This window comes from Heminiphilus faecis (genome assembly GCF_008728965.1).
Lineage (GTDB): Bacteria > Bacteroidota > Bacteroidia > Bacteroidales > Muribaculaceae > Muribaculum > Muribaculum faecis.
Window position 1 is genome coordinate 57,672 of record NZ_VSMC01000010.1, and the last position, 47,191, is coordinate 104,862.

The following is a 47,191-nucleotide window of genomic DNA, read 5'->3' on the forward strand; positions in this document are numbered from 1 at the left end:
CGAAGGGATAGGCTCCAATCTGCTTACCATAACCGGTGTGACATCGCTCCACGGGACCACCCATCGGCTCCTACCCGACATGATCGAGGTAGGTAGTTTTATAGGAATGGCAGCCATGACAGGAAGCGATATAACACTGAAAAATGTCAGCTACGGCGATTTGGGCATTATGCCCGACAGTTTCAAGCGACTCGGTATAGAACTTCAGCTATCGGGCGATGACATAATAATCCCGGCACGTGACTGTTATGAAATAGAGACATTCATGGACGGCTCCATAATGACATTTGCCGATGCTCCATGGCCGGGGCTGTCACCCGACCTGCTAAGCGTATTTCTCGTAGTTGCCACTCAAGCCCGCGGAAGCGTGCTTATACACCAGAAGATGTTTGAAAGCCGCCTGTTTTTTGTTGACAAACTTATTGACATGGGTGCCCAAATAATACTGTGCGACCCACACCGTGCCGCAGTGATTGGCTCGGGACGCCTGCATTCCCTACGTGCCACCAATATGGTGTCGCCCGACATACGCGCCGGTATAGCCATGCTCATAGCAGCCATGAGTGCCCGTGGCACAAGCAGCATCCACAACATCGACCAGATAGACCGCGGCTATGAAAATATAGACAAGCGCCTGAATGAAATCGGAGCCCATATAATGAGAGTGTCAAACTAAAAACCGGGACAGGAATGATACTGAAAGAGGAACTTACGGAAATAGGCCGTTTCGGAAAGCCGCATGGAATTCAAGGCGAAATAAATGCCACTGTCGATGATGATGTCGACGTAGATGCAATCAATAGGATAGTTGTAAATATTGACGGCATATATGTACCCTTCTTCATAAGATCTATACGCGTAAAACGTCTTGACTCTGTCATAATAGGTATCGATGACATAAACAACGAGGATCAGGCGGCACGCTTCACTAATCTTGACATATATGCGCTTATAAGCGACAATATCAGAGAAGTGCCTAACAATGACGATGACGGCTTCTATGCCGCTGACCTTATCGGCTACACAATTGTGCACGCTGACGGTCGTCCTGTAGGCAAAATAACAGATATAAACGACTCGACTGAAAACGCGCTCTTTATCATACAGTCGCCCGACGGCACTGACAAATACATACCTATAGCCGATGAACTTATCGATGAGATCAACCCCGAGAATCGGTACATAACAATGACCCTTCCCGAAGGTCTTCTCGACCTATAATTTAATTAACAACAGATGCTATAAAAGCGATTGATGATTGTCAATCCCAAAGCCGGTCGCGTATCGCAAAACGCGGACGGTGCTTTACTTCGTTGAATATCTTGCCGATATATTCGCCAACCACACCTATGCTCATGAGTATAAGACTGCCGAGAAACCACACCGAAAGCATGATGGAAGTCCATCCGTCTATAGTCGAATGGGCGAAATAGGACGAAAAGATATATATAGCCACAAGCACATCGATGAGCAGCAGCACGAGCCCCACTACAAATATGATGCGTATCGGTTTGGCCGAAAACGATGTTATGCCGTCAATAGAGAAACTGAGCATCTTGGCAAGCGGATATTTGGACTCTCCAGCCACTCGTTCATGACGCTCGTAAGTCACAACAGCCGTATCAAGACCGATCTGCGGCACTATACCGCGCAAAAACAGATTGCTCTCACCATACTCGCCCAGCAGTTCGAGTGCACGCCGACTCATCAGACGGTAGTCGGCATGGTCATAAACCGTATCAAGCCCCATGCGGTGTTGCAAAGAATAAAATGCATGAGCCGTAGTACGTTTAAACCACGTATCTGTAGCCCGACTCGACCTTACGCCGTAAACAATCTCCTTACCTTGGACAAACAGTTTTACCATTTCCACAATGGCTTCAGGATCGTCCTGAAGGTCGGCATCTATAGACACAGCCGCGTCACAAAGGTCCTTGACAGCCATAAGACCGGCAAGCAACGCATATTGGTGGCCCCGGTTATGGGCCAGCGATATGCCCTTAAGCCGCTTGTCGTCGGCATGAAGCCGCTCAATAACGCCCCATGTGCCATCACGGCTGCCGTCGTTGCTGCACAAAATGTAGCTGTCGGGCGACACAAGTCCGTCAGCCGACATACGGTCTAAAAGTCCGAGGAGCCGCGCTACCGAAATAGGCAGCGCGGCTTCCTCGTTGTAACATGGCACCACTATGGCGATTACGGGTAGCGACACGGCAATAAAGTATTAATAGTTACGTGCGAATATCACGCGACGAGCCGAGGGCTTGCCGGTGACCATACAGAATCCGGGAGTATCATCGCCGTCAAGAGGCACACATCGTATAGTGGCCTTGGTCTCGGCCTTGACCTTCTCCTCGGTCTCGGTAGTACCGTCCCAATGGGCGAGGATAAATCCACCCTTCTCAATCTCGACCTTGAACTCTTCATAGCTGTCCACGGTACGGGTCATCGACTCGCGGTGACGCAGAGCCTTCTGATAAATATTGTTCTGTATATCCTCAAGCAGGTTCTGCACGAATGCGGCTATGCCTTCAAGCGGCTCAATCTGCTTTTCGAGAGTATCGCGACGCATGACCTCGACTGTGCCGTTTTCAATGTCACGGGCGCCTATGGCAAGACGCACGGGCACACCTTTAAGTTCGTAGTCGGCAAACTTGAAGCCGGGACGACGGTTTTCTGCATCATCATACTTGACACTTATGCCGAGAGCCTTGAGCTGATTCACTATAGGCTCCACCACCTTGCTTATTTCGGCGAGCTGCTCGCTGTTCTTGTATATAGGCACAATCACCACCTGTATCGGAGCCAAGTGAGGAGGCAACACGAGTCCGTTGTCATCGGAGTGAGTCATGATAAGAGCACCCATAAGACGTGTCGATACACCCCAAGAGTTGGCCCACACATATTCGGGTTGATTATCCTTGTTGATGAATGTAACGTCAAACGCCTTGGCGAAGTTCTGCCCGAGATTGTGCGACGTACCTGACTGGAGTGCCTTTCCGTCCTGCATCATAGCCTCTATCGTGTAAGTGTTGAGTGCTCCGGCGAAACGTTCGTTGGCCGACTTGACACCCTTGATCACCGGCATGGCCATGTACTTTTCAGCAAAGTCGGCATACAGGTTTATCATCTGCACCGTGCGGGCTTCCGACTCCTCGGCAGTGGCATGGGCGCAGTGGCCTTCCTGCCACAGAAATTCGGCCGTACGCAGAAACATGCGTGTACGCATCTCCCAGCGCATCACGTTGGCCCACTGGTTGCACAACACGGGCAGATCGCGATAACTGTGTATCCAGTTCTTATATGTTCCCCATATGATGGTCTCCGATGTAGGACGCACTATAAGCTCCTCTTCGAGGCGTGCGTCGGGGTCAACGATAACGCCGTTGCCGTTGGGGTCGTTTTTCAGACGGTAGTGGGTAACTACGGCACACTCTTTGGCAAAGCCTTCGACATGCTCGGCCTCGCGGCATAAAAACGACTTCGGTATCAGAAGCGGGAAATAGGCGTTTTGCACTCCCGTCTCCTTAAACATACGGTCGAGTGTCTGCTGCATCTTCTCCCATATAGCATAGCCGTAGGGCTTGATCACCATACAGCCGCGCACCGCGCTCTGCTCAGCCAGATCAGCCTTTACCACCAGTTCGTTATACCACTTCGAATAGTCCTCACTGCGTTTGGTGAGGTCTTTTAGTTCTTTTGCCATAGCAAAATCCTGTATTTATGTTGTGTAATTTATTTTAACGGCACAAAATTAGATAAAAAACCTCATACCCACAACTTCTTATATCCTCTTTTTAGACTGTATATCGAGCCTGAGGCGAAGCCCAAAAGTACATAGCTCGACAATAGGCTGGCATAGGTGACGTACTGTCACCTATGCCAGCCTACACGATCTCCGTACATTGAGCTATCGGCCATGTTCAGGCGACAGTTCAAAGGCAGTGGCCGAGAGCCATGTGCCGTCCCACGTCTTTGACACCACGTCATTGGTCACACCGTAGGTAAGAACACTGTCGGCACCCACCTTTATGCCGTTGACAGCCACACGCGACCATCCGTAACCTTTGCTGCGATTCACCCTGACAAGCGCACTAAGGCGGTCGCGGTCAGGAAGCACGACCGAGTCGGGCACTTCAAGAGCTTTTTTAGCATCGGCCCATACAGAGCCTCCCTTGTTGCCACACACCGGCACATCGACAGCATAACGTTTATCCGCGCCATTCACGGCAAAGACCTCGCAACCGTTGCCGTCAGTACGTGCCACGGCCTGCAATGTATAAATTCCGGGCGCCACTTTCACTGTACGCACCACCTCATAGGTCATATCGCCCGATTTGTTGTAGGCATCAAGATAGAAGCGCTCTTTGTTGCCGGAATAGTGCTCGCCCGACATCATGTAATGAGCGTCAAGATTGCGGTTCTTGACCGCCCTCCACCCCTGCTCTTCAAGAAATTTAAGCTGTTCGCGATTGCGATTTTCATTAATCTGCTCACGACGCTTCTTTTGGTCCTCGGCAAGCTTTCTTTGTTTCTCTCTACGCTCTTCGCGCTGCTCTACACGCATCCTATCCAGTTCCAATCTATTTATACGCATTATATGCGCTATCTGGACCCATGAACCGATAGACAGCACCACCGCCACTACCCATGCTATGACACAACCCAAAATCACCGGTGTCGATATGGCTATAACCCGCTTCATAGACCGCATGAACACATAGACACCAAAACCTACCGTCAACGCAAGCGCCACAACCATCGATATACAGCACAACCATAGCAATGGCAACGGGCACACAGACATCATCTGCCCAAGTTCGGTATCTTTAATACCGACATTACCGATAGAAGAAAGCAGATACCAGCATATATACACAAGGAGTCCTATCAAAATCACGGCACTTATAAGCAGCACCACTGCTCCCGATACATAAAAAAACGACTTAAACAAAAAGCTCACCATACGGCCAAAACCATCGATAAACGTACGGCCTCCCGCATTATCACCGGTCGGTGTGTCATTCAGTATCTCATCACGCAGATTATCGATATTGACAGGTTCGCCGCGCATTTCAAGACGCTGTGCGGGGGTATCGGCCGCGGGTATGGCAGCCCAACATACTATATACAGCGTCATAATAAACAGAAACGGCGGCACAAAAACAGGTAGCGCAAGGATTCCGGTCAGAGTCATTAACGCCAAGATAATTACAAGCAGTCGAAGCCACTTGGGATTCACACCTATATAATATCCAAGTCCGGCAAGCACACCACCGAGTATTTTGTGCTCAACGTCGCGATACAATTTTTTAACTGCCCTGACAGGCACCTCAGGCATACCATACTCTTCACCTGCATCAGCCCCGGACGACGGCTCTGTACGGGCATCGTCATCATACACTCCACCAAGTTCCTCGGGACTGCCTATACGGTTTATTATATACTGCACGTCCTCGATAGTGACCGGCGTGTTGTTTCCGCCATGGAGCTCCCCCATCAGCTCGGCGGCCCTTGACTCTATATCATCGGCAATCTCTTTCCCTCCCTCTTGTCGCGAGAAATAAGCCCGCATATTGTCAAGATATCTCTTAAGCAATTCATAAGCATCTTCGTCTATAGGATATAATACACCCGATATGTTGACTGCTATATTCTTTTTCATAATTCTATATTGATTTAATGGTTATGACTTAATAAGATTTACTGTGGCTACAAGCGAGGCCCATGCACTGTCGAGTTGTTCGAGAAACGCCGCCCCGCTCTCGGTCAGCAGATAATATTTGCGTGGCGGCCCCTGCGTGGACTCCCGCCACTCGTAGCTTAACAGGCCGTCATTTTTCAACCGCGTAAGAAGCGGATAGAGCGTGCCCTCGACTACGATAAGTTCGGCGGCTTTCAGCCGGGCAATTATGTCAGAGGCGTAACACGACTCTTTACGCAGCAGAAGCATGACACAATACTCAAGCATACCCTTGCGCATCTGTGATTTTGCATTGTCGACATTCATTGTGATAATACTGTTTATTGGTTGACATCGCAAAGGTATGTATAATTATTGTACTATGCAATACATAGTACCTTATATTTTCCTGTATTTTTTATCTTTTCGACAAATCATTTGTTATATTTGCCTAACGTAACTATATTTGCATCCTATTGATGCTTAAAATACACCAAAATTCATCACACATAATATAATAATGTATAAACTACTCCTTGTCTGCCTGATTTTGTTTGGAATATCTTTAGCTGCATGCCACCGCCAATCGGCCGTGGCGTCCATGCTCTCGTCGGCCGACTCCCTTATGGACCGGCGACCCGACTCCTCACTGGCCGTACTTGAAAACATACCGCCCGTCTTATTGACCGAAAAGGACGAGCAGGCACATTATGCCCTGCTGCTCACTAAAGCCCGACATAAAAACTACATTGACGAGACCGATGACTCACTCATAAACATAGCACTCAAATACTACCGCCGACACAGCTCCGACAGCCTGCTTATGCAAAGTCTGTTTTACAAAGCAACTATACTATACAACTCTGCCAACTATTCACAGGCAATCATATCGGCCACAAAGGCCGAAGACATCGCACGCGAGCTAAACGACAACTACTGGATAGCCCGCACATGCGAACTAATATCTGATATATACACGATGACATACTATCGAGAAGAAGCAGTCAATTATACATTGGAAGCATCTAAATACTATCTGAAGTCGGGAAAGAAAACCAATTCCATGTACGCTTTGTTGGACCTCGCTTCCTGTTATGCCAATTTGGGCAATTACAATAGAAGCATACAACTTATTGACAGCATTAAAAATATAGCATACAAAGACCATCCCATAGATTCGACATTTATAGCATGCTGCATTAAATCATCTATAACACTATATTTATGGACTGGAGAGTATCATAAATCTAAATACGCTTTCGAAAACTTATCAAAATTTAAAACAAATATCAATCTAACTGCAACTGATTATGCCCGTATTACCGAGATTTATTTAAATCTGGGTGAAAAAGACAGCACTGAAAAATATTTAAATATCACATTAAATAAAGACCAACGTCTATTAGATAAAATATCTGTACAATCACTGCTCTTGAATTACCATAAAAAGACGCACAATTATAAAAAAGCACTACAATATTCAGACAGTATTTTTGCTCTTCAGGATTCAACAGTGCACCAAGCGCTAAAACAATCTGTGATTACCGCCCAACGTGATCTATTCAGAATACAGACAAATATAGACCGCAAAAAGGTAAAACGCTTTCGTGCATATATTTTTACAGGTATTTTGTTTGCAATAATTATATTTTCATTTGGTACAGCATACCACAAGTTACGCATAAGACTTAAAAACGTTGAAATAGACCGTAAAATGAATGAGGTGTTCATTCTATCTGAACAGAATAAATATCATAAAGATATAAACGACACATTAAAGAACAATCTTACTGTACAAAGCAAAAAGATATCGCAACTCACCGATGACCTAACCAGCCAGCAAGACAAAAGCAATCGGATGAAGTCTCTTGTAGAAATTTATTTCAGGATAAATGGCATACTATTAATGTACTATGCAATGAATTTTTTGAAAAAGGAACTTCTGATAAAACACGAGCATCAATAGTAAACGATGTGGAAAAAGAAATAACAAAAATATGTAATCCAAATAGTTTAAATCTTATTGAAAACGGAGTAAACGATTGCATGGATAATATAATTAAAAAGCTGCGCAATCAATGCCCCCGATTCAAACAAGACGACTACATATTTTTTATGCTCATATATGCCGGTTTCTCACCCCGAGCCGTATGCATATTTACAAACATAAAACTAAAAAACTATTACAATAAACGCGCGAGACTAATTGATCGAATCGAAAGAACAGACGCCCCCGACAAAGAATTGTTTATCGCCAAACTCAAGCAACGGTCTAAATATTAGGCAATTAAATACCCGCCCCTCCATTAAACCAATAATCAGCTGACTATCAACCACTTGCACTCCACATTATAAATGAGGAAAATATCACATTCTCATCAAATAATAACAAACTGGATACCAATTATTTACATCTCTCAATGAGGAATTTTAATTAAGCCATATTTTAGTTTAATACGGCTGTTTTGCTATAAATTTGCAGAAATTAATTTATCATACAAATATGACAAAACATCTTATTTTACTAACCGCAATCTTATTGATATCAATGATGTCTAATAACTTTAGCCTTTATGGTAAAGGCTATGGAAATAAAAGAGACATCGAGTTGCAGGAGCGACATAACAGACAACGTCCTCGATGCCCTTCACGCCAAAGAATTGAATGTTTTTACATCGATGGGAATATCTATATAGTTTTCGATGTTCCAGAAGGGAATGCCTCGTTATCAATTACCGATTTAATTGATAACAGCACATATAATTATAACTTTAGTACTACGTCCTCCAGTATAATATACGTTGGAGATATATCCCACACCTCTCAACTCAGAATTGAAACAGATTACGGAAACGTATATGAAGGTTATTTAACCGAATAAACATTATCTTTTTTATTAACCAATCATTTCATTAATTATGAGAAAATTTATTTACCCATTTGCATTTATGCTTATGGTAGCCGGACTATCGGCATGCAGTAACTCACAGGATGTAATTTCCCGGATTACAATAACAGACCGGTAGGGGCGCCAGTATTACGGCGCCCGCATATCCGGAAGGCCATATGTCAAGTGGATATATTGAGGACCATACAGGCACTCCAAAAGCAGTGCAGGCAAAACGGTTGCGGAAGACCATTCGGGTCGTAGCCGGGCGCCGTGGTACTGGCGCCCCTACTGACGTATGCGCAACTTAACAATCGGCTTCCCTTGTTAAACCTATAATTTCCAAATCATAGGTTTTAATTTGGAACGCCGACAAGAGATGCTAACTTCACTTTGACCAAACACTTATTTAATTTCACATTATTTTTTTTATGAGACCTAACTTTTCATTTATTTCAGTTTTGCTAATTGCAATGGTAACCAACATCAGCCTGTCGGCACAGAGTCTCCGTTGGGGAGCACAGGCAGGAGTCAACATCAACGCACCCGACAGCGAGAACACCCGCATAGGCTTCAATGTGGGCGGCAAGGCGGAGTATAATTTCCGTTCGCCGTCAAAAGGATGGCTCGTCGATGCCGAGGTAAATCTGTCGTATATACCCTACGGGCAAAAGGTTTCCTATGAACATGAAACCACTCCGGGCGGAACTTGGCAACCATCAAAAACAGCCGACTTCAACAACAATACCTACTTCCTGAACCTCCCCGTCACTGCCGGCTACAGAGTGGCAGTAAGCGACAATGTGAGCATCAATATCAACGCCGGTATGTTTTTTAATGTCGGACTCTGGGGCCGTGCCAAGCTGAAATATCCCGGATTCGACATGGACGAAAGCTCGTTCAAGAAAGGCAGCGAAGGCGGCGACATGAAGCGCTTCAATTACGGAGCCATAGTAAAAGCCGGCTTGCAGTTCAAAGAGCACTACCAGCTGTCGGTGTCATACAACAACGGCTTGTCGAAACCGGGCTACAACCACGCCATGACCAACCGTCAGCGCATGTTCAACATATCGCTCGGCTACATTTTCTGACACAACATATAAATTTGATTCATTAAAATAGGCCATGAAGTGTTGACATGGCCTATTTTATTTATTATCTTTGACCCTGACTTAACAACACCGTATATTCAATACCAACATCATGTTTTCAAAAGATACTTACATGCAGCGCCGGGCCGAGCTAAAAGCTAAAGTGGGCTCCGGTGTACTACTGTTTATAGGCAATGACGAACAGGGACTTAATTATGAAGACAATACGTTCCGTTACCGTCAGGACTCGACGTTTCTCTACTACTTCGGTCTGTCGTTTGCAGGCCTGTCGGCCATCATCGACATAGACGAGGACAAGACGATAATATTCGGCGACGAGCTTACTATCGACAGCATAGTATGGATGGGCACCCAGCCCACTCTCCACGAAAAAGCCGAGGCTGTGGGAGTAGCCGACACCCGTCCGTCGGCCGAAATAGCGTCCTATATAGCCAAGGTGGCCGAACAGGGGCGCACCTTACACTACCTGCCCCCATACCGAGCCGAGCACAAACTCAAACTGATGGACTGGACCGGCGTGCTGCCGGCCCGTCAGGAAGGGTCAGTACCCTTCATCAAAGCCGTGGTCTCGCAACGCAACATCAAAAGCCCCGAAGAAATAGCCGAAATAGAAAAAGCCTGCAATGTCACCGCCGACATGCACATCACCGCCATGAAAGTGCTGCGGCCGGGAATGTATGAATACGAAGTCGTAGCCGAAATGAACCGCGTGGCTGAAATGAACAACTGTGAGCTTTCATTTGCCACAATAGCCACAGTCAACGGCCAGACACTGCACAACCACTATCACGGCAACTTAGTAGGCCCCGAAGACCTGTTTCTCATCGATGCCGGCGCCGAGCTACCCTCGGGCTACTGCGGCGACATGTCATCGACCATACCGGCAGGCAAAAAGTTCACACCTCGCCAGCGCGAGATATACCTTATACAAAACGCCATGCACCTCGCTGCAGTCAAGGCACTGCAGCCCGGCATACCCTACATGGATGTCTACGATCTGTCGGCCCGCGTGATGGTCGACGGTCTCAAACAACTCGGACTTATGAAAGGCGACACCGAAGCAGCCGTGCGCGAAGGCGCCCACGCGCTCTTTTATCCCCACGGACTTGGACATCTTATGGGTCTTGACGTCCACGACATGGAAAACCTCGGTGAAGTGTGGGTCGGCTACGGAGGCAAGCCAAAAAGCACACAGTTTGGCCGCAAGAGCCAGCGCCTCGCCGTGCCGTTGCAGCCCGGCTTCACCCTCACAGTCGAGCCCGGCATATATTTCATTCCGGAACTGATTGATTTATGGCAGAGCCAAAACCGTTTCACCGACTTCATCAATTACGACAAAGTGCTTGAATACCGCGACTTCGGAGGCATCCGCAATGAGGAAAACTACCTCATTACCGACAATGGGGCGCGACGTCTCGGCAAAAAAATACCACTCACTCCCGAAGAGGTAGAGTCACTGCGGTAAACTCTGTTTTTTGTCAAAGCCAAATCAGGCCTGATGAAACGCCGCATGGCCTAACGTCCATATTGACCGAAAACCGACCTCTTTTCTTACATGGATACGATTTATTTCACTTCAACTATAAAAGTTTGTGAGATTATGAAATAAATAACTAAATTTGCAGTCGTTTTTGACATAAAGGGCATGTTATGTCCTTATGTTACGACCGAGAATTAACAGATACATAATGATAACAATTACATTTCCCGACAAAAGCACGAGGCAATACGAGGCCGGCACCACTCCGCTTCAGGTAGCCGAAAGCATAAGCCCCCGCTTGGCGCAGGACATACTCGCAGCCACGATCAACGGCGAAGATTGGGACATAAGCCGTCCTATTGACAAAGACGCCGAAATAAAACTCTTCAAGTGGGATGACCCCGAAGGCAAGCACGCTTTCTGGCACAGTTCGGCACACCTGCTTGCCGAAGCTCTTCAGGAGTTGTTTCCCGGTGTGAAGTTCGGTATAGGCCCGGCCATCGAAAACGGTTTTTACTATGACATCGACCCCAACGGGCATAATATCACAGCGGCCGACTTCCCCAAGATCGAGGCCAAGATGCTCGAACTCGCCCAGAAAAAGGAGCCGATTGTAAGAGCCGACATCTCCAAGGCCGATGCCATGAAGCTCTTCGGCGACCGCAATGAAGAGTATAAGTGCGAGCTGATAAGCGAACTTGAAGACGGCCATATAACCACCTATACGCAAGGTGCGTTTACCGATTTGTGCCGTGGTCCGCACATAGCCAACACAGCGCCCATCAAAGCAGTCAAAATAACATCGCTTGCCGGAGCATACTGGCGCGGCGACGAAAAACGCAACCAGCTCATACGCGTGTACGGCATCACTTTCCCCAAGAAAAAGATGCTCGACGAGTATCTTGTACTGCTTGAGGAAGCCAAGAAACGCGACCACCGCAAGCTCGGCAAAGAGATGGAGCTCTTCGCATTCTCGTCCAATGTCGGAGCAGGCCTCCCCCTGTGGCTTCCCAAAGGCGCGGCCCTGCGCGACCGTCTTGAGCAATTCCTGCGCAAAATACAGAAAAAATATGGTTACCTTCAGGTAATCACCCCCCATATAGGCAACAAGATGCTCTACGTGACATCAGGACACTATGCCAAATACGGCAAGGATTCGTTCCAGCCCATACACACGCCTGAAGAAGGTGAGGAGTACCTGCTCAAACCGATGAACTGTCCTCACCACTGCGAGATATTCAGAGCCTATCCCCGCTCCTACCGTGACCTGCCCATGCGACTGGCCGAATTCGGTACCGTATACCGCTACGAGCAGAGCGGAGAGCTTCACGGCCTTACCCGAGTACGCGGTTTCACTCAGGATGACGCCCACATATTCTGTGCCCCCGACCAGATCAAGGATGAGTTCCTAAAGGTGATGGACATCATATTCTACATCTTCAAGGCACTTAAGTTTGACAACTACGAAGCCCAGATATCGCTGCGCGATCCCGCACATAAGGAGAAATACATCGGCAGCGACGAGAACTGGCACCTTGCAGAACAGGCCATCATAGAAGCCTGTGCTGAAAAAGGCCTGAAAGCACGCACCGAACTCGGAGAAGCCGCTTTCTACGGCCCCAAACTCGACTTCATGGTCAAGGATGCCCTCGGACGCCGCTGGCAGCTCGGCACAATACAGGTCGACTACAATCTGCCTGAACGCTTCCAGCTCGAATACACCGGTGCTGATAACCAGAAGCATCGTCCGGTAATGATACACCGCGCACCCTTCGGCTCGCTCGAACGTTTCGTGGCAGTGCTTCTTGAACACACCGCAGGACGATTCCCGCTTTGGCTCGCTCCCGATCAGGCAGTCGTTCTGCCCATCAGCGAGAAATTCAACGACTACGCCTATGAGGTAGCCAAACAGCTCAACACTGCCGACATACGCGCTATCGTCGATGACCGAAACGAGAAAATCGGCAAGAAAATCCGCGACAATGAGCTCAAACGCATACCGTATCTGCTCATAGTTGGAGAAAAAGAAGCCGAAAATGGTGAAATTTCTGTAAGAAAACAAGGCGAAGGTGATAAAGGTACAATGAAAATTACTACCTTTGCAGAATATTTGACTCAGGAAGTCAACAACATGATAAATCAATAACCTACCGAATGGATAACAAACCCGGAAATCAGGGGCCGCAGCGCGGCTACCCGCAGCGTAGAGGACCTCAGCAGAAAGAGAAAGATCCTTACGTAATCAACGAACGCATTCGCGCCCGCGAGGTACGCCTTGTCGGCGATAATGTGGAGGCCGGCATCTATTCCATTCACGATGCGTTGAAAATGGCCGAGGAAAAAGGGCTTGATCTTATAGAGATCTCTCCCAACGCCGCACCCCCGGTATGCAAGATACTCGACTATCAGAAGTTTCTATACCAGCAGAAGAAGCGTCTGAAAGAGCAGAAAGCCAAATCCACAAAAGTAGTGGTCAAGGAGATACGGTTTGGACCGCAGACAGATGACCATGACTACAACTTCAAACTCAAGCACGCGCAGGGCTTCCTGAAGGAAGGCGCCAAGGTTAAAGCATATGTATTCTTCCGCGGACGCTCCATCCTGTTCAAGGAGCAGGGCGAAGTATTGTTGTTGCGCTTTGCCAACGACCTCGAAGAACTCGGCAAACTCGAACAGATGCCAGTGCTTGAAGGAAAACGAATGACAATAATGTTGTCGCCCAAGAAAAAGTAATTTTGTCGAGCAATCGACCGAATAATTATAACTCGAATTAATTAAATTTTTAAGAAATGCCTAAGGTAAAGACTAATTCCGGTGCCAAAAAGAGGTTCGCCCTTACCGGATCAGGAAAAATCAAAAGAAAACATGCCTTCAAAAGTCATATCCTGACCAAGAAGACCAAAAAGCAGAAGAGAAACCTTACTCACTCCGGACTCGTTGCCCGCGTAGATGTAAAGGAAGTAAGAGACCTTCTCGCCCTCTAATGAAGGCTGACGTTTTCAATGTCTTTAATTCGTGATTTTATAATCATTTTTCACTAACCGAATGCACAGCACTAAAGAGCAAAAAAAAGCCGCTGACATTCAAAAAACATTACAAAAATGCCAAGATCAGTAAATCATGTTGCTTCAAGAGCACGCAGAAAGAAAATCTTAAAACTCACCCGCGGTTACTACGGTGCACGTAAAAACGTATGGACCGTTGCCAAAAACACTTGGGAAAAGGGTCTTACCTACGCCTACCGCGACCGCAAAGACAAAAAGCGCACATTCCGCGCACTGTGGATACAGCGTATCAACGCCGCCGCCAGAGAAGAGAACCTCTCTTATTCCAAACTCATGGGCTTGATTCACAAAGCAGGCATCGAGATCAACCGCAAGGTGCTCGCCGACCTCGCTCTCAACAACCCCGCCGCTTTCAAGGCTGTTGTTGAAAAAGTAAAGAACGCATAACGACCTCTTTACATTTATAACGAGGTTGCAGATAACCGTCAGACGGTTATCTGACATATCCTTAAACAGGAGGTGGAAAATCGCAATGATTTTCCACCTCCTGCCTTTTTATCAGCATATCCCAATCAAGGCTCCATCAGTGCAATCCGATTGAAATGCTTACACTTCATGATATAGAACGGCGGCATAATCCACTCATTAACTTACAACATATTTTTTCATTGACTCGTTTTGCGGATAATAAAAAAGCGACACCGCAAGGCATCGCTTTGTAGATATTTATCTTATGGGAATGTTTTTACTATCGGACACCCCGTTCAACGATAGTCCTTCAGCGACTGCTGAAGACGCTGGCGGGCAAAGAATATACGGCTCTTGACAGTGCCGAGAGGAAGATTCATCTTTTCGGCAATCTCATTGTACTTGTAGCCGGCGACATGCATCGAGAACGGTATGCGGTAGTCATCACTGAAAGAGTTGATGGCGGCGGTTATCTCCTTGGCGGCAACCGAACCCTCCGGGGTCTCGAAACCGGAATCCTGAGGCAGATTAAGATGATACAGATCCTCTGTCTGGTCAATTATCGTAGCCGAACGCACAACTTTGCGGTAGTTGTTTATGAAGATATTGCGCATGATTGTGAAGACCCATCCCTTGAAGTTGACGTTGTCAACATATTTGTCCTCGTTGTCGAGCGCCTTTAGCGTCGTATCCTGAAGCAGGTCGTATGCGTCATCGCGGTTGGACGTCAGGATGTAAGCGAAGTTAAGAAGATTGCTTTGCAAGCTTAACAACTTTGTTTGAAAGTTAGACGAACCCATAGTGATAATTTTTGTTTCAGTTAATACTATTATTTCAACCCTCACACAAACGTGTTACAAATTGATTACACAACAAAGGTACACAATATTTTTAATATGCAATAGCTTTTTAATAAAAAATTTAGCAAAACTATATTATTTAACAATAGTTAATACGTAACATTTTTATATATAGATATTTACAAATAGATACAACTATTTCATTTATATTACATCTCTTTACATATCATGTCACAACAGTACCACATCCGTTAATTTATGTATTTAAATGCTGCATTTTACACGGTTTACAAGAATTGTCGTAATTTTGCATTGTATACTTCGTTAACTTAATTATTGAATATAACACAATACATTATTAATATAATAATTCTTAGCATATGAGAGAATGGACTACAATCAAAGAGTATGAAGATATTCTTTTTCAGCAATACGGCGGCATTGCCAAGATTACAATAAACCGGCCTCAGGTATACAATGCCTTCAGGCCTCAGACCAATTTCGAGATGCTTGACGCAATGGCAATATGTCGCGAACGCCCCGACATAGGCGTCATCGTACTCACAGGCACAGGCGACAAAGCTTTTTGTTCGGGAGGAGACCAAAAAGTAAAAGGCGTGGGAGGCTACATAGATCAGAACGGAGTACCCCGCCTCAATGTGCTCGATCTGCATAAAGCCATACGCTCGATACCCAAACCTGTAATAGCAATGGTAAACGGATACGCCATAGGCGGAGGCAATGTGCTTCAGGTTGTGTGTGATCTTACCATAGCATCGGAAAACGCGCGTTTCGGACAGACCGGTCCAAAAGTAGGCAGTTTTGATGCAGGTTTCGGTTCATCGTATCTCGCACGCTGTGTCGGACAGAAAAAAGCCCGTGAAATCTGGTTTCTATGCCGCCAATACACAGCCAAAGAAGCCGAGGAGATGGGCATGGTAAATAAAGTCGTTCCGCTCGAGCGCCTTGAGGATGAGACCGTAGAGTGGTGTGAAACAATACTCAAACGAAGCCCAATGGCTGTCAGAATGATAAAACGCGCACTCAACGCCGAACTTGACGGACAGCGCGGAATGATGGAATTTGCCGGCGACGCCACACTAATGTATTACCTCATGGCAGAAGCACAGGAAGGCAAAAACGCATTTCTGGAAAAACGCGATCCAGACTTCGATCAGTTTCCCAAATTTCCCGGTTGATGCTAAAGGCAAAATACATACCATATACCCTGCACTTCAGACAACCGGCCGTGACGTCGCGTGACATACTCACTCGCCGCGATACATATTATTTAAAAATATGGCACGACGAGGCTCCCGATTGCTTCGGCGTCGGCGAGTGCGCGTTGTTTCGCGGACTCGGAGATGACGACAAGCCTGACTACGAGAAACGGCTCGCAGATTTATGCGACAACATAAATCAAAGTCACTCAATAGACAACATCGAGTGGCCAGAATACACATCTATATGCTTCGGTCTTGAAACTGCTCTCAACGACCTGCAAAACGGAGCCAAACGCATCATATACCGTAGCGGCTGGAGCCAAGGTTTGGATGAAATACCTATCAACGGGCTCATATGGATGGGTGATGCCCGGACCATGCTATCACGCATTGATGAAAAATTAAATGCAGGTTTCCGTTGTTTGAAACTAAAAATCGGCGGCATCAACTTCGAGGAGGAGCTCGACCTGCTAGGGTATATACGCAGCAAATACCCTCCCGAACAACTGGAGCTAAGACTTGACGCCAACGGCTCATTCACACCAGACAATGCGTTGTCAAGGCTTGAAAGGTTGTCGCGATACGGCATACACTCCATCGAACAGCCGATAAAACCGCGTCAGTACGACGCCATGCGGCGATTATGCAATGAAAGCCCCATCGCAATCGCTCTTGACGAGGAGCTTATCGGACTTCATGCCACTAATGATAAGACAGAGATGCTTGACAGCATACGCCCACGCTACATTATATTAAAGCCATCGCTTTGCGGAGGTTTCCGAAGCGCCGACAAGTGGATAGAACTTGCCGACGAGAGAAACATAGGCTGGTGGGCTACGTCAGCTCTCGAATCCAACATAGGACTAAATGCAATAGCTCAATGGGTATCGACATTTGACACAACAATGCCGCAGGGGCTCGGCACGGGAGCGCTGTATACCGACAACATTACTTCTCCTATAGTTCAGGAGCGCGACATAATACGATACGACCATAAAAACGGCACTTGGCGACTGCCCGAAGATATATCACAACCATGATAATAGATCCACATAGACTTGCAGAGAGGTTTATCGTCGAATGGCACAATGAAAAAGATTACATAACAGCATATACTTCAGGATCGACCGGCAAACCAAAAGAGATAAAGTTGCTTAAATCCGACATGGCATTGTCGGCTCAAGCCACATGCGTTTTTTTCAACATAAACAATGATTCCGTATTGCTGTCACCGCTGTCGACAGACTATATAGCCGGTAAAATGATGGTTGTAAGAGCCATGATGTCTGGAGCCACTCTACATATCGCCAATCCGTCACGCACGGTATCGCTTGACGGATACAGGCATATCGACCTTCTTCCAATAGTGCCCGCACAGCTTGAACACATATTGTCGTGCAGCGACAGAAGCGTCATACGCAATCTTCTGATTGGCGGAGGCGCGCTTTCTCCCGCACAGGAAACCCTTATCAGCCAAAGCGGCATCAATGCATGGCTATCATACGGCATGACCGAGACATGCAGTCATGTAGCCATACGCAAAATATCGGAAAACACAACCGAATTCAAAGCACTTCCGGGCATTACATTCGACACAGACAAAAGAGGATGTCTCATAATAAACGCCTCCAAGTTTTCATTCAGCCGACTTGTCACCAACGACATTGTCGACTTGAAGTCGCCCGTCAGCTTCCGGTGGCTCGGAAGATACGATAATGTTATAAATTCAGGAGGCATAAAGATACACCCTGAAGAAGTGGAGCGCAGATTATCATCGTATATCAGCCACGCATTTTATATCATCGGACGACAGAGCCCCGAATGGGGTCAGGAAACCGTCCTGTATATCGAAGGCAACGGAGATCAAAAGGATGCCGACGCCATAATAAACAGAGCACGCCGTATTCTTGACAGATACAGCGTGCCTAAAGCGGTATATTTTATTCCTGAATTCGAACGTACGTCCTCCGACAAGATTATTCGCAGATTGTATTAACCGAACTTACTTATCTTCCTTAACGCGGCTTCATTTATTATTTTTATACGTCGTCCGTCAACAATAAGTATTTTCTCATTTACAAAACCCGAGAGTGTACGTATGGCATTGGATGTTGTCATATTGGACAGATTAGCAAGATCTTCACGGGCCATATATATTTTTATCGTGGAATTATCGTCTTCATAGCCATAACTCTCCCGCAGGGCTATGAGCGCCTCGGCAAGACGTCCGCGAATATGTTTTTGCGTAAGATTGACTATTTTTGTATCCGATCCGCCAAGATTTCTGGAAAGTTCATGAATGAAAAACCACGCGAGTTTGATATTGTTCTGGATAAGATCTTTCACTACCGACATAGGGATAGACCCTAGCACCGAAGCCTCAAAAGCCGAAGCCGTCGATACATATGGCTCCTCTGCAAAATAAGCACGATAACCGAAGTATTGTACCGGACGTATAAGACGCAATATCTGCTGACGTCCGCCGATGCCGTCTTTGTACAATTTTACTTTTCCCTTTAGCAGACACCATAGATACTCCGGTTCCTCTTTCTCGGCATATATGATCTGATTCTTTTTAAAAGTATGCGTAGTAAAGTTCTCGACGATACGACGCTTCTCGTTACCGTCAAGTATAGACCATATATCTGCTAAATCATTCTGAATGACTTTTTCTAATGTGCTTTTTTTGATCATCTCTCCAAATGTCGTGCAATAATGTTTTACAGCATAAGGCAAAGGTATGAAGAATTGTTCTATTTCCATAACAAATTATAAAAAAAGGCCCCCTATTTCGATATTTTTACCATTAAAAAGTATTTTAGCGGTACTTTAAGCCATATTTTTAAGGCATTTTTGTATTTTTGCGAAAAATATCAAAATTGATTATGGCAGGAAAAGGCGAACGCATATTCGGATTGATCGGGTTTCCGTTGACCCATTCGTTTTCCAAAATTTACTTCAATCAGAAGTTTGAAGCAGAGCATATCGACGCACGTTATCTCAATTTCGAGTTACCTGACATAGGCGACCTGATGGAGGTGGTGGCCCAGTATCCGGCTCTGAGCGGACTTAATGTGACCATCCCCTACAAAGAACAGGTGCTGCCGTATCTTGACGAAATAGACGAAGATGCGGCAAAAATAGGAGCCGTTAACGTCATAAAATTCATCCGTAAGAAAAACAGCCTGAAGTTTAAAGGCTATAACTCCGATATGATCGGATTTTCCGATTCATTGAAGCCGCTGATAACACCGGCCCGAAACAAAGCACTGATATTAGGTACTGGAGGGGCGGCCAAAGCCGTGCGACAGGGCCTCATAAATCTCGGTATTGAACCGATATATGTATCAAGGACTCCAGACCCGAAGAAAAATGAACTCGGATATGACGACCTTGACTCGCATATAATGGATACCCATAAGATTATAGTCAATACAACCCCGCTTGGCATGTATCCTAAAATAGATACATGCCCCGACATTCCTTACGGTCTTCTGACTAACGAACACCTGTGTTACGACCTTATATACAACCCAGACGTGACTCTGTTCATGAAGCGGGCATCGGAACATGGAGCCGAAGTCAAGAACGGGTTGGAGATGCTTCTACTCCAAGCATTCATTTCTTGGAATATCTGGAACGAATAGGTCCACTACAGGCACATAGGAGCCAAATATTTTGACAGCAGATAACCTCCTCCAAGTAGCCAGACATACAGGATGAATGCCAAAACGAACGGTTTGGGTCCGGCTTTCTTGAATTTATCAATGCTCGTTTCCGCACCTAAGGCAACCATGGCCATAGTCAACAGAAATGTGTCTATGTAATTTATACAGTCAACTACAGGCTGCGGCAGCAGATTAAACGAGTTAAACCCGATTACAACAAGAAATCCGATAGCAAACCATGGTATATCGACCTTTCCTTTCTGAGCGGAACCGTCGCCTTTCTTTGCTCTCATAGCAACCCAATATCCGAGAACAAGCAGAACCGGTACAAGAAGCATGACGCGGATCATCTTCACTATTATCGCGACATTGGATATCTCGGTGCCCATAGCGTTTCCAGCACCTACCGTGTGTGCTACTTCATGCAGGGTAGATCCTGCAAATATACCCATTTCATCAGGACTAAGCTGAAGTATACCAGCCCTATAGGCTATAGGATAGATAAACATGGATATAGTACCGAATATAACTACTGTAGCCACTGCCACTGCTGTTTTGTAAGGCTTGGTCTGTATAGTCGACTCCGCACCGAGCACAGCGGCGGCACCGCATATTCCACTTCCTATAGAGGTCAATAAAGCTATGTCCTTGTCCATCTTCAGCAATCGGCCTACAAAAACACCACCTATTATAGTCACAACAACAATTATGACATCAACCAATATACCGGCGGTACCTACATTAAGCACATCCTGAAATGTAAGCCTGAATCCATACAATATTATACCGAGACGAAGTATCTTCTTCGAACAAAACTGTATACCCGGCACCCATGTCTCCGGTAGATGATTGCGAAGGCTATTGGCATACAGCATACCTAAAATTATACCGATTATCATCGGACTAAACGAAATCTCTCTGAAAAATTGCGCGTCACCTATGTAAAATGCGGCACATGAAAACAGGCCGATCAACAATATTCCGTGCAACATGCTGCTACGTTTACGACTTAACATAAATTACCTTGAATTTTATAATAACTATTTTACGAGCGCAAAATTAAATCTAATATTTTATTCACAGATAATTTTTAACCTCAATTTATCCTTATCTTTTAAAATTAGTATTATATTTGTCAATAACCTTAATTTAAACGATTAAAACCGATACAAATCGCCTGTGAAGCCTCCGTTTTCATATGTTCCACTACTTCCCGCGGCCGCCATTATGGTTACGGTAATTATAATAGCAGCCGTTCTTTACACTCCGCCGCCGGCTATCGTTGAAAAAGAGATTTACCACGGCATAGTGGAACAAAACAAGACAAATGACAGCGGCCAACATCTTACCGTAAAAGCGTCATTACCGGGAGGAAAACACGCTACAATCCTGCTAACGTATCCGACCGTAAGCACACAAGTCTCCCCCGGAGACTCCATAAGTTTTATGTCCACACTGAATCAACCGAAACCTCCTGATCTGTACGAAAACGATTATGCGGCTACATTACGGCGGAACGGCATAGAATATACTGCTTTCGTACGTCCCGACAATCTTAACATCACAGGAAGAAATACCTCCCTATACTGGCAGATAAGACGTCTTCGACCGATAATAGGCGATATACTTAAACGCAGTGACCTCAACGCTTCTTCCTGTGAATTTCTCATCGCTATTCTAACCGGCGACAGTTCCATATTGCCCGAGGCTACACGTACTCGTTTTTCATCATCGGGAGTGGCTCATGTACTTGCTTTAAGCGGCCTGCATGTAGGTGTAATAGCCATAATACTGTCAATAGTTATGTTTCCCCTGCGAATGGCCGGCAACCGCCATATTTCAACAGCCATAATCATAATAGCATTGTGCGGTTATGCAGTAATGACCGGACTGTCACCTTCCGTGACTCGGTCGGTCATTATGGCTTCGACAATAGGCATAGGCTTCATGCTCAGACGCAGGTATTCAAGCTTCAATGCTCTTTTGCTGGCTGTTATTGTCATACTGTTTTTCGACCCACTCGCCCTGTTTAAACCGGGCTTTCAGCTATCGTTTTCAGCCGTAGCTTCTATATTGATATTTTCGGTGCCTGTATATCGTATCAAGATTAAAAACCGTCTACTATATTATATAATATCACTCTTTACCGTAACTGTTGCCGCTACATTGGGCACAGCTATGATATCGGCATATCATTTTCATACATTTCCATGCTATTTTATACTTGCCAACATTCCTATCATAATACTTCTACCGTTTATTCTTTCGGGCGGTATAATAATCCTATTTGCCGAAGCTACCGGCATTGACTGCCATATCGTATGCCAAGCCGTAGATTGCCTTTATTCAATAATCGACGGCATAACACATTCAATAGCGAATCTACCGGGAGCTACAATAAAAAACATCCATTTCTCCGGATGGACCATAATACCCTACTTCGCCACACTGACCACTCTCGCATTATCTATATTTTACCGACAGCGCATATGGTATTTTCTCTCATCGGCATTCATTATCATGACTGCGGTGACACTTCTGGCTACCGCGCCGCGATATCCTGAAGAAGAATTTTTTATCACTCGCGCCACTTACGAGACGTCAGCCATGTACCGTTATGGGAAAGAAGCCGTACTTATAACCACCGCCGCTCCACAAAATACAAGTTCAGTCATTTTTGCCCATCAACGGCGCTTCAGTGACTATCTTTCAAGCCGAGACGCAGATTCACTACGCATTGCACCGGATACACTTATAACAGGGAGTATGAAACGTATCGGCAACGTACTTTGCTATAATGACGTCACCTATCATTTTATCTCGACCGACTCTTTTACATCCACCGGTTTTGTCGATTATGCTATTGTATGCCGCGGTTTCAAGGGCGACATACTCGACATCGCACGCATTATATCACCCGATACCATATTACTGAGCAATGATCTGCACCCCAGACGCCATGACAGATACCTTGACAGTCTGCGCATACATAATATACCCCATAGGTCGCTCAAAAAATATAAAAACGCAAAATAAAGGCAGCGATATAAGCGTTTTTCACTAAATTTGCCCCATGGATGAATTATTTTATCAAGCCGTCGATCTGTTGCGCGAACTTATAGCGACACCCTCGGTAAGCCGTGACGAGAGAGCGGCCTCAGACAAAGTTGAAGCATATCTAAAATCCAAAGGTGTGAACGTAAGGCGGCACGGCAACAATTTGTGGGCCATAGCCGAAGGATACGATGACTCATACCCCACCCTGTTGCTTAATTCCCATATAGATACGGTTAAACCAGTCGCCGGATGGACTCAAAATCCGTTTGTCCCGACAGAAAAGGACGGACGCTTATACGGGCTCGGGAGCAATGATGCCGGAGCATCGCTCGTATCGCTCATCGCCGCATTCATATATATGAACACTCGGCAGCGCGACTACAATTTAATACTTGCAGTATCTGCTGAAGAAGAAGTCAGCGGATGCAACGGTCTTGAATCAATCATACCTATGCTGCCCCCCGTCGCCCTCGCCTTGGTAGGCGAACCTACCGGCATGAATCCTGCCGTCGCCGAAAAAGGCCTCATGGTACTTGACGGTATAGTCACCGGAGTATCTGGCCACGCCGCCCGCAACGAAGGCATCAACGCCATTTACAATGCCCTGCCTGTAATAGATACTCTGCGCACCCTGCAACTTCCCCGTATATCACCTCTACTTGGCCCTGTCAAAATAAGTGTAACACAGATAGAAGCCGGCACACAACACAATGTCGTACCTGACTCATGCCGTATCGTTGTCGACGTAAGATCAACCGATTGCTATACCAACGAAGAGACCCTCGCTCTTATAAAGCAGGCCGTACCGGGATGCACACTGACTCCTCGGTCCACTCGACTGAACCCTTCGGGCATTGACACATCGCATGCACTCGTACAACGGTTCGCAATGGCCGGAGGCATACCCTACGGATCACCCACACTAAGTGATCAGGCGCTGATGCCTTGGCCCTCATTTAAAATCGGCCCCGGAGACTCGGCCCGTTCCCATACTGCCGATGAATTCATAGCAATCGACGAAATTCGTCAGGCTCTGGCCCTCTATATAAAAGCCCTTGACGGCCTCAAACTTAGCTAAAATCCGGAGCAGGACCACGACCTGTTTATGTAAAACAGATTCACGCACCAGTGAAGAGGCATTTATGTATATCCATAATCCACCACAAAACGCTTCGCTAATTTTACACTTGCTTATTGACTCTACAGGATGCTCTCATTTGGCTACATATATAAGTTTTTAAGACAGCCGGAACATTTATTCAGCATTTTTTCGTACATTTGCAAGTTAACATATAGATAAATCGGCCAAAATCACATGACTGACGAACCAATTATCACGCCGGAACAGGAACAGCCCGATATGCCGTCCAACTATTCCGGCGACGACATAAAAACCCTTGACTGGAAAGAACATATACGTCTGCGCCCGGGTATGTATATCGGCAAACTCGGCGACGGCTCACAAAACGACGACGGCGTGTATGTATTGCTCAAAGAAGTGCTTGACAACTCCATTGACGAGTATATGATGGGCTTCGGAAAGCAGATTAATATTCAAGTGACAGATACGGAGGTAAACGTACGCGACTTCGGACGCGGCATACCTTTGGACAAAGTTGTCGACGTATCTTCAAAAATGAATACCGGTGCAAAATATGATTCAAAAGCATTCAAGAAGTCGGTAGGACTCAACGGTGTCGGCATAAAAGCCGTCAATGCATTGTCGACATACTTCTACATCAAGAGTGTGCGCGACGGACAATGCCGTATTATAGAGTATACTCGTGGCGAAATGACTTACGACAGCGGTGTGACAGAATGTGACGAAGCCAACGGCACAGCAGTGCGGTTCGTTCCCGACAACTCTATATTCCGCGACTATAGTTACCATGAAGAATATATAGTCCAGCTCGTAAAAAACTACACATTCCTTAATACTGGCCTGTCGATATACTTCAACGGCAAACGCTACTTTTCGCGCAACGGCTTACTTGATCTTCTGAAAGAAAACCTGACCAATGAGCCGTTATACCCCATAATACACCTGAAAGGTGACGATATTGAAGCGGTAATCACCCACACCAAACAGTTTGGCGAGGAATATTACTCTTTTGTCAACGGCCAGCACACCACCCAAGGCGGCACACACCTCACCGCTTTTCGCGAGTCGGTGTCACGCACTATCAAGGAGTACTACGGAAAGAATTTCGAATACTCCGACATACGCGGAGGCATGGTTGCCGCCATATCCATTAAAGTCGAAGAACCGGTATTCGAGTCACAGACCAAGACCAAACTCGGATCACGCGACATGGGCCCTGAAGGGCCAACAGTAGCAAAATTCATCGGCGATTTTATCAAAAAAGAACTTGACAACTACCTGCATATCGACCTCACGACAGCCGACATACTACTGAAGAAAGTTCAGGAAAATGAAAAAGAACGCAAAGCCATGGCCGGCGTTACCAAAGCTGTAAGAGAAAAAGCCAAAAAGGCAGCCATACACAACAAGAAACTACTTGACTGCCGTACCCATCTTAATGATGTCAAAGGCGATGAAGACAAGAAAAACGCCTCGACAATATTCATCACCGAGGGTGACTCCGCGGCAGGTTCCATAACAAAGATACGCAATGTCGACACACAGGCGGTATTCTCACTGCGGGGAAAGCCGCTGAACACATATGGCATGCCGCTCGTAGACGTATATAAAAACGACGAATTCGCACTGTTGCGCGCGGCCCTAAACATCGAGGACAGCATCGACGACTTGCGGTACAACAACGTGGTCATAGCCACCGATGCCGATGTCGACGGCATGCACATACGACTTCTGCTGCTGACTTACTTCCTACAGTTTTTCCCTGATCTTGTGAAAAAAGGACATGTGTATGTACTTCAGACTCCTCTGTTCCGTGTCAGAAACAAAGCCACTACACGTCGCTCAGCCGCGAAGAAAAAGAATACAGGCATAACAACCGATGACGTATATTATTGTTATAATGACGAGGAGCGTATAACTGCAATCAAGAAATTCGGGACAAACGCCGAGATAACCCGTTTCAAAGGTCTTGGCGAAATAGATCCCGAAGAATTCCGCGGTTTTATCGGTCCCGACATGAGGCTTGACCGAGTGTCACTGCGAAAAGAAGATGCCGTGAGTGAATTGCTCGAGTTTTACATGGGCAAAAACACACCCGAGCGTCAAAACTTTATTATTGACAATCTCGTAATTGAAGATGACTCCGAAATATCCTGAACATATAGCCATATATCCGGGCACATTTGACCCGTTCACAATAGGACATAAGTCCATTGTCGAACGTGGTCTGGAATTGTTTGACAAAATCATAATAGCCGTGGGTATAAACGATGCCAAACGCTGCTACAAACCGACTGACGTGCGAGTAAACCACATACGCGCCGTCATGGCCGATGAGCCGCGGGTGGAAGTTACAAGCTACGACGGCCTTACGGTAGACATAGCCAAAGAATACGGTGCGCGGTTCATACTGCGCGGAGTACGCACGGTGGCGGATTATGAATATGAACGTAATCTTGCTTACGCCAACCGCAAGATATCGGGTATAGAAACGGTTCTTCTATACACCCTGCCTGAACTGCAGTACATAAGCTCCACAATGGTGCGCGACCTTGACAGATACGGCTATGACATAAGTCAGTTTGTGCCTAATGCTGAAAATATTTAATTAAACAACTGCTTATGAGAGCTTTAACATTTATCATACTATCCATAATTATCTCGGCATCGGCTGCCGTGTCACAAAATTTCGTGCTCACGCCCGAACGAAAACTTCAATATGCCGAAGGTATAATATCTAAATTTTATGTCGACTCCGTAGACCGCGACACGATAGTGGACGAAGCCATCAGAGCTATGCTCAAAACCCTTGATCCGCATTCGGCCTACTCTACTCCGGAAGAGACACGAGAACTTAACGAGCCGCTTAACGGCAACTTCAGCGGCGTAGGCATACAGTTCAACATGGGCACCGACACTTTATATGTAATACAGACCGTAGCAGGAGGCCCTTCGGAAAAGGTCGGGCTACTTCCCGGCGACCGCATAATAATGGTCAACGACACAGTCATAGCCGGTGTAAAAATGAAAAACACCGATGTCATGAAGCGTCTGCGCGGTCCCAAAGGCTCTGTCGTAAACGTGAAGATAAAACGTCACGGCGTGCCGGAACTTATTGAATTCAACATAACACGCGACGATATACCTATCTACAGTGTCGACGCCGCATACATGGCCGATCCGACTACGGGCTACATACGCATAAGCCGTTTCGCCGAACAGACACCGCAGGAATTTACCGAGGCCATGACCAAATTGCGCAAGCAAGGCATGAAACAGCTTATAATCGACCTTCAGGACAACGGAGGCGGATATCTCAACGCTGCGCAGGAACTTGCCGGACATTTCCTCAAAAAAGGCGACCTCATAGTATACACCGACTCGCCGAGGGCACCGGGCTATACATTTGTCGCCGACAAGGACGGAGACTTCCGCGACGGACGGGTAGTAGTATTGGTCAACCAATTCTCGGCATCGGCCAGCGAGATACTTGCCGGAGCCATTCAGGACCACGACCGCGGAGTCATAGTAGGGCGACGCACATTTGGCAAAGGACTTGTACAACGGCCGTTCCCGTTTCCCGACGGTTCGATGATACGGCTTACAGTATCAAAATATTTCACTCCGTCAGGACGCTGCATACAGAAGCCTTATGTAAAGGGCGACCTCGACGACTACATCGATGACATGAAACACCGCTTCGATGCAGGAGAGTTCATGCACTCAGATTCCATACATTTCCCGGACTCACTTCAGTACAAGACGCTCCATGCAGGGCGCACCGTATATGGCGGCGGAGGTATCATGCCCGACCGTTTCATACCGTTGGATACCGCTTGGTACACAACATACTACCGTGACCTGCTTGCCAAAGGCACTCTTTATCAATATGTATTGGGCTATGTTGACCAACACCGTGAAAGTCTGAAAAAAGCATATCCCGACGAAGATGCTTTTGCCCGTAATTTCGAACCCGGCGACGAGTTTATGCAAGGGCTTATTGAAAAAGCGGAGAAAGACGGCACAAAATATGATGAAAGCCAGTTCCGCCAAAGCGAAAGTTACCTGCGCACAGTACTGAAAGCACTTCTCGCCCGAGATTTGTATGAAGACGGGGCGTACTACAAAATAGCCAACGGCCTCAACCCTACTTATACCGAAGGTCTGAAGCTGATAAATGACATTAAGGAGTACAATAAACTGCTTGACCGATGAAAGAAAATATAATAAGTAAAGAAACTTCGGAAAAGACCGTACTTGTCGGTCTTATAACACCGCAGCAAAACGAGGCCAAAGCCAACGAATATCTTGACGAGCTTGCGTTTCTTGCCGATACTGCGGGAGCCGTAACCGAAAAGAGGTTCTTGCAGCGTGTGGACTATCCCAACCCGCGCACATTCGTAGGTAAAGGCAAACTCGACGAAATAAAAGAATATGTCGAGAACAACGACATAGGTCTGGTAATATTTGACGATGACCTGTCAACAAAACAGGTCGCCAATCTCGAACGTGAGTTACAGGTAAAAATACTTGACCGCACAAGTCTCATTCTTGACATATTTGCAAAAAGGGCGCAGACCGCCAATGCAAAGACTCAAGTCGAGCTGGCCCAATATCAGTATCTGCTCCCGCGGCTGACCCGCATGTGGACCCACCTCGAACGCCAGCGCGGAGGCATCGGCATGCGTGGCCCCGGCGAAACCCAGATAGAGACCGACCGGCGCATAATCCTCGACAAGATATCAAGACTGAAAGCCGAACTCGAAAGTATCGACAAGCAAAAATCAATACAGCGTAAGAATCGAGGCAAACTTACCAGAGTGGCACTTGTAGGCTATACCAATGTCGGAAAGTCAACCCTGATGAACCTGTTAAGCAAAAGCGAGGTATTTGCCGAAAACAAGCTTTTTGCCACGCTCGACACCACCGTACGCAAAGTCATCATCGACAATCTGCCGTTTCTGCTTACCGATACCGTAGGATTCATACGCAAATTACCTACACATCTGGTCAACTCGTTCAAGTCTACACTTGACGAAGTAAGGGATGCCGACATACTTGTGCATGTGGTCGATATAAGCCACCCGCAATTTGAAGAACAAATTGAAATCGTCAACAATACATTGGCCGAAATATGCGGCAAAGACAATGACAAAAAGATGATCATGGTATTCAACAAGATCGACGCGTTCACATACAAGCCCAAGGACGACGACGACCTCACACCGTCGACACGTGAAAATGTATCGCTTGACGAACTGAAAACTACTTGGATGGCCAAAATGCACGACAACTGTGTGTTCATATCAGCCAAAAAGCAGATCAACATCGACGAACTAAAAGAAAAACTTTATGAAAAAGCCAAAGAAGTGCACCTTACACGCTTCCCCTACAATGACTTCCTTTTTCAAAAGTATGATGACGATGACAATCCTGATATAACCGAATAATCCCATAAAAAACAATAACGGCCAATCATTATGACCTACAGAGCACTGACACCAAATGAGATTTCGGTCATGAAACAAAACGGGTGTAACTCGACTGACTGGAATGACATAAAAGTAAAAGACGGCTTTGACTGCTGCAATTACGTGCGGGTTAATTTTTCCGGAGAAATACGTCTCGGCCTGACCGACGAGACCGTGATAGGTACAGCCGGTATAATCGTGCAGTCGGGCATATTTGACGCATCGCTTCACAACTGTACCGTCGGCGACAACGTACACATAGCCAAAGTGTGGGAACGCATTATAAACTATGACATCCTTGACGGAGCCTACATAACCAATATCGGCTCCATTATATGTACAGGCTCACGCGCGTTCGGCAACGGAACAGAGGTCAACGTACTGAACGAACAAGGAGGCCGAAGCGTGCTCATATTTGAGGAACTCACCGCACAGATGGCATATCTCATGACATTTTATCGCCATGACAAGGAGTTCATAACAAGTATGGACAAGATGATACGAGACTATGCCGCGAAGAAAAAATCGGCTGTCGGCAAGATTGGCAAGATGGCCAAAATAACCAATCTCGGCTCAGCTACCGATGTCGTGTTTGATGACGAATCATACACCAACAGCTGCTCGCTCCTTTGGGACGGCACAGTTGGCAAACGCGCATTTGTAGGCCCTAACGTTGTTGCCGAGCATTTTGTATTTGCATCAGAAGCATGTGTCGACAAAGGCGCTATAGTCAAAAACGTATTTGTAGGCCAGAAAGCAGAACTTACCAACGGCTTTTTAGCCAATAATTCGCTCTTCTTTGCCAACTGTATAATGGAAGCCGGAGAAGCAGTATCGGTTTTTGCCGGTCCGCATACGGTATCAATGCATCGCTCCACCCTGCTCATAGGAGGCATGTTCTCATTCTTCAATGCCGGTTCAGGAACGAACCAAAGCAATCATCTCTATCGTATAGGTCCCGTCCATCAAGGCATAATGGAGCGCGGATGCAAGACCGGCAGCGGCTCTTATATAATGTGGCCGGCAAGAATAGGGTCGTTTTCGCTCCTAACCGGAAAGCACTACAAGCATCCCGACACATCGGAGCTGCCTTATTCATATGTTGTCGAAAAAAATGGCAAGACTGTTGTATTACCGGGAGCCAATCTAAAGAAATTCGGTACTATCCGCGATATACTGAAGTGGAAAAAACGCGATCACCGCAGCAATGACCTGCCTCGTCTTGACATAATAAATTATGACCCTCTCACTCCGCTCACCACACGCAAAATGTATCAAGGCATCCACTTCCTTAATCTTTGCGAGACAGATCCTGATTATCCGTCGGCCCACAATTTTGTCATAGAGCATAAGTCGATAAGACACGGACGTGAGCTATACGCTCTCGGAGTAGACTTTTTCATGGGTGAAGAGGTCATGAAAAAGCTGGCACAGATTAATGTCACCGATTGTCCTGACTCCCTTGGCTACCTACTTATACCCGAAAGCAATGAAGGCGTGGGACGGTGGGTAGACGCGGCAGGACTCATAGCCCCGGCCACAGTGATAAACGAATTATGTTCATCCGTAGCTAAAGGCAGCATATCATCACCCGAAGAATTGGCAAAATCCTTACAGGCCATCCACAACAAGTATTCTGATTATAAATGGGAGTATGTCGCCGATAACTTTAAATCGTGCTACGGCATAACGCTGGATTCGCTCACAAAAGGTGCGGCAATATCAATACTGCACCGGTGGACAGAATCGGTAGATTCATTTGACCGCGAACGCAATACCGATGCCCATAAAGACTTCAATGAAAACAGCATGGTCAGTTTTGGCATTGATCTTGATCCCCAGAGCCGACAGGTCGATTTCAACGAAGTGCGCGGCTTGCCGGAGAAAAACGACCAGATGATAGCCGTACACAACCACTACGCCAGTCTTATACAAGAAGCATATGCCGTGATATGCCGTCTGAAAGAGCCACAACACATATAAATGGTATTTTTCAACATGCCTGAGTGTGTGTATCGTTATTTTATTGTAAATTTGTTCCCTCAATTAATCGTTTGAATTGTATATGAAAAATAATATTCTATTTACCGTCTTGGTTGCAGCATGCCTGTTTACAGCATGTAAAAGCAATGATAACTGGAGCGTAAAAGGCTGTGCAGAAAACGCTCCCGAAACGACTTTACTTGTTCAGGCATCAGACAACGGACGCTGGTTTACTCTTGACTCCGTGAAGACGGACTCTGAAGGCAACTTCCAATACAGCCGCGATAAAGCTCTTTACCCCGACATATACCGCATAACAGTTGACGGTAAAAGCGTATACTTCCCTATCGACAGTACCGAAACGGTCACTGTCAACTTTAATGCCGATGATGTTGACGGCACTTATGACATCAGCGGTTCAACAGCAGCCGACATGCTTATGGCCGTTGATCGCCGAATACGACAGATAGCCAACGAAAAAGGAGTAGATGCAGTAGCCGGCGACTCGTTGCTGAAACGCGAACTCGGGGGCATGATTATTGGCGATCCCGCAGGGATTGTTTCATACTACATAATCAACAAACAGGTTAACGGCAACCGCCTTTTCAATCCGGTCAACCGATCCGACAACCGCATCATAGGAGCTGTAGCCAACGCTTATACGCAGTTCAGGCCCAATGACCCGCGCACCAAGTATCTGCGAGCTATATTCCTTGCCAACCGTCCGCTTAGCACAAAAAACACTTCAGGTGATACCATACAAGCCACGGAGATAAAATATTTCGACATTGACCTGATGGACCACAAAGGCATATCCCATAAACTTTCCGAGGCTGTAAATGACAATAAAGTGGTCATACTAAGTTTCACCATATATCAGGCCGACGGTTCTACACCCTATAACGTGGCTTTGGCTGACGCCTACAGCAAATACCGCGACAATGGACTGGAAATATATCAGGTGGCTCTTGACAATGATGAATTTCAATGGAAGCAGTCAGCAAAAAATCTCCCATGGATTACAGTGTACAATCCGCCCACAGCCAACGCCTCCACCCTCCAATGCTACAATGTCAGGACTCTGCCTACCACATACATCATAGCCAACGGCGAGCTTGCGGAACGAGTGACCGATATGTCAAAACTCAATTCTGCCGTAGCATCTTATTTATAAAGATTTTTCCGTCCCGTCGGGATTGAAAAAACGGCGCGCGTACAGTGCGCCGTTTTTCATGTCTTGCAACGCCTGCAGAAATCCTCCGCGGCTTCTGCGTGCTGTACGCCAAGCATTGACTACAATGCGCAACGGCCATGTTCGATTATGATACATATATATCATAACTCCCGGCCCCATCAACACTCCCGGTCGGTCGGCTATACGGAATCCGGTACTTATGCCTTGATGCACGGCTATCACTGTCGGAAAAAAACGGCATCGCAGTCCGCGCTTTAACGCCGTGAACAAAAACATCTCTCCCTCTCCGGTGCATACGACCGGAGAACCGGTGCCAAGAAGTTCGTTAAATCTTACTGTTCCGGCAACCGTTGACCTGCGGAATGCAATCTCCACCTCCGAGACAAAATGGCCTTTCTGCAATCTATTGATATCATACACATATGACGGGTACCACTTGCCACTGCCACCCGAATACCTGAACAAGGCCACATCAAGAGTGTCATCGTCCTCAAATACTGCAATGACGTTCCTTAGCATATCGGGCTCATAGACAAGATCGTCATCAGCTACAAGACACACATCGGCCGTAGACTTCATCATGGCATAATTGCGGTTGCGGCTTACACCTTTGTCATCATGACGGCATACCATGACATCGCTTCGCTTCAATACATCGGGAATCTTTGCGGAAATCCCATCCGGCATCTGCCACGACACGATATAGCGCACCTCTTCCACCTCTGGAAGATTCATTGCCGCGACACGCTTTATGCCGTCAGCACCTATGGTGACTATCATCACATCAAGAGTCATGGGTTTACCGTTGTATAGGACAAATGTACAAATATTCGGCGAAAAGCGAAAACACGTATTTGCATGATATACCTATTATGAGTAACTTTATCACATATATTAATATGCCCGCCATAATGAAAGTATCGGTAATCGTATTGACATACAATCAGGAACAGACTGTAGCACGTGCGCTCGATTCTGTTCTCGGTCAAAAGTGCGACTACACATACGAAATAATTCTGGCCGATGACTGCTCCACCGATTCTACGCCCGACATATGTCGGCACTACGCACGGAAATATCCCGATAAGATAAGGTATATAGCCAATAGTGTCAACAAAGGCGTTGTTGACAACTACTTTGACTGTGTGCTTGATGCACGCGGAGAGTATATAGCGGACTGTGCGGGCGATGACTTCTGGACCGACGAGTATAAACTGCAGAAACAGACAGAACTCCTTGAGAGTAACAGCGACGTTGTACTTGTGCATACCGACTGGATGTACTATGACATAAAATCAGGCGACATGTATCCGCCATCCACAACCCGTAAAGAACGCACTCTTTTCAGGAAGTCTCTGGCACCACCCATGTCACTGTTTATGCCTTTGCTTGCCCAAGAACGTAAACTCGGCATACTGCTAAACACGGCTCTATACCGTAAATCGGCATTTATGAGCTGCTATGACAATGACCCCGATCTCTTCCGTAACAAAGAGTTCACATGTGAGGACTTCCAGATAATTGTAGCTCTCTCACGTATCGGGTCCATTGCCTTTATAAACTGCGTGACATGCTGCTACACCGTAAACGGCAGGTCCGTAACCAATCCCGGCGACTATAAGGCGCTGTACCGGCAATATTACGGCTCAATACAGATGCATCGATATATACAATGTAAGTATAACGTACCGCAAAGTGTGGTTTACAATTACCATTACCGCATACTTAACTATCTTTTTGCACAAGCATTCAGAAGCGGAGACAATGAATTGCGCAAAAACACACTTGACACTTTCAAGCAGATGGATGTCAGACTGTCTTTGAAATCATGGATAAAACGGATTTTGTCATCGCACAATACGTTATGGTGTCTGTCGCTCAAACTTCTTAACCCATGAGCCCACTGCTGTCAGTCATAATACCGGTCCATAACCGGGCCGCCATAGTGACCGCTACGCTTGATTCGGTGTACAGTCAGGACTATCGCCCCATCGAGTTATTGACGGTTGACAACAACTCTACCGATAACTCGCTTGAGGTACTTACCAATTGGGCCAATCGACATAGTTGTGCCGGCTTCAATGTGTCGGTATTGAGCGAACCACAATCAGGGGCCGCTGCCGCACGCAACAAAGGACTTGAGGCGGCCACCGCGCCATATGTCATGTTTTTTGACTCCGACGACATTATGGAACCGGGACATATAATGCGTGCCATGCAGGCATTCATAAACGACACGTCGCTTGACATTGTCGGCTGGGACATATGTAATATCGGTCTTGACGGTCACAGGACAAGACTGCCGTTTGCCGACAACGACATGCGATATCGCCATACCTTCAATTCCGTTCTATCCACTGCACGATATGCCATAAAAACATCACTTATACGAAAAGCCGGAGGTTGGGACAATTCCCTTCCGGTATGGAACGACTACGAACTTGGCATGAGACTGCTTATGCTCGATCCGAAAATAAAACGTCTACACGGAAAATGTACTGTCACTGTCACACAGTCGATACAATCCATAACCGGCTGCGACTACTCATCCCGACACAAGCAGTTGGAAAAATCGCTCGATCGATGCGAGGCCGGTATTGCCGCTACAGACGATATCATATGGCTTAAATACATCAGGCTTAAACGTGTGGTTCTCGCAGGACTATATGCAAGGGAAAAGTCGCCAGAAGCCCACCGGCTTTTAGACATAGCCCTTGACAAAGAACCATCACTGGCAAAAAAGTTACTGCTTATTGCCGCTTTCCGATACACAGCCGCAGGAGGCCGAGGTATACACAGACTGCTGCGGAAAGTGCTTTAAAACATATCACCCCATCTTGACTTATATAAAAATATTGCTTAACTTTGCATTGTAAACATTACACGGAATTTTTTATTTAAGGGTCTCGCCCATCGGTCGAGATTCCTTTAATTTTTTTGTATAACATAAAACTTAAATATCATGGCCATCACTTACATGACTCGTGAAGGGTACAAGAAAAAAATGGATGAAATCGCTTATCTTGAAACAGTTAAGCGTCCAGAGATATCGCGTGCCATAGCCGAGGCGCGTGACAAAGGCGACTTGTCAGAAAACGCCGAATATGACGCAGCCAAAGAGGCTCAAGGCATGCTTGAAATGAAAATTTCGATGCTGAAAGACCTTGTGGCCAATGCCCGCATAATCGACGACAGCAAACTTAACACCGAGGAAGTACAGATACTCAATAAAGTCAAGATTAAAAACGTTGCCAACGGCATGGTAATGGAGTATACAATCGTGGCTGACAGCGAAGCTAATCTGAAAGAAAAGAAACTCGCATCAAGCACGCCGATAGCGCAAGGTCTTCTCGGTCACAAACTCGGTGACGTCGTGGAGATAAAGATTCCCGCCGGCATCGCTAAATTTGAAATAGTTGAAATATCATTTTAATACTTGACACATATGTCCACGATATTTACTAAGATTATCAACGGAGAGATACCCTCGTATAAAATAGCGGAGGATGACAGACATTATGCGTTTCTTGACATAAATCCTGTAGCTCCGGGCCATGTTCTTGTAGTTCCCAAAAAGGAAGTCAGCTATCTGTTCGACCTCTCAGACGAAGACTATCTCTCACTGCAATTGTTTGCCAAGAAGATAGCTCTTGCCATGAAAAAGGCTCTTCCCTGTGAACGCATAGGAGTTACCGTTATTGGGCTTGAAGTACCACATGCCCACATACACCTTGTGCCCATAAGCAAAGAGGGCGACATGAACTTCTGCCGCCCAAAGCTTACGCTTGACCCCAAGGACATGACAGATATAGCCAAAAGCATAGTCAAAGAACTGAACTGATGAAATACTTGGTCATAGGAACCGGAGGTGTAGGCGGCAGCATTGCCGCCTTCCTTCATTTAGCGGGGAAAGACGTAAGTTGCATAGCCCGCGGCAAAGCCCTTGATACAATGCGCCGTGACGGCATGAAATTTCACTCTACACTGAAAGGCGAACATATCATACCGGTTGATGTTCACAGCGCTGAAGACTATAACGGCAAAGCCGACGTAATTTTCGTGACTGTCAAGGGATATTCAATCGATGATATAGGACCTATCATATCAAAATGTTCAGGAAAAGACACTATAGTCATACCCCTACTCAACGTATACGGAACAGGTGCGCGTATAGCCGCCACAGCACCGGACGTCAATGTACTCGACGGGTGCATATACATAGTGGGCTTTAAGTCCGGGACAGGCGAAATAACTCAAATGGGCGAGATATTCCACATAGTTTACGGAGTGCCGCGCGGCCATAATGTGGACCCGGTGTTACTTGACAAAATCAACACGGACCTTACAGAAGCCGGCATAAAAGTAACGTTGAGCGATGACATAGACCGCGATACGTTCATAAAATGGTCTTTCATATCAGCCATGGCTCTTACAGGAGCATATTATGACATACCTATGGGCCCTATACAGCACGATGGTCCCGAACGAAACACATTCATCGGTCTCTCCCGCGAGAGTGAGGCTCTCGGGCATAAATGCGGCATAGACTTCGGATGCGATCTTGTAAAACATCATCTTGATGTCATAGACAGTCTTGACCCGGAAAGCACCGCATCATTGCAGAAAGATCTGAAATCGGGTCACGAAAGCGAGATACAAGGACAGTTATTTGATATAATTGACCGCGCCCGTGCAGCCGGAGTTGCGACACCGGTATATGACCTCATAGCAGAGCATTTCACCAGCAATATCTGACTTACTGATGCAGACGCCGGGGAAATTTGAAAACAATCGACAATACGACCATGCCGGCCAGCATCCATGAATAATACATGTATGTCCATGGAGCTGCCGGCGATATATCGGCCAAGGATGTAGCCAACAATGTCTGCGCACCGTAAGGTATAAGGCTCTGCACTATGCAGGAACACGTGTCAAGTATAGAGGCAGTCTTACGAGGGTCAAGACCGAATCGGGTGGCAATGCTTTTGCACAGCGAGCCTACTGTTATTATAGCCACAGTGTTATTGGCCGTACACATATTCACTATGCTTACAAGAAGCGCTATGCTTGTCATCGCCCCACGGCTTCCGTTTATGCGGCGTGTCATCACCTGAAGTATATAATTAATACCTCCGGCCGCCTTTATCAAGCCGAGCATTCCGGCGGCAAGTAAAGTTATTATCACGAGGTTTCCGACAGAATCAACACCCTCTCCCATATAACCGAACATATCAAGCAGTGTGAATCCTGATCCGAGCGCCAGCAACAATGCGGTCACAATACCTACGGCAAGCACGACAGTGACGTTGATGCCGGCCACAGCCATAATTATAATGACCAGATATGGCAGAACAAGCCACGGATTCTCAACATCAGACACCACACTCTGAGGTACATCTGCTCCGAGCATTATATACAATCCGAGTGCGCACAACGCAGCAGGCAGTACTATATACAGATTGGCCTTGAACTTATCGTTCATCTTGCAGCCCTGAGTTCGTGTCGCCGCAATTGTAGTGTCGGAAATAAATGACAGATTGTCGCCGAAAAATGCGCCACCGAGAACCACGGCTACAAAAAACGGCACAGTACCGTTTTCAGCCTGCGCCAATTCGACGGCAAGCGGGGTAAGAGCGACAACTGTTCCTACCGATGTTCCGATTGAGAGCGATATGAAACATGCCGCAAGAAACAGTCCCGGTATAAGCATCTCGGCAGGAAGCCATCGCAGAGCCAAGTTGACAGTGGTCTCGATAGCCCCGGTCTCCTTTGCAAGAGCGGCAAAGGCTCCGGCAAGTATGAAAATCCATACCATATACATGACATTGGACGAGCCGGCATCATGTGAAAATATCTCGACCCTTCGCGCCAAAGGCTTACCTCGGAGTATAATAACCGCCCAAGCCGACGCTATAAGCAACGCCACCGATATAGGCATCTTGTAAAAATCGCCTATTATAAGCGATACTACAAGATAAAGCAGCAGAAATACGGCAATCGGTGATATCGCAAGCAACCCCTGACGGCGTGATATCGTAAGGTCTGAATTATTTTCTGTTTGATCCATAGTTTTCAAAAGACAAGGACGCAAAGTTAATAAATTCCTCCGGATTGGCGAGGCTGTACCGTTAAAAACACTTGCAAAAGCACTTATTGCCCAAACAATGAATTTATTATAAGGCGGTTGGCTCGGTCTATAGAACTCGACTCAATTGAAGCAAGATAGATCTGTGTAGTAGCCTCGGAGTCATGCCCCATACCCTCGCTGATGACGCTGACCGGCACACCTTTGGAGCGCGCCACCGAAGCTCACGAATGGCGGGCTACATACATTGTCAACGGCACAGATATGCCCACAAGCTCACCTACCTTCTTTAGATTACGGTTTATGTTGTAGCTCGCATTTCGATAAGCAAAGAATTCTTTGGCCGACGGATTCATCAGTATAGGCAACAGATATTGCGTGGGATTTTCAGGATATTTGTCCAGTATCGACTGCATCTCGTATGTCCACGCTATCTTAAGAGCCTGTCCGGTCTTGCGACGACGATATACAAGATAGCCGCCGTTAAGGTCGGTTTTGCGAAGAAATGTCATGTCGATCAGACTCATTCCCCGCGTATAAAAACTCATCAGAAACATGTCGCGGGCATGATCGACCGCCTTTGAAAATGACAGGTCGAGGTCTTTTATCTTTCTTATCACCGACAACGGCAACGCACGTTTTACGGTTTTGTCTATGCCGGTATACACACGGCGGAATGGATTGGTCTGCACAACAATTCCGTCGTCGACCGCCCGATTGTAAACCGCCCTAAGTATACGCATATAAAACGATATGGTATTTGATACTATACCTCTCTTTTTAAGATAGACTTCATATGCCTCGATCAACTCCGATGAAATAGAATCGAGCATCATGTCACGTTCACCGCGAAACTGGCGGAAACTGTTTAGTGCCGACCGGTAAGTCTCGGCTGTCCGCGACCGTCCGTGCTCATTCATACGTGATATCAGCTGCTGCATGTAGCTGAACAACCTGTACTCGTTAATTTGACGGTTATATTCATCCACAATTTCATCAACGGCAAACATATGACATGTCTCCTCATACCGTCGGATAATACCGCCAAGACGCTTAACATCATCGCTGATATTCTTGCGAATGTCAATAATAGCAGGGATTCTGTCGACACAATCGGGTAACCGGATACCCGACTTGTGCTCATCCCACTCATGGGAATAGATCCGATAATCGGTTGTCAATTGACGTACTTTACGTTCGTGAATTACCTGATAATAAATACACCCCATCTTTCCTGCAATGGCAGATGGTCGAAACTTTACTCTGATTGATGCCATAATTTTAAGAAATGTGTAAAATGTCAGAGGGACATAACCCTTTGGCAGGTCATATCCCTCTACGGTAACGTCAGAATAAACAATTACGACATAAAAAAACAGCTTTCTTCGTTTTTTTACAAAGAAAGCTGTTTTGACTGTAATGCGGTGAATATTATCACTCCTAACGGCCGGAGTACATATCGTCGTAGTATTGCTGATAGGCACCCGAGGTAATGTGGTCCATCCAGTCCTGATGGTCAAGATACCAACGGACAGTCTTTTCGATACCTTCCTCAAATTGCAGACTCGGCTCCCATCCGAGTTCACGCTGCAGTTTGCGGGAATCTATAGCATAGCGAAGGTCATGCCCGGCACGGTCTGTCACATATGTTATCAGGTCATCGCTGTATCCGTCAGGATTACCCAAAAGCCGATCGACGGTCTTGATAACAACCCTGATTATGTCAATATTTTTCCACTCGTTGAAACCGCCGATGTTATAGGTTTCAGACACTTTGCCATTGTGGAATATCGTGTCGATGGCACGTGCGTGGTCCTCGACAAAGAGCCAGTCGCGAACATTCTCACCCTTGCCGTAAACAGGCAACGGCTTGCGGTGACGGATGTTGTTGATGAACAACGGTATCAGCTTCTCCGGAAACTGATACGGACCATAATTATTAGAGCAGTTGGTCACAAGCGTGGGCATGCCGTAAGTGTCGTGATAGGCACGAACAAAATGATCGCTTGAGGCCTTGGACGCGCTGTAAGGACTATGGGGATTGTACTTGGTTGTCTCTAAGAAAAATTCCTCGCCATAGGCATGGTGGTGCTCAGAAGAGGCTGCTGTAGTAAAGGGCGATTCTATGCCTTCGGGCCGGGTCAGTTCAAGAGCACCGTACACCTCGTCGGTGGAGATGTGATAAAACAGCTTCCCCTCATAGCCTTCAGGCTTTGACTCCCAATACTCTTTGGCGGCCTGAAGCAGCGACAACGTGCCCATGACATTGGTTCGGGCGAAAGTGAATGGGTCCTTTATTGAGCGGTCGACATGACTTTCAGCCGCAAGGTGTATCACTCCGTCGATATCATGCTCGCTCATCACACGACGCATGGTGTCGATGTCGACTATGTCAGCCTTGACAAATGTATAGTTGGGCTTATTCTCGACATCCTTGAGATTGGCGAGATTGCCGGCGTAAGTCAGTTTATCAAGATTTAATATATTGTATTCCGGATATTTATTGACAAAAAGTCGCACAACATGGCTGCCTATAAAGCCGGCGCCACCTGTAATCAATATATTTCGTTTCATTCTTCTTTCAGATTTTTTATGCATGTTTTTAATGAATCGGTCCAATAAGGTATGCGTATTTTGAACGTATCCTTGATTTTGGTCTTGTCAAGGACTGAGTATGAAGGACGGCGAACTTTCGAAGGAAATTCATCGGAGTGACATGGCTGTATATCGCAGTCGGTGTTGCCGGCTATTTCGGCTATCATCTTCGTGAAGTCATACCACGAGCACACACCCTCGTTAGAGTAATGGTATATGCCTTCGTTACCTTCATATGTGCGGTATTCGACGAGATTGTATATGACATCGGCCAGATCCTGTGCATAAGTAGGCGTTCCTACCTGATCAAACACCACTTTCAGTTCCGGCTTCGACGACGTAAGACCGAGCATGGTCTTGACGAAATTTTTACCATACTCCGAGTAAAGCCATGCGGTACGGAATATCAGAGCTTTGACGCCCGATTGGGCTATCGCCTGCTCACCATGGAGCTTGGTTTCGCCATAAACACCAGTCGGAGTGCCTCTTTGGTCCTCCCTGCAAGGTATGTTATAGGGCTCTTTGCCGAATACATAGTCAGTGGATATGTGAATCAAGGTGCCATCCGCAGCTTTCATGGCCTCGGCAAGATTGCGCACTGCCTTGGCATTGAGAAGCTCGGCAAAATCAGCGTCATCCTCTGCCTTGTCGACATTGGTATAGGCCGCACAATTAACAATAAGATTAATGTCATTATTTTTCACCATTCTGCTTACAGCTTCGGCATCAGTGATGTCGAGCTCTGTTACGTCGGTGAAGATGTAGTTGTCGGCGGAACCTGCTGATGAATTGCGCAGACATGTGCCCAACTGACCGTTGGCCCCTGTTACAAGTATATTCATTTCGCGTATAGGTCAAAGTTAATATCAAAGGGCGAGTCAAAGTCCTTAAGAAGCGGGTGCTTTGTGTCTTTCTCGCTAAGCAAAACCTCAGCTGGGTCAATCTGCCAGTCGATGCCAAGTGAGGTGTCGGCAATAGAGATGCCGCCATCGGCTTGGGGAGCGTAGTAGTTATCGCACTTGTACTGAAACACAGCTACGTCAGAGAGCACGGCAAATCCGTGGGCGAAACCGCGCGGCACAAAAAACTGACGGTGATTCTCTTCCGACAGCTCCACCGCCACATGCTTGCCATAGGTCGGCGAACCTTTGCGTATGTCGACCGCCACATCAAGCACACGCCCCTTGACGCAACGCACAAGCTTGGCCTGCGTGAACGGCGGCCGCTGAAAGTGAAGTCCACGCATGACTCCACGCGTCGAACAGCTCTCATTGTCCTGTACAAAATCGACCGGACATACTTTTTCGTCAAACTCGCGCTTTGAGTAACTTTCAAAAAAATATCCCCGCGCGTCAGTAAATATGCGCGGCTCTATTATCACCACGCCATCTATTGCCGTATTAATTATTTCCATAATTATTCAAATTGACGGAAACTCTGACCGACAGGTCAGCATATTCCTGCCTCAAATTTAATAATAAATCTGTGTTTAAGGAAATTTTCACCATCGTAAGCTCTTGGCATCAGTCAAGATTACAGTTTCCCGTACGCTCCACTTCATCAACTACCTTAAGCAGATACTTCCCGTAGTTATTCTTGAGCATGGGCTGTGCAAGCTGCCGCATCTTGTCGGCCGAAATCCACCCCTGACGATATGCGATGCCCTCCAGACATGCTATCTTAAGCCCCTGACGCTTCTCAAGCACTTCGACATATATCGAGGCCTCGGCAAGAGAGTCGTGGGTGCCTGTGTCAAGCCAAGCGAAGCCCCGCGGCAGAGTCTGCACACGTAGCTCACCGTCTTTAAGAAACTCCTGATTGACTGTAGTTATCTCAAGCTCTCCGCGAGCCGACGGCTTGATATTGGCGGCAACATCAACAACCTTGTTGGGATAAAAATAAAGTCCTACCACGGCATAATTGGACTTCGGACGCTCCGGCTTCTCCTCAATCGACAGGCAGTTGCCATCGCGGTCAAACTCGGCCACGCCGTAACGCTCCGGGTCATCTACCCAATAACCGAACACCGTAGCCTTGCCATCTTCCTCGGCGCTCCTGACTGCCTCCTTCAACACACCCGAAAAGCCCGCGCCGTGAAATATGTTGTCGCCCAGCACAAGACACGCCGAGTCGTCGCCGATAAACTCGCGTCCGATGATAAACGCCTGCGCAAGTCCGTCGGGACTCGGTTGCTCGGCATAAGTAAACCTGACGCCATAGTCACTGCCGTCACCAAGCAGATGCTTGAACATCGGCAGGTCAAACGGGGTCGAAATGATAAGAATATCCCGTATCCCCGCCAGCATCAACGTCGAAATCGGATAATACACCATCGGCTTGTCAAAAATCGGGAGCAACTGCTTGCTCACCCCCTTCGTAATCGGATACAGCCGCGTACCCGACCCGCCGGCCAGCACTATTCCTTTCATAAAAATATATATTTGATTATTATATTCTATTCAAAAATCATTATAGAATACACGTTATCAAATCAACTATATAATAGTTAATACTCAACTTCTGTTTATTGCAAATATAACAAGATCTTTAATCGATATTAAAATTTATACCCTTCAGGTAAAAACAGTCCTATAATACAATTCGGATTGCAAATACAAATCTGAATATGATTCTTATCTAAAAAACCGGCAGTCTGATATATCTCTTCTCCTTCCCAAAATCCGGCTCTTACAGAATCAAATGGCGCAAAACCATTTGCAGCATTGAAATCATGCATTGCATTAATAACCCGACAATCCAAATACCTCAACAACAAATCTCCATTTTCTCCTTTATGCAAAGGAGCCTTATTTAACTTTACCTCTCCCTTTTCCACAGAAGGCTCTACTAAAGAGGTCCATATCCCTTTCAGATATGTTAAATTATCTCGGCAAGTCAAATCTAAACAATAACCAAGATCTAATACAGCGCCTATGACAAATGGCTCTTTGCATTTTTTTACATCACGAGCAAATTCCAATGCCCGTTTAACATCATTTTCCCAAAAATATATACCATGGCCCAACCAATCATACGGATTGGCGCTTTTACCCATCTCAACTTCTCTTAAAATCAATCTACGGGCCAATTCTTTTTCACAGCCATGATAACCGATATAGCTGAAATGCCGCCTATTAGCCATAGTTATTTGATACGACGCGATAATCCCACCCTTTTTGACGCAGTTCCAGACGAAGCTCTAAATGCTTTTGTAGCAAGAATCCGTTTTTTAGATTTAAACGCTTTAGCCAATTTAACAGGACCAATAATTTCTCTTACCGAAGGTACAATATCGCGAACCACCTCAATATCATCAGGGTACAATATTTTCCCAGTACTCGATATATTCATTCCTATGCTGCGCAAATAAGTTCTCGATGTACGAAGCGTTCGAGATTTCGTTTTTCCATAGTCTTTCATTAGTTGCAACACAACTTCTACAGGGAGATCGGATATTTTAATATTAGAAGGTCTACTTGCCATAATCAGATACGTTAATTATTATGTGGACTCCATATAGAACTTGTCATTCAGAAATATAAGTTCATTACATGAATCGTATTATTTTAGTATGCAAATATACAAAATATTTAATATGTATCAGTGCATAAACAATTATTTATGATTAAGCACCATACAAATTTTCATATTGTCTAATGACAGTTTTCCATGTATACCGTCTATTAGCAATTTCAACCATTGCTTTTGCATTTTTATCAAAATCCATAGTATCATTATTGAGTATTTGCAGTAACTCATCTCCTGAACTGAAATATTCTGCTTTATCTTCTGTGGATTCTCGATTATAAATGCAATCAAAAGCTATTATCGGTTTAGCAAAAAACATAGCTTCCACTAAAGAAGGATTCGTACCACCGGCGCTATGTCCATGAACATAGTACTCACAGTTACTTCTAAGTACATGTAACGCTTTCAAATCATAAACTGCCGATTGAATTTTGATATTCGGATACTCAGAGTATTTCTCAACCATATTGCGACCATACACACTTCGATCCCAATTTCCGATAAACATGAGTTTTTTCTCCGGAGTACGGCTAAATGCATCAAGAATTATATGTACGTTATTTTCAGGCTCTATACGACATATAGCAAGCGAATAATAATTAGGCTCAATTCCATATTGTGAAAGTATGTCACAAGCATCGGTTTGAGTTATGTTTTGTAATACATGATCTCCTCCGTATGCTATCAATTGAGAATCCTTTCCATATTCAGCTTTTACATAATCGGTTATTCCTTGATTGTCAGTCACAATAACATCACCATATTTCACAGCCTGCTTCTCCGAAAATTTTAAAAAACGCCGAGTCCACTTACCCCACTTATCACGGCGATGTTCAAGCCCGTCAATATTAATTATAAGACGTCTCTTTGAAAATATGCGGAATATCGGTAAAAATGCACATCCCGACACTCCCAATACCAAAATTACATCACTTTTTCGCGCAGCTCTTATTAATGATATTATATCATACGGAATACTTTGCACTCCATTTGCATTCAGACCTATATATTCTGTTTTAGCGCCATGATATACCCAGCGCTTATCATTATAAGATTTTTTACTACAATAAACTGCATACTGTAACTCATCTGATTTATTATGACGAACAAGCTGCTCAACAAGCGTCTCAAAGCCCCCATAATTAGCAGGGACACCGACAGTCCCTATTATCGCTACTTTCATTGCAATTATAATAATTTTAAAAAGTAAAAATGGCTTCTAACTCTTTTACTAATAACTATTCACTTATTAACTGGAGATATATTTTAGCCATCACTTCAACTTCTGTTTTAACGTCAAACTTTTTCACGTCCAACAGATTATTTTTGGAGATTATTTTGTATAAATTTTCATCATTAGCCAATTTAAATATCAATGTTGATAAATTGTCCTTTTCACTTAAATTGAATAAAAAACCATTTCTTCCATCTACACAAACTTCAATATGTCCACGTATATTCGATAACAATAATGGACATCCACATGCCATTGCCTCAATATCGCCGATTGCAAGTCCTTCCTGTATGCTGGATGAGATATAAATGTCTGAAATTCCACATAATTCATTAATATCACTTCTACCTCCTAAAAAATGGACAATATTGTTTAATCCTAAATTATTTACATAATTTTTACATTCATCTAACGTTTCTCCACTTCCCGCAAATAACATTTTAAAATTAGGTGTCTTTTCAATAATTTGAGGAAGTTGTTCTAAAACAATGATTCGGTAAAAATTACAGAAGTAGTTGAAACTTAAGTTAATATAACGAATTATCAAATACAAATGAATCGCCAAAGCGTTCATTATAAAACTATTATACCATGAACGTATTGGCGATTCTC

The 47,191-nt window shown here is 45.8% G+C and carries 44 protein-coding genes and 1 pseudogene (1 of these 45 running past the window's edge); 27 read left to right on the forward strand and 18 right to left on the reverse strand.

Going from position 1 to position 47,191, the window contains the following annotated elements; translation table 11 throughout:
* Both murA and rimM read left to right on the forward strand, forming a co-directional pair.
* A protein-coding gene (murA, locus tag FW767_RS05965; RefSeq protein WP_121699547.1) for a UDP-N-acetylglucosamine 1-carboxyvinyltransferase crosses the window boundary here: on the forward strand, positions 1-676 show its 3' portion. Its footprint begins 638 nt before the window's first position; the window shows 676 of its 1,314 coding nt (coding positions 639-1,314); its start codon lies off the left edge, out of view; the stop codon is at positions 674-676.
* 14 nt (positions 677-690) lie between these two features.
* Positions 691-1,221: a ribosome maturation factor RimM gene (rimM, locus tag FW767_RS05970; protein WP_121699546.1), complete on the forward strand. Its 531-nt coding sequence runs from the start codon at positions 691-693 to the stop codon at positions 1,219-1,221.
* A gap of 40 nt (positions 1,222-1,261) precedes the next feature.
* On the opposite strand, the gene FW767_RS05975 is transcribed toward rimM, so the two are convergent.
* The 4 genes from FW767_RS05975 to FW767_RS05990 all read right to left on the reverse strand — a co-directional run bounded on the left by FW767_RS05975 (position 1,262) and on the right by FW767_RS05990 (position 6,010).
* Complete coding sequence (locus FW767_RS05975; protein ID WP_205523838.1) at positions 1,262-2,218, reverse strand: glycosyltransferase family 2 protein; 957 nt, start codon at positions 2,216-2,218, stop codon at positions 1,262-1,264.
* 6 nt (positions 2,219-2,224) lie between these two features.
* Positions 2,225-3,706 (reverse strand): proline--tRNA ligase, encoded by a 1,482-nt coding sequence (gene proS, locus FW767_RS05980; protein ID WP_121699544.1) that lies wholly within the window; start codon positions 3,704-3,706, stop codon positions 2,225-2,227.
* A gap of 204 nt (positions 3,707-3,910) precedes the next feature.
* Positions 3,911-5,665, reverse strand: coding sequence for a PspC domain-containing protein (locus tag FW767_RS05985; protein WP_150980401.1), 1,755 nt, complete (start codon positions 5,663-5,665; stop codon positions 3,911-3,913).
* 21 nt (positions 5,666-5,686) lie between these two features.
* Positions 5,687-6,010 (reverse strand): PadR family transcriptional regulator, encoded by a 324-nt coding sequence (locus FW767_RS05990; protein WP_121699542.1) that lies wholly within the window; start codon positions 6,008-6,010, stop codon positions 5,687-5,689.
* Positions 6,011-6,203: 193 nt separating this feature from the next.
* Between FW767_RS05990 and FW767_RS05995 the strand changes: the two genes are divergently transcribed.
* From FW767_RS05995 to rplT, 8 genes are all read left to right on the forward strand, one after another.
* The gene (locus FW767_RS05995) at positions 6,204-7,649 is read left to right on the forward strand and encodes a hypothetical protein (RefSeq protein WP_150980404.1); all 1,446 of its coding nucleotides are present in this window, start codon (positions 6,204-6,206) and stop codon (positions 7,647-7,649) included.
* A gap of 607 nt (positions 7,650-8,256) precedes the next feature.
* The gene (locus FW767_RS13405) at positions 8,257-8,379 is read left to right on the forward strand and encodes a hypothetical protein (RefSeq protein WP_262714006.1); all 123 of its coding nucleotides are present in this window, start codon (positions 8,257-8,259) and stop codon (positions 8,377-8,379) included.
* Between the two features lie 622 nt (positions 8,380-9,001).
* Complete coding sequence (locus FW767_RS06000; protein WP_121699538.1) at positions 9,002-9,661, forward strand: porin family protein; 660 nt, start codon at positions 9,002-9,004, stop codon at positions 9,659-9,661.
* Positions 9,662-9,773: 112 nt separating this feature from the next.
* On the forward strand, positions 9,774-11,147 hold the full coding sequence (locus FW767_RS06005) for an aminopeptidase P family protein (RefSeq protein WP_121699537.1): 1,374 nt from the start codon (positions 9,774-9,776) through the stop codon (positions 11,145-11,147).
* Between the two features lie 223 nt (positions 11,148-11,370).
* Positions 11,371-13,308, forward strand: a complete 1,938-nt coding sequence (gene thrS, locus FW767_RS06010; protein ID WP_121699536.1) for a threonine--tRNA ligase — start codon at positions 11,371-11,373, stop codon at positions 13,306-13,308.
* A gap of 8 nt (positions 13,309-13,316) precedes the next feature.
* Positions 13,317-13,895: a translation initiation factor IF-3 gene (infC, locus tag FW767_RS06015; protein WP_121699535.1), complete on the forward strand. Its 579-nt coding sequence runs from the start codon at positions 13,317-13,319 to the stop codon at positions 13,893-13,895.
* A 56-nt stretch (positions 13,896-13,951) separates the two neighbouring features.
* Complete coding sequence (gene rpmI, locus FW767_RS06020; protein WP_121699534.1) at positions 13,952-14,146, forward strand: 50S ribosomal protein L35; 195 nt, start codon at positions 13,952-13,954, stop codon at positions 14,144-14,146.
* Positions 14,147-14,263: 117 nt separating this feature from the next.
* Positions 14,264-14,614 (forward strand): 50S ribosomal protein L20, encoded by a 351-nt coding sequence (gene rplT / locus FW767_RS06025; RefSeq protein WP_121699533.1) that lies wholly within the window; start codon positions 14,264-14,266, stop codon positions 14,612-14,614.
* 317 nt (positions 14,615-14,931) lie between these two features.
* Here the strand turns inward: rplT and FW767_RS06030 are convergent, their stop codons facing one another.
* Positions 14,932-15,435, reverse strand: a complete 504-nt coding sequence (locus FW767_RS06030; protein ID WP_150980373.1) for an RNA polymerase sigma factor — start codon at positions 15,433-15,435, stop codon at positions 14,932-14,934.
* Between the two features lie 380 nt (positions 15,436-15,815).
* On the opposite strand from FW767_RS06030, the gene menB reads away from it, so the two are divergent.
* From menB to FW767_RS06045, 3 genes are read left to right on the forward strand one after another with little or no spacing between them, the layout of a single operon-like run.
* Positions 15,816-16,634 carry a 1,4-dihydroxy-2-naphthoyl-CoA synthase gene (menB, locus tag FW767_RS06035; protein WP_121698229.1) on the forward strand — a complete coding sequence of 273 codons (819 nt, stop codon included), beginning with the start codon at positions 15,816-15,818 and terminating at the stop codon, positions 16,632-16,634.
* Positions 16,634-17,698 carry an o-succinylbenzoate synthase gene (locus FW767_RS06040; protein WP_121698228.1) on the forward strand — a complete coding sequence of 355 codons (1,065 nt, stop codon included), beginning with the start codon at positions 16,634-16,636 and terminating at the stop codon, positions 17,696-17,698. The genes menB and FW767_RS06040 overlap by 1 nt, the downstream gene beginning before the upstream one ends.
* Positions 17,695-18,654 (forward strand): AMP-binding protein, encoded by a 960-nt coding sequence (locus tag FW767_RS06045; RefSeq protein WP_121698227.1) that lies wholly within the window; start codon positions 17,695-17,697, stop codon positions 18,652-18,654. Before FW767_RS06040 ends, FW767_RS06045 begins: the two co-directional genes overlap by 4 nt.
* On the opposite strand, the gene FW767_RS06050 is transcribed toward FW767_RS06045, so the two are convergent.
* The gene (locus FW767_RS06050) at positions 18,651-19,352 is read right to left on the reverse strand and encodes a Crp/Fnr family transcriptional regulator (protein ID WP_121698234.1); all 702 of its coding nucleotides are present in this window, start codon (positions 19,350-19,352) and stop codon (positions 18,651-18,653) included. The genes FW767_RS06045 and FW767_RS06050 overlap by 4 nt on opposite strands.
* A 191-nt stretch (positions 19,353-19,543) precedes the next feature.
* On the opposite strand from FW767_RS06050, the gene FW767_RS06055 reads away from it, so the two are divergent.
* Entirely contained in the window at positions 19,544-20,305 is a 762-nt protein-coding gene (locus FW767_RS06055; RefSeq protein ID WP_121698226.1) for a shikimate dehydrogenase family protein, read from the forward strand.
* Between the two features lie 5 nt (positions 20,306-20,310).
* On the opposite strand, the gene FW767_RS06060 is transcribed toward FW767_RS06055, so the two are convergent.
* Positions 20,311-21,342, reverse strand: a complete 1,032-nt coding sequence (locus FW767_RS06060) for a YeiH family protein (protein ID WP_205523834.1) — start codon at positions 21,340-21,342, stop codon at positions 20,311-20,313.
* Positions 21,343-21,553: 211 nt separating this feature from the next.
* Between FW767_RS06060 and FW767_RS06065 the strand changes: the two genes are divergently transcribed.
* From FW767_RS06065 to FW767_RS06100, 8 genes are all read left to right on the forward strand, one after another.
* Positions 21,554-23,362, forward strand: a complete 1,809-nt coding sequence (locus tag FW767_RS06065) for a ComEC/Rec2 family competence protein (RefSeq protein ID WP_121698224.1) — start codon at positions 21,554-21,556, stop codon at positions 23,360-23,362.
* Positions 23,363-23,399: 37 nt separating this feature from the next.
* Positions 23,400-24,461: a M20 family metallo-hydrolase gene (locus tag FW767_RS06070; protein ID WP_121698223.1), complete on the forward strand. Its 1,062-nt coding sequence runs from the start codon at positions 23,400-23,402 to the stop codon at positions 24,459-24,461.
* A gap of 237 nt (positions 24,462-24,698) precedes the next feature.
* The gene (locus FW767_RS06075; RefSeq protein WP_369863755.1) at positions 24,699-26,642 is read left to right on the forward strand and encodes a DNA topoisomerase IV subunit B; all 1,944 of its coding nucleotides are present in this window, start codon (positions 24,699-24,701) and stop codon (positions 26,640-26,642) included.
* The gene (gene coaD / locus FW767_RS06080; RefSeq protein WP_121698222.1) at positions 26,623-27,093 is read left to right on the forward strand and encodes a pantetheine-phosphate adenylyltransferase; all 471 of its coding nucleotides are present in this window, start codon (positions 26,623-26,625) and stop codon (positions 27,091-27,093) included. Before FW767_RS06075 ends, coaD begins: the two co-directional genes overlap by 20 nt.
* A gap of 14 nt (positions 27,094-27,107) precedes the next feature.
* The gene (locus FW767_RS06085; protein ID WP_205523835.1) at positions 27,108-28,700 is read left to right on the forward strand and encodes a S41 family peptidase; all 1,593 of its coding nucleotides are present in this window, start codon (positions 27,108-27,110) and stop codon (positions 28,698-28,700) included.
* Complete coding sequence (gene hflX / locus FW767_RS06090) at positions 28,697-29,935, forward strand: GTPase HflX (RefSeq protein WP_121698220.1); 1,239 nt, start codon at positions 28,697-28,699, stop codon at positions 29,933-29,935. Before FW767_RS06085 ends, hflX begins: the two co-directional genes overlap by 4 nt.
* 30 nt (positions 29,936-29,965) lie before the next feature.
* A complete protein-coding gene (locus FW767_RS06095) occupies positions 29,966-31,939 on the forward strand; it encodes a DUF4954 family protein (RefSeq protein WP_121698219.1) in 1,974 nt (657 codons plus the stop codon).
* A gap of 82 nt (positions 31,940-32,021) precedes the next feature.
* On the forward strand, positions 32,022-33,113 hold the full coding sequence (locus tag FW767_RS06100) for a DUF4369 domain-containing protein (protein ID WP_121698218.1): 1,092 nt from the start codon (positions 32,022-32,024) through the stop codon (positions 33,111-33,113).
* Here the strand turns inward: FW767_RS06100 and FW767_RS06105 are convergent.
* A complete protein-coding gene (locus tag FW767_RS06105; protein ID WP_121698217.1) occupies positions 33,108-33,929 on the reverse strand; it encodes a glycosyltransferase in 822 nt (273 codons plus the stop codon). The genes FW767_RS06100 and FW767_RS06105 overlap by 6 nt on opposite strands.
* Before the next feature lie 77 nt (positions 33,930-34,006).
* Between FW767_RS06105 and FW767_RS06110 the strand changes: the two genes are divergently transcribed.
* The 5 genes from FW767_RS06110 to FW767_RS06130 all read left to right on the forward strand — a co-directional run bounded on the left by FW767_RS06110 (position 34,007) and on the right by FW767_RS06130 (position 37,889).
* On the forward strand, positions 34,007-35,032 hold the full coding sequence (locus FW767_RS06110) for a glycosyltransferase family 2 protein (RefSeq protein ID WP_205523836.1): 1,026 nt from the start codon (positions 34,007-34,009) through the stop codon (positions 35,030-35,032).
* A complete protein-coding gene (locus tag FW767_RS06115) occupies positions 35,029-35,955 on the forward strand; it encodes a glycosyltransferase (protein WP_121698215.1) in 927 nt (308 codons plus the stop codon). Before FW767_RS06110 ends, FW767_RS06115 begins: the two co-directional genes overlap by 4 nt.
* A gap of 141 nt (positions 35,956-36,096) precedes the next feature.
* The gene (gene greA, locus FW767_RS06120) at positions 36,097-36,567 is read left to right on the forward strand and encodes a transcription elongation factor GreA (protein ID WP_121698214.1); all 471 of its coding nucleotides are present in this window, start codon (positions 36,097-36,099) and stop codon (positions 36,565-36,567) included.
* Between the two features lie 12 nt (positions 36,568-36,579).
* The gene (locus FW767_RS06125) at positions 36,580-36,975 is read left to right on the forward strand and encodes an HIT family protein (RefSeq protein WP_121698213.1); all 396 of its coding nucleotides are present in this window, start codon (positions 36,580-36,582) and stop codon (positions 36,973-36,975) included.
* The gene (locus FW767_RS06130) at positions 36,975-37,889 is read left to right on the forward strand and encodes a ketopantoate reductase family protein (RefSeq protein WP_121698212.1); all 915 of its coding nucleotides are present in this window, start codon (positions 36,975-36,977) and stop codon (positions 37,887-37,889) included. Before FW767_RS06125 ends, FW767_RS06130 begins: the two co-directional genes overlap by 1 nt.
* A gap of 1 nt (position 37,890) precedes the next feature.
* Here FW767_RS06130 and FW767_RS06135 read toward each other — a convergent pair whose 3' ends face one another.
* From FW767_RS06135 to FW767_RS06180, 10 genes and pseudogenes are all read right to left on the reverse strand, one after another.
* Positions 37,891-39,204 carry a Na+/H+ antiporter NhaC family protein gene (locus FW767_RS06135; protein WP_121698211.1) on the reverse strand — a complete coding sequence of 438 codons (1,314 nt, stop codon included), beginning with the start codon at positions 39,202-39,204 and terminating at the stop codon, positions 37,891-37,893.
* An 83-nt stretch (positions 39,205-39,287) separates the two neighbouring features.
* Positions 39,288-40,499 (reverse strand): annotated as a pseudogene (locus FW767_RS06140) (tyrosine-type recombinase/integrase).
* Positions 40,500-40,662: 163 nt separating this feature from the next.
* On the reverse strand, positions 40,663-41,796 hold the full coding sequence (locus FW767_RS06145) for a dTDP-glucose 4,6-dehydratase (RefSeq protein ID WP_121698210.1): 1,134 nt from the start codon (positions 41,794-41,796) through the stop codon (positions 40,663-40,665).
* Positions 41,793-42,659 (reverse strand): dTDP-4-dehydrorhamnose reductase, encoded by an 867-nt coding sequence (gene rfbD / locus FW767_RS06150; RefSeq protein ID WP_121698209.1) that lies wholly within the window; start codon positions 42,657-42,659, stop codon positions 41,793-41,795. The genes FW767_RS06145 and rfbD overlap by 4 nt, the downstream gene beginning before the upstream one ends.
* A complete protein-coding gene (gene rfbC, locus FW767_RS06155; protein WP_121698208.1) occupies positions 42,656-43,231 on the reverse strand; it encodes a dTDP-4-dehydrorhamnose 3,5-epimerase in 576 nt (191 codons plus the stop codon). The genes rfbD and rfbC overlap by 4 nt, the downstream gene beginning before the upstream one ends.
* Positions 43,232-43,340: 109 nt before the next feature.
* Positions 43,341-44,246: a glucose-1-phosphate thymidylyltransferase RfbA gene (rfbA, locus tag FW767_RS06160; protein WP_121698207.1), complete on the reverse strand. Its 906-nt coding sequence runs from the start codon at positions 44,244-44,246 to the stop codon at positions 43,341-43,343.
* 128 nt (positions 44,247-44,374) lie between these two features.
* Positions 44,375-44,959: a hypothetical protein gene (locus tag FW767_RS06165; protein ID WP_121698206.1), complete on the reverse strand. Its 585-nt coding sequence runs from the start codon at positions 44,957-44,959 to the stop codon at positions 44,375-44,377.
* Positions 44,960-44,961: 2 nt separating this feature from the next.
* On the reverse strand, positions 44,962-45,300 hold the full coding sequence (locus FW767_RS06170; RefSeq protein ID WP_147438693.1) for a hypothetical protein: 339 nt from the start codon (positions 45,298-45,300) through the stop codon (positions 44,962-44,964).
* Between the two features lie 142 nt (positions 45,301-45,442).
* Positions 45,443-46,528 carry a DUF1972 domain-containing protein gene (locus tag FW767_RS06175; protein ID WP_121698204.1) on the reverse strand — a complete coding sequence of 362 codons (1,086 nt, stop codon included), beginning with the start codon at positions 46,526-46,528 and terminating at the stop codon, positions 45,443-45,445.
* A 55-nt stretch (positions 46,529-46,583) separates the two neighbouring features.
* A partial coding sequence (locus FW767_RS06180) for a glycosyltransferase (RefSeq protein ID WP_205523837.1) occupies positions 46,584-47,191 on the reverse strand: 608 nt, incomplete at its 5' end.

Coding starts and splice junctions, on each gene's coding strand:
- FW767_RS06055 (WP_121698226.1), top strand. CDS start 19,544: ATGGCAGGAAAAGGCGAACGCATATTCGGATTGATCGGGTTTCCGTTG.
- FW767_RS06045 (WP_121698227.1), top strand. CDS start 17,695: ATGATAATAGATCCACATAGACTTGCAGAGAGGTTTATCGTCGAATGG.
- FW767_RS06170 (WP_147438693.1), bottom strand. CDS start 45,300: ATGGCAAGTAGACCTTCTAATATTAAAATATCCGATCTCCCTGTAGAA.
- rplT (WP_121699533.1), top strand. CDS start 14,264: ATGCCAAGATCAGTAAATCATGTTGCTTCAAGAGCACGCAGAAAGAAA.
- coaD (WP_121698222.1), top strand. CDS start 26,623: ATGACTCCGAAATATCCTGAACATATAGCCATATATCCGGGCACATTT.
- FW767_RS06145 (WP_121698210.1), bottom strand. CDS start 41,796: ATGAAACGAAATATATTGATTACAGGTGGCGCCGGCTTTATAGGCAGC.
- FW767_RS06100 (WP_121698218.1), top strand. CDS start 32,022: ATGAAAAATAATATTCTATTTACCGTCTTGGTTGCAGCATGCCTGTTT.
- thrS (WP_121699536.1), top strand. CDS start 11,371: ATGATAACAATTACATTTCCCGACAAAAGCACGAGGCAATACGAGGCC.
- FW767_RS06050 (WP_121698234.1), bottom strand. CDS start 19,352: ATGATCAAAAAAAGCACATTAGAAAAAGTCATTCAGAATGATTTAGCA.
- FW767_RS06030 (WP_150980373.1), bottom strand. CDS start 15,435: ATGGGTTCGTCTAACTTTCAAACAAAGTTGTTAAGCTTGCAAAGCAAT.
- rimM (WP_121699546.1), top strand. CDS start 691: ATGATACTGAAAGAGGAACTTACGGAAATAGGCCGTTTCGGAAAGCCG.
- greA (WP_121698214.1), top strand. CDS start 36,097: ATGGCCATCACTTACATGACTCGTGAAGGGTACAAGAAAAAAATGGAT.
- rfbA (WP_121698207.1), bottom strand. CDS start 44,246: ATGAAAGGAATAGTGCTGGCCGGCGGGTCGGGTACGCGGCTGTATCCG.
- FW767_RS06135 (WP_121698211.1), bottom strand. CDS start 39,204: ATGGATCAAACAGAAAATAATTCAGACCTTACGATATCACGCCGTCAG.
- rfbD (WP_121698209.1), bottom strand. CDS start 42,659: ATGAATATACTTGTAACAGGGGCCAACGGTCAGTTGGGCACATGTCTG.
- FW767_RS05990 (WP_121699542.1), bottom strand. CDS start 6,010: ATGAATGTCGACAATGCAAAATCACAGATGCGCAAGGGTATGCTTGAG.
- FW767_RS06060 (WP_205523834.1), bottom strand. CDS start 21,342: ATGTTAAGTCGTAAACGTAGCAGCATGTTGCACGGAATATTGTTGATC.
- FW767_RS06000 (WP_121699538.1), top strand. CDS start 9,002: ATGAGACCTAACTTTTCATTTATTTCAGTTTTGCTAATTGCAATGGTA.
- proS (WP_121699544.1), bottom strand. CDS start 3,706: ATGGCAAAAGAACTAAAAGACCTCACCAAACGCAGTGAGGACTATTCG.
- FW767_RS06175 (WP_121698204.1), bottom strand. CDS start 46,528: ATGAAAGTAGCGATAATAGGGACTGTCGGTGTCCCTGCTAATTATGGG.
- FW767_RS06040 (WP_121698228.1), top strand. CDS start 16,634: ATGCTAAAGGCAAAATACATACCATATACCCTGCACTTCAGACAACCG.
- infC (WP_121699535.1), top strand. CDS start 13,317: ATGGATAACAAACCCGGAAATCAGGGGCCGCAGCGCGGCTACCCGCAG.
- FW767_RS06110 (WP_205523836.1), top strand. CDS start 34,007: ATGAGTAACTTTATCACATATATTAATATGCCCGCCATAATGAAAGTA.
- FW767_RS06065 (WP_121698224.1), top strand. CDS start 21,554: ATGGTTACGGTAATTATAATAGCAGCCGTTCTTTACACTCCGCCGCCG.
- FW767_RS06095 (WP_121698219.1), top strand. CDS start 29,966: ATGACCTACAGAGCACTGACACCAAATGAGATTTCGGTCATGAAACAA.
- FW767_RS05985 (WP_150980401.1), bottom strand. CDS start 5,665: ATGAAAAAGAATATAGCAGTCAACATATCGGGTGTATTATATCCTATA.
- FW767_RS06085 (WP_205523835.1), top strand. CDS start 27,108: ATGAGAGCTTTAACATTTATCATACTATCCATAATTATCTCGGCATCG.
- FW767_RS06125 (WP_121698213.1), top strand. CDS start 36,580: ATGTCCACGATATTTACTAAGATTATCAACGGAGAGATACCCTCGTAT.
- FW767_RS06005 (WP_121699537.1), top strand. CDS start 9,774: ATGTTTTCAAAAGATACTTACATGCAGCGCCGGGCCGAGCTAAAAGCT.
- rfbC (WP_121698208.1), bottom strand. CDS start 43,231: ATGGAAATAATTAATACGGCAATAGATGGCGTGGTGATAATAGAGCCG.
- FW767_RS06165 (WP_121698206.1), bottom strand. CDS start 44,959: ATGGCTAATAGGCGGCATTTCAGCTATATCGGTTATCATGGCTGTGAA.
- FW767_RS06105 (WP_121698217.1), bottom strand. CDS start 33,929: ATGACTCTTGATGTGATGATAGTCACCATAGGTGCTGACGGCATAAAG.
- FW767_RS13405 (WP_262714006.1), top strand. CDS start 8,257: ATGGTAAAGGCTATGGAAATAAAAGAGACATCGAGTTGCAGGAGCGAC.
- menB (WP_121698229.1), top strand. CDS start 15,816: ATGAGAGAATGGACTACAATCAAAGAGTATGAAGATATTCTTTTTCAG.
- FW767_RS06070 (WP_121698223.1), top strand. CDS start 23,400: ATGGATGAATTATTTTATCAAGCCGTCGATCTGTTGCGCGAACTTATA.
- FW767_RS06075 (WP_369863755.1), top strand. CDS start 24,699: ATGACTGACGAACCAATTATCACGCCGGAACAGGAACAGCCCGATATG.
- rpmI (WP_121699534.1), top strand. CDS start 13,952: ATGCCTAAGGTAAAGACTAATTCCGGTGCCAAAAAGAGGTTCGCCCTT.
- FW767_RS06130 (WP_121698212.1), top strand. CDS start 36,975: ATGAAATACTTGGTCATAGGAACCGGAGGTGTAGGCGGCAGCATTGCC.
- FW767_RS05995 (WP_150980404.1), top strand. CDS start 6,204: ATGTATAAACTACTCCTTGTCTGCCTGATTTTGTTTGGAATATCTTTA.
- hflX (WP_121698220.1), top strand. CDS start 28,697: ATGAAAGAAAATATAATAAGTAAAGAAACTTCGGAAAAGACCGTACTT.
- FW767_RS06115 (WP_121698215.1), top strand. CDS start 35,029: ATGAGCCCACTGCTGTCAGTCATAATACCGGTCCATAACCGGGCCGCC.